Raw genomic sequence first — 57,671 nt, forward strand, 5'->3', positions numbered from 1 at the left:
CGAAACCTAATGTTCATGTAACACAGGGTTATTACATTATTCCAGCTGATTTTGTGCAAGTTTATAGCCAAGATCGCGCTCCAGTCCTAACTTACAAGGATGGTGTAGTAGCACAGAACGACACGGTGGGAACTTTTGAAACAACGATTTTAGTTACTTTCAACGACGGAACATCGAAGGAAATCACGGTTAGCTATACAGTGGACGCAGATCCGAGCGTAACACCTACGCCTGATCCAGACCCTGTAAAACCTGATCCTGAAAAACCCGTAACACCTACTCCTGATCCAGAAAAGCCGGTTACGCCAGATCCTGATCCAGTGGAACCTGTGAAACCTGATCCGGAGAAACCTGTAACTCCTGAAAAACCAGAAAAACCTGATCCAGAGAAACCTGTGGATCCTGAAAAACCGGTAACTCCTGATCCTGAAAAACCTGTAGATCCTGAGAAACCAGTGAAACCAGAAACGACTGAATTTGCGACAGCGAAAAACAATGTTACATTGGAACTCAATGATGCGACGGCTACTCCAAGTACTTTTGTAACGAAAGATGCTGCTAACGTGACACTTTCATTCAAAACACAACCAGTAACTAACAAACTTGGCGCACAATCAGTACAAATTCTGGCAACAAACGGTTCAGATTCAAAAACAATCACGGTCAACTACACAGTGGTAGACACAACGAAACCTGCTATCAGTCAAGATGGCGATGTTTTCTACGTGTGGCCTGGTGAAGAATGGACTGCCGAAGAATTAGTAAACGCAACGGATAACTCTGGTTATGTGAAAGTTTACTTCCAAAACGGCGCAACACATTTAGACACGTCAAACGTCGGCGCAGCGAGCACAGTTATTGTAGCTGAGGACGCTAGCGGTAACATTTCTACACTTAACTTCCAATATCAAGTTATCTCTGTGATGGGCATTATGCTTTATTCTGCGCCATCTGTTAACTTCGATATGAGTACAGACACAGACATTTACGGTGGTACTGAACCGGATACAACGCTTTTCGTTATTACAGAGGAAACCGAAGAAGTTCTTGCTGAAACACGCGTGGACTATTCTGGTAGCTACCATGCCGTTCTTGATCGCGCACTAAAACCAGGGGAAACAGCTTACCTGATTGCTGTTGATGATAACGGTGGTGTCAGTGACGTAACGCATTACACTTACGGCACGAAACAAGTTCAAGAAGTGAAATCAGAATCAATCTCTAAAGCTCCAGCAAACACAGAAACAGAGCAAACACAACAACAAGCGCAAGCAGCTGGAAATGAAATTGTACCTGCAAGAGTAGAAGAATTACCAAAAACAGGAGATTCAAGCACAAACGGATTTGTTGTCTTCGGTCTATTACTTTCTGCAACAGCCCTATTTTATATGAGAAAACGTTCATAAGAATATGAAAAGACGCAAAATCAGATTTTGCGTCTTTTTTTTGCGTTCATTTAAAGCTAATCAACTTCGGCAACCACTGCTCCCCCACTCCAACTGCATGTGTCTTGCTCCCATCCTGATTGAAAAACAGCAATAAATCCTCATTCCCAAGCTCCACAATAAGCTTTGACTTCTTCTTTTTCCGCATCAAAATCAGCGTCATCGTCTCTTCTTCCACCCAGTGAAACACCAATTCGTCCGTCAAAAAAATATACATCTCCAATCCTGAATTCTTATAGATTTCCATCAGATGCAACATTTTAGGATAATTGGAAGGCACATTTTTCACGAGTATGTATTTCTTTTTCAACAACATCTCCTCACACGCAAGCTCGGGAAACTCCATCTCAAAATCAGCAAGTTTCCAAATCTTCGTCGTGAACAGAATTGACAAATTGGTATCATGGAAATCCTGGCGTTGCAGTTTCTTCAAAATCTGTGGCTCAGATGAGGCTACATGAAATTTGATTTCGTCGACTCTAAATGGAAAATAATTTACTAATGTATCCACTGACCAACCTCCCAAAAGATATAATTATAACTTAAAAACAGCTTGATTTAAGCGCTTACGAACGAAAACGCTACATTCACGACTGAAATGGGCGTTCTAGGTATATGTCCATTATAATACAGTGGGGAACAATAAAAAAATATTTTAAAAGGGAGCGAGACATTTTTATGGGAACATTTCTGTTTTTGATCGGATTTTTAGGTTTTTTCTATGCAATTGTTATGTTGATTTTGAGTATCTTTATCCGCGGGAAAAAAATATTTAGACCGAAATTTAATTTGATTATTTTGGGTGGTGCTATAGTTTTAGCCATAATCGGTGGTAATTTAATGCCCACAACACAAACAGCGACTGAGCCTAAGCCCGAAGTAAAAAGCAAAGAAGTTCAAAATGATAAAGAGGCTAAAAAGCAAAAAGCTACGGAACAAGCATTGAAACAGAAGCAAGCTGAGCTAAAAAAAGAACAGGATAAACTAGCGCTAGCAAAGGTCGAACAGCAGAAAAAGGAACAAGAACAAATCGCAAAAGATAAAGTGATAGCTGACCAAAAAGCCAAAGATCTAAAAATTCAGCAAGAGCGACAAGCCAAATTAGCCGCGGAACAGAAAGCTGCTCAAGCCGCTGAGAAGGAGAAAGAAGCGGAAGAAGCACAGAAAGCAAAAGAAAAAGAGGAACAGCAACAACAGGCATTAAAAGAACAGCAAGAGCGAGAGAAACAGGAAGCACAAGCGAAACAAGCATCTCCTCCTGCAAGTCATGACAGCGGTGGTGGGACTCAGTACGTCGATGCCAATGGTCAAGGAACAATTAAAGGTAGCGTCAATGGCATTTACCACGTACCTGGTGGGACCTACTATAATCGTACCAAAAATGTCGTTGCTTGGTTCAAAACAACGGCAGAAGCTGAGGCTGCTGGATATCGCGCCTCCGAACGCTAGGAAGTATATAATAAACTGTATGAATAATGAAACCTATGTTCATTGTTTATGCAGTTTTTTCCTATTATACAGCAAATATCGCCAAACCAGTTATTTCGGTCTGACGAAGAATTTGCTTAGCTAGTTGATAATTTTTAGCCGTTTGCGATCTAGCTGTTTATTATTCGCGTTATACGCAATTAGCTCTACTTTATCGGTTAGCTTGAAATTCGTTTTTGCCCCTACATAATACACGAAAATGCCTTTTTCAAATTTACCACCCCAGTTTTTTGGAACGCCATTGACGATGAGTCGGGCCTTCACAACAGTTCCAGTGTACCGGCCTGTCATATAGATGCTCTTATTTCGGTACGTATTCGGTGTGATGCTGCCCTTCAAGGTGTTTAATATGGCTGGATATTTGCCTGGGAAATGGTTACCGACTAGTGCTAATTGTTTGATTCGCGGTATTGTCGGCAACTGCTCCCGCATGAGAAGGGCGTTTTTCGAGATGGTGCTGCCTTTGCGTGGTATAATATTATTGCCGGTGATCGACACGGAATCGACTGCTGTTTGGCCTAATAAGCTGAATATTTTTTGGTAATTAGCAAGTCCGTTTAGCGTAATTTGGTTGTTTTGGATGGCTAATTTCGCTACTTTTCCGATTGGGATGACGTCGTAATTGGCGGGTGCGGTGTCGGTGTCAATCCAATTATTGGAGAGATTCAGCTGGCTAACTACGTAATCGCGATTGTTCCTCCATGCAATGACTGCTGGACGGATTTTTGTTTTTTCATTTTTAATATGGTTCAGGGTCACATCGACACGAGCTGTATTGCCGTTAATCGCGATGAATTTATTCAAAACATTGTATACGCGATTGTTGGTGATCTTGAAATAGCCGCCATCGAGGACAATGCCTTCGTCTGGTGAACTCGTTTTCTGACCTTTATTGAAGTCATTGTTGTAAATATTCGCGGTCGGTATTTTCAGTAAATAGATACTATTATCGACAACATTATTAAATGCATTATTATGAATATTCAACCTACTAATTCTATCACCTTGAATGACGATTGCTTGATTCACTCGTGTAAATTCATTGCCGGAAATCTCATATTGATTCCCCTTGTTGCCTTGAATCGTGACGGAGCGGTTCAGATCGTTCGTGTTTCTCCCATATTGGTAACCATTGTCGAAAAAACGGTTATTTTTTATCGTAATATTTTGGGAATCTGTGAAGGAAATCGAGCTATCGGTTTTGTAATAGCCGTATTGTTTGGAGTATCCTGTGAACGCGCTGTTTTCGATTGTAATGGCGTTATTTTGTTCGAAATGGATAGCGCCGCGGCCGATTAGTGCCAAATTGAAGGTGACGTTTTTCACGGATTTGTTGTTAATTCCTGCTTGGTATGACAGAAGATATGGTGTTTTCGTGTTGCCATATCCTTTGAAGTTGGCTTTGATATAAGATCCACCTGGCGCGCCTTGGATGCTGCTTTTGACGTTGGTTATCGGAGCATTCACGACGTACGTCACATCCTTCTTATCTTTCAAAACGAGCGTTCCACTCCCGGCCTTCTCGAGTAATGGCTTTAGGTCTACCTCGCTCGCTGCTTGTGCGTGGATTGTATTCATGTGAAGGTACATACATATTAGGCTTGCCGCTACAATTAGACTAGCTACAATTGATTTTTTCATTCTAATTTCCCCTTAGATTCCAAACAGTATAGTTCCGATTGATATACTATTCCTGTAGCTAACTGTTATTTACCCTGCGTAATCTGAGGCAAAACATAGGCTTATTTCAAATTAGTTATGATTTATCCACAAAAAAACTTCCCCTAGAGTAGCTCGTTCGCTACTCTAGGGGAAGTTTAGTTAGATCCTGCTTGTTACATCTAACATTTTCGGGATTTCTGTGAACTTTTGTTCACATCCTTTGTTATTCGTGTGTCCATTCGTTAGAAAGTATCATTAGGAACTTTAAGATCATCAACCTTGTAATCTTTTTTCGTTCCCTTTGGAATAAATATAGTATACTCCTTTTTATGATTTTCATTTTTTAGAGCAACATACTACTAGACATAACATATGTTCCAAAAAGTTTATTCAGGGTATATATTCTATAAAGATGGCTTATACATACTTGTGATTTGATAAAATACTACCGAAATGTGAATTTTTTGTGAAGAATGAAAAGTTAAGAGATTTGAATAAACTGTACCAGTAGTGCTATTCATTCTTCCTTCCTATACTCCTATTAGCATTACTTATCATACACACGTATTATATTCTATCGCCCAAAAAGGAGTGGTTTCAATGTATGACAAGGAAACATTAGAATCTTACGCATCATTTTCGAATATTATGAAAATTTTAAAGAAGGATTCACAGTTCAATCAGTTTTGTAGGCAACGTCGGGTATCCCCAGGGACAACTGAAACTCTTGATAATACTCGAAAAACGTGTCTATTAATAGAAAGTGGTTACGTGAAGTCCAGTTTTTCAGGTGATGATGATACTTTTAGGGTTTTCTATATTGCTACGCCTGGTGATTTTTTAACATTACCTATCGTAACGGAGTATATTCCGCGATCTACTGACCTGTTAGCTATAAGTGACGGGGTTTGGTGGGAAATCGATTTTGGCTATTTGCGAAAAATGCTGGCGTTAGAGGATCCTAGAAACTATGTTATGTTGCAACACGCAGTGAAAATACGCTATAAAATGTATGTTCTAGCCACTGTACGCAGCCGTATTATTACTGCCGAACAACGCGTTTACTTTTCTTTAATGCGCTTATCTACTATTGGAATGCATGTCCAAAATAATAAAGTAGAGTTGCCACCATTCGTTAATTATGTCACTATCGCCCAGTTATCCGATGCCTCTAAGAGCTACGTCACGATCGTGCTAAAGAAATTGCGTGATGAAGGAATCCTCACTTCCACAAAAAAACCGTGGGTGATTGAAGACCTTGATGCTATCAAAAAATTAGCTGATTTCCCTGATATGCCATTGTTTTAAAGTGGTTTAGAATGGACAAAAAATAGTAGGTGAAACCATTTGCTGGTTTTGCCTACTATTTTTGTATTGCTTCTATATTATATTATTTTCTTCTGCGCAAGAACATCGCGCCGAGTGCTGCTAGTAGACCTCCGAATAGAACAGTTGATGTCGTGTTGCTATCCCCTGTTTTTGGTAAGGTTTTCGTTGGTGCAGATGGGCCAACTTTTATTGGAACAATCGGACTTACTACTGGTGCTGGCTTCACGCTTGGTGTCGTTGTTTTTGTTGGTGTAACTGGCTTCGCAGGGGCTACTGGCGGCGTAATCGGATCTACCGGCAGGATTGGTTGCGCGCCAACGATGACTGTAATCGTGAACTGTGTTTCGTTGCCATCGCTATCAATCACACTGTACGTCACATGATAAATGCCTGCTTGATTCGGATTCACATCGTTACTGATGACTTGGATGCTACTCGTGATATCGCCATCTTCCAAATCTTCTGCGGTAACACCAACTAGCGGATCAAACTTCTGGCCGAACGCAAGCGTGATATCCTTCGCATGGATGACAGGCTTTTCGTTCGTCAAAACAGTAATCGTATACGTCTGCTCCGTTGTATTACCATCCGAATCCGTGATGCTGTACGTGACATGATAAACGCCCGCAACATCTGGATTGACATCGTTTTGAGTAATTTGGATGCCCGCTGTGATATCGCCATCTTCTGTGTCACTCGCTGTAATACCTGCCATCGGATCAAAAGCACGCCCAGCTTTAAAACTGCTATCTTGTCCTGTGATAATTGGATTATCATTGCTCAGAACCGTGATAGTACTTGTTTTCTCAGCCGAATTACCGTCCGAATCTAGGACGCTATACGTGATATGATACTCTCCTGGCACATCGATATTGACGTCATTTGCGATAATTTTAACAGAATCGCTTAAATCGCCATCTTCCAAATCACTTGCGGAAACACCGAGCCTTGGATCAAATGCAAGATGCGCTTTTACCGTACGATCCGTTACCGTGATGATTGGCTTTTCATTCGTCAACACGGTGATAGTAACCGTTTTTGTTGTCGTATTTTTATCCGAATCGGTCACGCTATATGTGATGTGGTACGTCCCTGCAACCGCCGGATTCACATCATTCGCTGTAATTTTGATAGCGCTTGTCACATCGCCGTCTTCTAAATCACTCGCGGACACAATCGACATCGGATCGAAGGCAAACCCTGCTTTAAATGTCTGGTCGGAAACGTGAATTTCAGGCTTATCGTTCGTGCGTACATAAATGTGGCGTGTGGCTTTTGTGGTGTTACCATCCGAATCCGTCACCGCGTACACCACTTCATACAGACCTTCCGTTTTCATGTTGACATTGTTTGATACAATTTCGATTTTCCCTGTTATATCGCCATCTTCTAGGTCGCTTGCCGTGATACCTTCCAAAGAATCAAATGTATCGCCAACTTTTAAATAGACATCCTTTGTGGTAATAATAGGCGCATCATTGGTCAAAATAGTAACTTTGATCGTCTTCGTTGTTGTGTTATTGTCGGAATCGGTCACGCTGTAGGTCACGTGATAAACTCCTGCTTTTTCTGTGTTGACATCGTTACTCGTGACCGTAATTTTGCTTGTGACATCGCCATCTTCCGTATCGTTTGCTGTGACAGCTTTTTTGACATCATATGTTGTGTGGATTCGTTGAACAATGTCTGATGCTACGATTACCGGGGCATCATTGCTCGTTACTGTGACTGTGATCGTTTTCGTTGTTGTATTGTTATCGGAATCCGTCACGCTGTAGGTCACGTGGTATGTTCCTACTTTGGATGTGTCTACATCATTTGCTGTCACTTTGATGCCGCTCGTGATGTTACCGTCTTCCACATCGCTCGCCGTCACACCTGTCAACGGATTAAAAGTAGCTCCTTTTTTCAACGTTTTATCTGTTGCTGTAATTACTGGTGCGTCATTGCTTGTTACTGTCACGGTGATTGTTTTCGTGGTTGTATTATTATCGGAATCCGTTACACTATAGGTCACATGGTACGTTCCTACTTTTGATGTGTCTACATCATTTGCTGTCACTTGGACACTGCTCGTCACATTACCATCTTCTGCATCGCTTGCCGTCACGCCTGACATCGGATCAAATGTGCCGCCTTTTTTCACAGATATATCCGTAGCTGTAATCGCCGGGGCATCATTACTTGTTATCGTCACTGTAATCGTTTTTGTCGTTGTATTACCGTTAGAATCTGTCACGCTATACGTCACATGGTAGGTGCCGACTTTCGATGTATCGACATCGTTCGCCGTCACGCTTACCTTACTTGTTACATTACCATCTTCCGTATCGCTAGCAGTTACACCCGATAGTGCGTCAAATGCATCGCCCTTTTTCAGAGTTTTGTCAGTGGCAGTTATGATTGGCGCATCATTTGTTACTTCTAAATCCGTACCTAATGAGCTACTAGTGTACACTTTATCAGAAAAGCCTAAGTCTTCGTAGAGAACCTTCGTCTTTATTTCAGCCGCCGTCGTTTTAGCCAAGCCTTGGATACCGATACTAACAACTGGTGCAGTGCCTACGCTAAGTTTATCGAGGTTAACTTGCAACATATGAGATGCAGCATTATAAGTCACATTGCTTGTTGCAACGCCATCTACTAAAACAGAATCTGGCACGTAGCCTAATGATTCTGGTAACGGAATCTCTAATTGAATCTTCCCAGCATCCATACCACCCGCGTTATTTAGTGTGACATTATAACGAGTCGTATCTCCCTGCTTGATTTTTGTTTGTTCTAACGTATCGCTAACGGTTAGGACAGAGGGTGTCGAAAAAACGATATTGTCTAGATAGTTACCACGCGTTGCATCCCCATCAGACGTTGAAATTGCTTCAAATTGGAAACGTGTTGTTGTTTGTCCCTCAGGAATGGTATAGGTTCCTTGATATTCTTTCCAAGCTTTATTATCTGTTGACATGGTTGTAATCAGCTCTAACGCTTGACCAGGCGCGCCAAATTTAACATCTGCTGTATCTACACCGCCCCTACCTCTATGTGAAACTTTCCACCGAATTGTTTTTCCAGGAGTCGTTGCTACATCTTGATACAAGGCAGATACCTGATCCGCATTTAACTCTGCATATTGATCGCCATCCGCTGCTACTAATCCATTATAAAGTCGTTGGATTTCGATCAAATTACTCGTGCTAGTCGTCTGCCAACCAGGCACCAAGGAAGCGTCTAACTGGTCACTCTCTTTTGCAATAACTGGATCTTCAAAGCTCCCATTTATCAATTGTATGGTTTCATTATCCTCCGAGGTCTGTTTTAGAATACCTTCTGCTTTTGTCGAATAGCTCTGCGGACTTTCCGTGGCCATTACATATGTCTGCATCGGCATGCTGACTGTCATTACCAGTGCCGCCGTTGCCATGCTTATTTTCTTGATTGTCATTTTTTTATTCCTCCAATTTAATTTCTGTATGATTACTCCTAAAAACGTCCCTATTATTAATTCTCCTCGCCTATCACATCCTCTAGATCAGACACGTCCACAGCTGTCAATTGTACGACCTTTTCCGCAACTATGATAATCTTAGCAATATTACTAGAATAAAAAAATACAGCATTTCCTGTTAAGAGAGTCATATTTGTGAACTTTCCGCCATATCTCTACCACGCAAAAAAAAACAGGCTCAACCACAATCGTGATCTCACCTGCTATTTCTATAATTTAGTTAACTTTCCAAAACTCGCTGTTGCCCACTGTAAACGCTAAAACCGTCTCCACGAATAAAACCAACTGCTGTAATATTGAGCTCCCGCGCCATTTCTATCGCGAGTTCTGTCGGTGCCGAGCGCGATAAAATAATACCACAACCGATTTTCGCGGTTTTCACTAAAATTTCCGAAGATATCCGACCGCTGAAAATGATCGCCTTGTCTGTCATCGGGATTTCCGATTTCAAGCAATGTCCGTAGATTTTGTCCAGCGCGTTGTGCCGCCCAATATCCATCCGCACGCAAATCACCTCATCACGACTACAAAGCGCGGCGTTGTGCACACCACCAGTTTTGCGAAACGTATCCGAATCCGCCTCAAAACGCGACATCAAATCGAAAATTTCCGCTGGGCGGAGCACCAAATCCGTCTCATTCCGCGTCTCGACAAGCGATGCATCCGACTGGAAATAGAAATTCTCTCGCGATTTCCCGCAACAAGACGTGATGTAGCGCTTCGCACGATATTTCGCATTAAATTTATTCACAAAGTTCGCGCTGACCTTCGCGTGCCCAGTCGCCTCAACGATTTCCACACGATCAATATCCGCAACCCCTCGCACAATCCCCTCCGAAGTCAGGAAGCCAATCACCAAATCCTCCGCATATTCCGGCGTACAAACAATCGTCACCAGCTCCTCCTCATTCACATAAATCGTCAACGGATACTCAACAGCCACCGTCGCCACATCATCAAACATATGCCCCTCTTTAAAACGCCGAATCCCAAGCCCCGCAGTCGTCTCCATCATCGTCCCCACCTAACGAAAACCCCAGATGCGCGTTTATGAGCAACATCTGGAGTCTAATTTTTACTTCAATTCTTGACCTACGCCTTTCAAAAACGCTAGTCCATAGCGCAACGCCCGGTTCACATCAGGATCCTTCATCGCTCGTGCCAGTCCAAAAAGTCCCAGCGTCGTGTCCTCTTTCAAGCTCTCATTCGCCTTCGCCTGCGCGTTCGCAAGTCCCGCCAACATTTTCTCCGTCTGCTCCGGCTTCGTCTCCGTCAATAATTTACTCGTCATCATCAAATTATTAATCGCATTCGTCGCTGGTTCTTTCCGAGCCTCATTCAAAAATGTCGTCGCGATATCCTCTTTCGCCTTCAAAGCACTGTTCAACATATCCAGCGCCCCAGAATCATGCAACGCCTTCACTAGCTCCAAAACTTCCATGAAAGCCGCGTCATCCGTCGCAATCTGGTCCTTAATCGCCGTCATTTTATCCTGTTTTATCTGATCATCCGTTTTTTCCACACGGCGAATTTTAGAAATCGGTTCTGCCATCAAGATTCACTCCCTTTTTTACATCCACAGTTGCCACCACACGCACAATTATGTTTCGAAATCGGCTGGTAGTCCGCACGCGCCCACTTGCGTTCAATCTCCACACCATTTTGCGGGAATCTCGCCGCATTTCGTGGATTATGTTTCGGCAGCGGATTCTCACCACATTTTTGCAATACTTCCAAGTTTACCTTCGTTTGTTTGTAGGCCGGCGTCTTCGTCCGCACATCGCCCGCGCTCGACGTCAATAAGTTGACCGCCGTTTCGTGGCTGACCGAGTGCATTGGCAAGTAAACCTCATTCGCGCGAACCCGATCCGTCACGACCGCATGCACCTTAATGTGACCGTACGGCGACGTCAAACGCACCAGCGAACCGTCTTCGATACCACGTTTTTGCGCCAATTCCTTCGATACCTCTACAAAAACTTCTGGTAATTTGTAATCCAAGCCTTTCGTTTTATGCGTCATATTCCCTTCATGGAACTGCTCCAACAAACGGCCATTGTTCAGCGTTAGATCGAACTCTTTCGGGAATTCAATCGGCGCAATGTACGGCAAGACAGAGAATTTCGCTTTGCCATCTGGGAAGTTGAAACGTTCTTCATAAAGTAACGGCATATCAACACCGTCCGCCGAAACTGGCCAAACGAGGCTATCAAAACCTTGCATCCGGTCATAACTCACACCCGCAAAGAATGGCGCCAGACTCGCAACCTCATCCATAATCTCACTCGGATGCGTAAAGTTCCAGTTACCACCACACGCGTTCGCCACTTCTTGAATGATCCACCAATCCGGTTTCGAATCACCAAGCGGCTCCAATACTTCATATAGACGCTGCACACGACGCTCCGTATTCGTAAACGTGCCATCTTTTTCAAGCGAAGGCGATGCCGGTAAAACAACATCAGCAAATTGCGCCGTCTTCGATAAAAAGACATCCTGAACCACGAAGAAATCAAGTTTTGCGAGCGTATCTTGGACATGGTTCGTATTCGAATCCACCCAAGCCATCTCTTCCCCAATCAAGTACATCGCTTTAAGCGTCCCAGCCTCGATTGCATCTAACATTTCATTATTTTTAAGTCCCGGTACATCTGAAATTTCCACGCCATAAGCTTCCGAGAAACGCGCGCGAACTTCTGGATTCAGCAGCGACTGCACGCCCGGCAATACGTTTGGCAAGGATCCCATATCACAAGCCCCTTGCACGTTATTGTGCCCACGAAGCGGGTACGCGCCCGCGCCATGACGACCAAAGTTCCCCGTCACAAGCAGCAAGTTCGAAATCGCCGCCGACGTATGCGAGCCCGCGATGTTTTGCGTCACACCCATACCCCAACAAATCGCCGTGCCATCAGCCTCGTGCACCATTTGTGCCACATTTTTAAGCGTCTCAATCGAAAGCCCCGTCTCTTTTTCCGCATATTCAAGCGTAAACGGCTCGAGGAACGTCATGTAATCAGCCACATTCGAAATCCGCGCTTCCATAAACGGCGCATCATGCCAGCCCATATCAATCATATACTTCGCAACCGCCGTCAACCACACGAAATCCGTGCCCTGTTTCGGACGAATAAACAAGTCCGCGCGCTCCGCCATCTCATGTTTCCGAAGATCCGAAACCATCAATTTCTGGCCGTTCAATTTCTGCGCACGCTTCATACGACTAGCAAGAACCGGATGTCCATCCGCCGGCGAACAACCGACCAAAATCACAAGTCCAGCCGTCTCAATATCCTCCGCCGTTCCCGAATCAGCCCCAATTCCGACCGTATTCGTCAAACCATCCGACGCCGGCGCTTGGCAATAACGCGAACAATTATCCACATTATTCGTCTCAAACACCTGACGCGACAATTTCTGCATCAAATAATTCTCCTCATTCGTCGTTTTAGAAGAAGAAATAAAGCCAAGCGAATCATTTCCGAATTCATCACGCAAACTACCCAAACGCTCCGCAATCAAAGCAATCGCTTCTTCCCACGTAGCCTCCACAAACTCATCACCCTGGCGAATCAGCGGCGACGTCAAACGTTGGTCACTGTTCACAAAGTCCCAACCAAATTTACCCTTCACACACGTCGCAAATTTGTTTACAGGACCTTCACCAGTCGGCTCCACTTTCAAGATTTGGCGACCTTTCGTCCAAACCTCAAACGTACACCCAACCCCACAGAACGTACACACCGTTTTCGTTTTCTTCGTCCGCGTATCCCGCATCGATTTTTCCATTTCCGACAACGCGAAAACCGTTTGGTACGGCGGCTCCACTTTTTTAACCATATCGATCATTGGCTCCAGAACTTCCTCGCCAATTCCCGTCATAAACCCAGCTTGGCCGAGCATCGATTTCTCCATCAACGCGTTACAAGGACAAACCGTCGCACAAAGCCCACACGACACGCACGACGACATATTCGCCGGACGATCATCATCCCAAATAACCCGAGGCTGCGGCCGATCCCAGTCAATCGAAAGCGTCTCATTCACCTGCACACTCTGACACGCCTCCACACAGCGCCCACAAAGAATACACTGATCCGGATCATAACGATAGAACGGATGCGAAAAGTCATTGATATAACCCTTCTCACGGAATGGCCGTTCCTGCGTATCCACCTCAAGCAGTTCCGCCGTATTATGTACCCGACAGTTCCCATTATTATTATCACAAACCGTACAATACAACATATGATTCTCCAAAATCCGGTCCATCGCCTCAAGCTGCGCCTCTTTCGCCTTTTCCGAATCCAACTTAATCTCCATTGCATCCTTGAAATCCGTACTACAAGCCCGCATCAACTCGCCGTCAACCTCACACATACACGTATCACACGACTGAATCGCGCCCATTTGCTTGCTATAACAAATATGCGGATGATGCACACCCTCGTCATTCAAATAATCTAAAATCCGCGTTCCTTCCTCCACATCATGCGCCTTGCCGTTAATCTTCACCGTGACTTTTACCTTCGCATCCATCCAAAAATCCCTCCTTGAAAACTAAGAACTCGTGCCAATTAGTTAGAAACACTTGACCTACCTCACAAACAAGCCGAAAAATACCAAAACCCTCATCTTCAGGTAAGACATACACCTCGCTTTCCACAAATCGAGCGAAAGCGTTTGTATTCCGCAAGTTTGGCGGAAGCCGGAAGCGGAGTGTACATTTGGTACATGAGAACCGGAAGTCCGCCAAACTTGCGGAATGCGAGCGCTTGCCGCCGATTTATCCCGGCTAGGATCCCATTCCCTAGGAAGCGTTTCCATTCACTGCTTATTATATCAGTTATTGTGAAAATAGGGTAGTATAAAGTTAACTGATAATCGTTCTCAATCATGTACTGGCGCCTGTTTAGAGTCCTCGTATAGATTGTGAAACCCGTACTAAATAAGACTTAATTAGCATAACATAAATCCATCCAAATTTTGCATCTACTTTCGCCGTAAAGTAAACGCCCTGAACACATTCCCCATATCAAATAGTGCTACTAATCTTCGCAACTTTTTGAAGAAATTTATTTATTTTGCCTTCATTAGAACCTTTTACATAAGATAACGACGTATGTTTGTAAGTAGAAACACCACACATTTTCAGAATCTGCTTACTTAGAATTCGGCCATAATCCTTTTGAATAAAATTAGCATAAACCGCCGGCGTATCGTGCGTATTAATAATCCAAGCCTGCTTCCCTTTCAGCAGCCCAATCGGCCGAATCCCCTTATATTTATAAGCAAAATCCTTCGCGAAAACCTTATCAATAAACCCCTTTAAAATCGCCGGCGTACTGCTCCACCAAATCGGGTAAATAAAAATCAAAAAATCCGCCCAAAGAACATGATCTCTGTATTCCTTCGTACCGGCATCTTTATGTAAATCTCGACGCTTATTCATACTGTCAAAACGTAAAACGGGATCAAACTCCTCTTTATAAAGATCAATTTCTTTGACGATATTTTGCTTACCTAGCTCTTTTTCCACCGTCTTCTTGATAGCGTAATTTAAGCCTTCATGATTTGGATATGTATAAATTATTAGCACATTCATCATTGATCGCTCTCCTTATTTGTGAGTTAAGACACACTCTTTATACATGCTACTCTACTCCATAAAACAGCCCGATGCAACACAAGTATCAAAAAGGGGGTTGACTTCCAATAACGATGCATGTTAGTATTTATTCACGGATTACAAACGTAGTCCAAAGAGAGGAGGAATAAAATGGGGCATTTACCTAAAATATCAGAAGCTGAATTAGAAGTCATCCAAGTTATTTGGAACGAATCTCCACTGACAGCCGGTGAAATAATTCAAGCCCTGGAAAAAGAACACGATTGGAGTCCCAAAACAATACGAACGCTACTCAACCGACTAGTCCAAAAAGAAGCTATTTCCTCCCACCAAGAAAAAGGAAAACTGCACACGTACACCGCATTAGTATCTCGAGAAGATTACATGCAAAGCGAAACAAAATCCTTGTTAAACCGCTTTTACGGCGCAGCTTTCAAACCACTACTCGTGAATTTTATAAAAGAGGAAAAACTATCATCCGAGGACATCGACGAACTCAAACAACTCCTAGATGATAAAGCTGAATCCAATCCCAGAAAGGATAGATAGTTATGTTCCATATGCTATGGCATACGTACCTTCCCTCTATTTTTAACTGGGTCATCGAAACGTCTATTTTGGCAAGCGTGTTGGTCATATTCATTATGTGCATCCGCTTCGTCTTAAGAAATTGGCTAACACCGCAATGGAAATACGCATTATGGCTCATTCTTGTGATCAGACTCGTACTACCTTGGTTCCCAGAAAGCTCCTTTAGCATCTATTCCCTGCTACACATCACCCCAGTAGCAGAGCCAGTTGTCAGCCAAGAAAGTACAACGATAGCAACAGAAACCATCAAGGAAATACCAGTAATAGCCAAGGAAGTACCTGCTGAGATTGACATGCACACTATCTTTCTATTGATTTGGATACTAGGAATCCTGATTGCCGGAATTTTCATAATAATGACAAACAAACGTTTATATACCTATATAAGCAAGCAACCACTAATAACTGAAAAAAGAGTTTTGGACATTTATCAGCAATGTAAGCAAAATATGTCCATCGAAAAAGATATCCCGTTACACTATTCCGGAAAAATTTCAGCTCCAACCCTATTCGGAATGAGCAAACCTAGGATTTTACTTGATGAAAAACACGTAAATCATCTAAAAGACGAGCAACTAAAATACATTTTTTATCACGAATTATCCCATTATAAACGAAAAGACATCGGCATGAATTTACTGATGAATTGCCTGCTCATTGTCCACTGGTTCAATCCTATTCTTTGGTACGCCTGTCGTGCCATGCGTGAAGATCAAGAAATAGCCTGCGATAATCTGGCTCTGACTTTTATCAATCCCGCAGAAAGAATCGCCTACGGACACACCATTATTACATTAGTCGAGCAATATTCTACGTATTATCAGCCATCCACACTGGCACATTTCAGTAAAAACAAAATAAGATTAAAGAGGAGAATCATTATGATCAAAAAATTCAATAAAAAATCACAACTATTAACCGCAGTAGGTTTCATCGCAATTTTAGGAGTATCCGCGTTCTCTCTAGTAGACGTAAAAGCAGAGACAACCGAGTCACAAAAACAAGAAATGGCGGCTAAAATGAAACAAGAAGATGCCGTAAAACAAGAAGCCGCGGAGAAAGTGGCAAGCGGAGAGTATGACGAAAAAATGGCTGCTGATTACAAATTAAAAATGGCTGGAGAAAAGGCAACTGAGAACGCAACAGATGCAGAGATTGACCAAAAAATCGCTGCTGCTATGGCTGAAAAGAAAAGACAAATGGCTGAGGAAAAAGCCGCTGAATCAGATATTGACAAAAAAATGGCTGCCGCTACTGAAGAAAAGAAAAGACAGATGGCCAAAGAAAATGTAGCGAATAAGGCAACTGGTGAAGAATACAACGAAAAAGCGGCTGCTGATTACAAATTAAAAATGGCCCAAGAAAACGCAAAATAAGGCTTGAATAACTAAAAACAGACGATGCTCCCCATCTAATGTTCACCCCAAAATCTAGACTAATAATCTGATTTCGGGGTGTTTTATTGTCATTTTTCCGACCACCGCAAAGCATCCTGATTCATCCGTATAATCTCCTCATGCTCGCCAACCTTCGTGATAAAAAGCAATGACTGAATCCGTTCTGCCGTTGAAAAAAGATGATTATCCTGGTACTCCGACTCAATCGTATTACTATACCGAATCCCATCCAAACGCTCTATTTTATACGACATCTGATCCGTAACGATAAGCCCCTTCCCATCATAATTCGCTTTAATCCCATTATCCTCCCCATTCAATAACGCCGATTTTTGCAGTTTCGTATCGTACAAGTAAAGCCCGTTATCCTTGGAATAAGCCACCAAATTATCACCGACTGGCTTCAAATCACTATAATCCACGCCTAAATCATATATTTCGTAATTCCCAGACCTCAGATCATAACTCTTCAAATGCCCGCTTCCTCGCCGAATATCCTGATACCACATTTTATGCTCGGAGAAAGCCAGAACCGTCCCTTCCGCTCCAAGCTCATCAAGCTGCTCCTCCTCAACCGTTTTCAAATCATACGACATAACCAATCCCGTCTTCCCGCTAGACTCCAACCAATAACCCCGGTGACCTATCACATGAAAATCGAAAAATGAATGCGCATCACTACTGTTCCATTTCTTCAAAATTTTCTCCTGCTTTATGTCATAGATAACCGTCCGCGTCGCACCATCTGCGTCCGCCTCCACCCAACCAAGATAATCCTCGTTCCCAAAAGTTGAATCAATCCCGTCCATACCAAACTTCATCTTCTTAGACTCTGGCACTACCTCCATTTTCCCAGTCTGCTTATCAATCGCATAAACCGCCTTCGCGATTCTGTATGTATCCGTATCGCCTTCCGTGTCAATCAAAGTATAAATCTTGTCAGGCGTATCCACCATCGAATAAAACGACATCCCATCCTCACCAATATACTGCGTCCTATCGTTCTCCTTCACCACACGCATATCCTTACTATTTATTTTATCTATCGCAAATCCCACTCCCACAGTCAACAAAACCACCATCAAAGCCACGACTATCTTCCTATTCTTCATCATTACCCTCCTTATCGTTTACTCCGAACTCCCCATATAACCAACCAAGTAAGCGCTGCAATCAACGGCCCTACAAAAATAACCACAACCCAAGCCACATCCAACCACATCACCGGCATCGCGCATCCATCCGTCCCACAAGCCGTCCGCTCCAATCCAAAACGCTGAATAGAATCCACATAACCAACAAGCCGAATCCCAAAAAACAATCCCCAAAGCCCAAAAATCCCAACCGCCAAAAACGCGATTTTCACATATTTCCCTTTCATCAAATCCACCTCATTCCCTCACAACTTTAAAAATATACTTCCCATCAATTTGCGCAGGATATGTCTCCTTAACCGCCGTATTTTCCGACAAATATATTTTCAGCTTATCGCCCTTTTTAACATCATCCGCCTCGATTTCCTTCCCATCCACATCAAAAATACCACTGCTCTTATGTAACACAAACTTCCCATTACCTAGCCCAGAATCAGCGCCAGTTATCAACTTCAAATGCTCCACATAAAGCGACGAATCACCATCCTCATACGCCTCTCCATCGTACAGATTAAAATCAGCCTCCGTCTTCTCAGGCGAATACTTCACATCCGGCTCATCACTCGTTGACGAATACGGCACAAACAACACATCACCATCCTTCACAAAAAAAAGATACTCATACACAACATCCGCCGAATCACCACGCACCTTAAAACGCTTCACATAATCCCCACTTTTCATCCAATCCCACACCAATTTTTCATCATAAATAGCCTTACTCGGCACACCTTGCTCACTAACAAACGCATCGATTTCCCGCTCCGCCCAAGCCCTCGTATAATAATGCTTCCCCACCAAAAAGCCAACGACAATCACCACGAGCCCAAGCAACATCCAACTATACCTATTCCTCATCTCATATCCCCCTCACACTTCACGAATTTTCCAAAACCTACCCTAAAAGTATCACAAATCCCGCCCCCAAACAATGACAATCCGCACATCTTTAGGAAATATTTAATCCCCCCTCCAATCCTTAACAAAACTTAAACAACCAACAACACGCAAATAAAAATTTCCCGCTCCCATCCAATCCCCGAGCCCTTCCCACGCCCCTCCTCCCCCAACAATTATCTTGCCCCAACGCAACATTTTTAGGGAAACCCCCTTGACACAAAAAAACATCGATGCTACCCTGGAAGAGTCAAGAACAATAATTAAATGTATCAGCCTGCCCATCAGTCCCTTCCACCGCCAAGCCAAGTCCGTGTCTCCAAACTTCAGCGTGCCCACAAATGCTTAGTTGCTAGGCAAAAGTGAGTACCGAAGCGGAGCGTACGACTGTACGAGAGCATCGGAACGGAACTTTTAACGACGCAAATGAGCGTTTGTGGGCACGCTGACCTGTACGGTGAGGCTCCTATGTGAAAATACGCCACTGCCCAAAAATGTCCAAAGACGCCAATGGGTTGAACAGGGATTGTCGGATTAAGGCTTTCCATAACGTGGCTAAGAAACTTGTTTTCTTTACGTTGCATAGTGCCAAAACTTTAGCGAGGGGAATCTTGTGTTTTTTTGAGGCGCATATAAATTCTGAATCTCTGCCAAAGTCACTAGACAGGTAGGGATTTTTTGTGCGTAAACAAGCATGAAATGAAAATTCTGCTATTATGCTTATTATTGTCAAATTATATAGAACGGAGGTGGAGTAGCATGCCACAATTTCTCGAGGACGACCCTGCCGAACCTGAATCATCGAACTTAATACCAGACTGGAATGGCTTTTACTCCACCAGAAAACTAAAAAAGCCGTGACAGTTTAAAAACTGAATCGGAGGATAATACAATGAAAAAAGCACTAAACAAGTTACGCAATGAACAAGAGGTAAACCGGACACTACTCCAAGATTCCACAGCAAATAAAGAAGCAGCGATTACGAAATACAAAACAACGACCCAAGGCCTAAACGAAGTAGAAGTAACGAGACGGCGCACTAAATTTGGAAAAAACATCACCGCCGAACAGAAGCCAACACCTTGGTACCTCAATCTAGCCAAGGCTTTTCACAACCCATTTATTTATATTCTTGCCTTCCTGATGATTATTTCTTACGTGACAGCCGACATCGAGGCGACCATCATTATGGCTCTGATGATCCTATTTAGCGTCATTCTGAGCTTCACCCAATCGATGCGCGCCCAAAAAGCCAGTCTCTCTTTGAAAAATATGATTGAAAATACGACCGCGATTATTCGTGATGGCATGCAACGAGAAATTCCGATTGTTGATGTCGTTCCAGGCGATATTGTTTTCCTCTCAACTGGCGACATTATCCCAGCAGACGCGCGAATCATCGAAGCCAAAGACCTATTTATCAACCAATCACCACTCACCGGCGAATCGATTCCCGTTGAAAAATTCGTCGAAGCCACCGAAAAAAGCCTCAGTATTTTTGAACGAGATAATTTGGCATTCATGGGAACGGACGTGATTAGCGGCCAAGGAAAAGCGCTGATTCTAAAGACCGGCGACAACACCATTTTCGGCTCCCTGTCTCAAGAAGCTCTTGCCAAACGTGACGAAACCAGTTTTGATAAAGGCGTCAAATCGATTTCCAAATTGCTGATGTACCTCATGCTTGTCATGGTTCCAATCGTCTTTTTGATCAATGGCATCATGAAAGGTAACTGGACCGAGGCGCTTCTGTTCGCAGTCGCTGTAGCCGTGGGACTTACGCCCGAAATGCTGCCGATGATCGTCAACACCAATCTCGCAAAAGGCGCCGTTCGCATGGCCAAAAAGAAGGTCATCATCAAAGAGCTCAGCGCGATTCAAAACCTTGGCGCGATGGACGTTCTTTGCACCGACAAAACCGGCACGCTGACCAAAGATAAAGTCGAGCTCATCGAACACATTGATACGACTGGCGAAACGTCCGATAAAGTTCTAGCGCTCGCCTTCCAAAATAGCCACTTCCAAACCGGCTGGAAAAATATCATGGACCACGCGATCATTTCACACATGGAGAAAATCGGCGACAGCAAGCGTTTCACGACACCAGAAAAAGTCGATGAAATCCCGTTTGACTTTGCGCGCCGCCGTCTCAGCGTTATTTTACGCAAAAAGGACAGCCTGCAAATGATTACGAAAGGCGCGATTACCGAAATGTTCGACGTCTGCTCGCAGCTTGAAGAAAATGGTGCGATCATCGAGCTGACAGACCCAATCAAAAAGCGCCTCCACACGCAATGTGAGAAGATGAATCGTAACGGTATGCGCGTTATCGCCATCGCGACAAAAACGAAGACGGAAAAAGAATCTTTCTCCGTTATCGATGAGCAAAATATGACACTGATCGGCTTCCTCGGGTTCCTTGATCCCGCCAAGCCATCCGCGAAACCAGCGATCGCATCCCTGCATGACCACGGCGTTACCGTCAAAGTTCTCACAGGCGACAACGAAATCGTCGCGCAAACCATTTGCAACCAAGTCGGCATTCCATCTGAGAAATTCCTACTCGGCTCCGATATCGATTTCCTGTATGACGATGAACTCACCGAAGCAACGAGGACGCACCACATTTTTGCCAAGCTCACGCCAACTCAGAAATCCCGCATCATTCATCTGATTCGAAAAGACGGGCACACTGTTGGTTTTATGGGCGATGGAATCAATGATGCCCCAGCCCTGCGCAAAGCAGACGTCGGGATTTCCGTTGATACTGCCGCCGATATAACCAAAGACGCAAGCTCAGTTATTCTACTCGAAAAGAGTTTAACCATCCTAAACGACGCCGTAACGGAAGGTCGAAACGTCTTCGGAAACATTTTAAAATACATGAAAATGACCGCCAGCTCCAATTTTGGAAACGTGTTTAGCGTTCTTGTCGCCAGCGCCTTCCTGCCATTTTTACCGATGCTTTCGATTCACCTACTTTTGCAAAATCTCATGTACGATGTCTCGCAAATGACGCTCCCATGGGACAAAATGGACGAATCTTTCTTGAAAAAACCGCGTAAATGGGATCGTAAAAACATGTTGCGCTTCATTCTTCTGATTGGCCCGGTCAGCTCGATTTTTGATATTCTCACGTTCGCCATCATGTGGTTCGTCTTTAGCGCGAATACCATCGCCGAGCAAGCGCTGTTCCAAAGTGGCTGGTTCGTGGTCGGCCTGCTCACACAAACGCTCGTCGTACACATGATTCGTACCGAGAAAATTCCATTCATTCAAAGTCGTGCAGCCGCACCAGTGATGATTTCCACCCTAATCGTGATGGGTATCGGCATTATCATTCCATTCACGTCACTTGGTCACGGCATCGGACTCGTCAGCCTACCGCTTAGCTACTTCCCGTGGCTCATCGCGATTCTTGCCGGCTACATGATAACCGTCCAAATCGCCAAAAATCTCTACATCAAGAAATTCCACGATTGGATTTAAGTCGATGTTTACCAAGCAGAATCGCATCATACTTCTCGCTTACATCGCCACAGGAATTTGGAGTTGCCTCATGGTTTACAGCGCCAGTTACGCGGCCGCGGGCAACCGTTATGCCGTTTCCAGCCAACATTTCGCGATTCGCCAAGCCATTTTTTACGCGATTGGCCTCGTCTGCCTATTCTTCTTTGCCAAACTAAAAACCGTACCATTCTGTTCTAAAAAAACGATGAAATTAGCAGGCGGCATCGCTGTCCTCCTGCTAATTCTCGTCCTACTTACCGGCACAGCGACCAACAACGCCCAGCGCTGGATTCAACTTGGCGGTGCCACGCTTCAACCGACCGAACTCGTCAAAATCCTGCTCATCATCGCGACCGGAAACTTCATCGTGCATTACTTCAAAAACATGGCGCAATCCAATCGCGTCACCTACTTACTCATCAGTTTCATCCTATTTTGCGCAGGCCTTATCATTTTGCAACCAGACCTTGGCACCAGCTTCATCGTCCTATCTATTTTCGCCGCCCAACTACTCACATCCGGGCTGTCCGCGCGCAGACTCAGCCAAATCGCTATCACCGGCATCCTGTTCGCCGCCCTCAGTCTAGGCATCCTGTACCTACTTCATCCCAATTTTTTCAGTCAAGCTCGGCTCGGTCGTTTCGCGTTCCTTGATCCGTTCAGCAAAGCCAATCTCGACGCTTCCTATCAACTCAGAAACGGCTACTACGCGATTGCAGACGGCGGCATATTTGGCAAAGGATTCGGCCAAAGCGTCCAAAAACTCGGTTTCCTGCCCGAATCCCATACCGATTTTATCAGCGCGGTCATCTCAGAAGAACTCGGCATCATCGGCATTCTCGTGACCCTAACTCTCATCCTGTTTTTCATCTGGAAAGCCTTTCACATCGCGCTCCGCAGCCATTCCGCATTTGACACGTCGATTTGTATCGGTTTTGCGACCTGGATCGCCGTCCAAGCCATCCTCAACCTCGGTGGCGTCAGCGGTATGATCCCACTCACCGGCGTCCCGTTGCCATTTATCAGCTTCGGCGGCACCTCCATTATCACCCTATCGTGCGGCGTCGGATTTCTGATCAGCGCCGAACGCCAAATAACCCTCACAGAAAGAAGGAATATCCATGCAAACCAACAATAGACTCCGCGAAAGCCTAGTCGTCCTCATCTGCCTACTATCCATGATCGGCTGCCTCGCAATCTTCATGGCCCAACAAACCAACCAATACGACACCAACTTCTTTCGCATGCAAATCATCTTCATCATCGTTGGATTCACCGCCGTATTCCTCCTATCAAAACTCGACATGACCTTCGTCCGCGCCAAAATTCTCTGGGTATACTTCGCGATGCTTATCCTGCTTGCCGGTATCCTCATCCCAAACCCACTCGTATCCGAAATTAACGGCGCCACACGTTGGTATCAGCTGGCCGGCTTCTCCTTACAACCGTCTGAAATCGCCAAATCCATGTTCATCATCGTCATCGCCCATTTTGCGGCAAAATACGAGCGCATCATCTGGAAGCAGCTACTCATCACGTGGTCACTCGCCGGCGTTGTACTCCTTTTAATCATGAAACAACCCGATCTCGGCACCACCATCGTCTATTTCGTCAGCGCCTTCACAATCAGCATCCTAGCCCTGAAATCCACCAAACTCATCATTACCATCCTAACATCACTCGTTGTCGCAGTAAGCGGTGGCCTCTATCTCGTCGTCTATCACGTCAATCTACTCGAAAAAATCGGCTTCAAAAGCTACCAATTCCGGCGCGTCCACACGTGGCTCGACCCAGCAAGCGATCCCAATTCCTTCTATCAAGTCGACCGCTCCCTCAAAGCAATCGGCTCCGGAACGATGTCTGGCAGCAATTCACCGTACGTCTACATCCCAGAAAGCCACACCGACATGATTTTCAGCACCATCGGCAACCAATTCGGCTTCCTCGGCGCCAGTCTGCTACTCATCCTGTTCATGCTCTTCATCCACCAACTCATCATCGCCGCCCTGCATATGAAAAACAGTTTTTCCACATACGTTATCGCTGGTTTCGCCATGATGTTCGCCTTCAATATTTTCGAGAATATCGCGATGACGATTGGCCTCATGCCACTGACCGGGATTCCGCTTCCGTTTATTAGTTATGGCGGTAGTTCGACGCTTGGTAATATGATTGCGCTTGGCGTTATTCTTGCTGTTATCAAATGCGATGATACGAGTCTTAGCCGAACCTAATCCAAAAATCATGTGTCGTAAAATCCATAAAAAAATCGATAGAAATCACACAACATACATGCGATTTCTATCGATTTATCCACGTTATTACTTACCTCTTCTACCTCGTAAAATGACAACCATACTTGCAATTAACCCAAAACCAAATAATACATGTGATTCGTTACTATCTCCAGTTTTTGGTAATATGTTTTCTGAACTTCTCATAGCTGTTGGTTGTTTACTTTCTTTTATCGGTGCTTTTTCCCCCGAATTCCCTTTTACTTCAAGAACTGGTTTCAGCGGTTTATTTGGTTTATTCGGATTTACTTTGCCAGGTGGTGTTGTTCCTAAGCTTGTCGATGGGTATATTTCAAGTGTTTTTTCTTCACTGATAACAACATCGCGTCTAGAGGTTGCGCATCGGCGCCGTTGTTCTTGCCTTTGAGATGGATTTTGAGAATCGTGTCATCTGTTTTTTTAGCTTTATCAAGTTTAACTACATCTGTGACTTCAATCGCTACACCATCTACTTTTTTCGTCATGTTGGTTGACTCTTTTTTGGCGACGGTTTCGGATTTCGGTGTGTTATCTTTTGTATCGTCTGCGGTGTTCCCACATCCACCTAGTACTAAGGTTAGAGCTGCGAGACTGGCAAAAATAGTTGCTTTTTTCATTAGGATTGTAACCTCCATGTAAGTATCGTATTTAAAAGGGAAACTCTTAACTGACATAAGCCAGTTAAGAGTTCGAGAATGCGATTATTTAGCGACAACCGTTACTGTTGTACCTGTATCTCCTGGAATTTGTGCGCCAAGATCGACAGTGATTTTATCGCCGGCTTTCAATTTACGTGATACTCCTGTTTCGTCTTTAAAGAAACGGCTGTAAATTTTGAATCGACCGTTTGAACCGATACCACCTGCTGTTACTGCATCGATGTTTGCTTGTGGTGTTACCGTACGTTGTGCTACGCCGTTAATGGATAGACGTAATACTTGTGTTCCTGTTGGTACTAAACCAGTGATATAATCAGATTTAGCTTTTACTGTGTCGATAATTGGTTTAGCTGCTTGACTTACTGTTACACTAGTTGCTAAGTTCGCTGGTGTTTTGTTACCATAATCGACTGTTACGATGTCACCTTGTTTCAGACGTAGATTCGATACAGTACCGTCTGAAACGAAGCGGCTGTAGAATGAGAAGTTACCGTTAGCATCTGGTGCGACCAAACGTTGAGGTACTCCGTTGACGATTAAACGTACGGATACTGTGCCTGCTGGTGCTTTACCTGTAATTGCTTGTTGGAATGGTGCTACACTGTCTACCATTGGTGCTGTTGCTGGAATATAGTTTGCTACTTTTACAGTTGTAGATGGACCTGTTTTAGCAGAGTTCTTTTGTGCTACAGTGATGACTGTGTCTGCTTTTTGTACTGGAATCGTTACGGAATATTTACCGTCAGCGCCGATTGTAGCTGTATACGTTGCTGTTCCGATTTTGACAACTGCTGTTAATCCTGGTGTTCCTTTACCTGTAACGACTGTGTCTTTATTCGTTACGTTATTAACAGTTGGGGCAGTTAGGACTGCATTTTTAGCATCCAATTTAGCTTGTGCATTATCGATGTCTTTTTGTAAGTCTGCTTTTACTGCTGGGTCTGTTACTTTGTTTACTAAGGCTTGTGCCGCGTCAATTTTTGCTTGATCTGTTGTAGTTTTAATGTCTTGACTTGGATCATTGTTCATGAATAAACCATCTACTGATGTTTTTGCAGCTTCTTGTGCTGCTTTTTCTGCTGCTGCGGCTGTTGCGGCTTCTTCTTTTTTATCTAGTTGGTCTTGTGCCTTGTCGATGTCTTTTTGTAAATCTTCTTTAACCGCTGGATCTGTGATTTTATTTACTACCGCTTGGGCTGCGTCAATTTTTGCTTGATCTGTTGTATCTTTGATGTCTTTGCTTGGGTCATTATTTACAAACAATCCGTCTACAGCTTCTTTACCAGCGGCTGTTGCTGCATCAGATTCTTTTTTATCTAATTGAGCTTGAGCATTATCGATGTCTTTTTGTAAGTCTTCTTTCACTGTTGGATCTACTACTTTATTTACTTCTGCTTGTGCCGCATCAATTTTTGCTTGATCTGTTGTATCTTTGATTGGTTTAGTTGGATCATTGTCAACAAATAGGCCATCTACTGATACTGTTGCTGTTTCTCCTGTTTTGTCGATAACAGTTTTTTCAATTACATCTGTTCCACTCGTGATAGTAACTGTTTGCCCAGGAGTTGGTTTAGTAATATCAATGCTAAATTTACCAGTTGAATCCGTTGTACCGGAGTATTGTTTTGAGCCAATTGTTACTGTTACAGCTTGGTTTGGTAGGCCTATTCCTGTCACTTTTGTTGTGTCAGAAGTAATATCATCTACCATCAAACTCGTTTTTTGTGTCACTTGAACATTGCTGAATTTAGCGCCGTAAACTGAAATCAATGAAATATCGGTTGTTGTACTCGTAGCAACAAACTCAAGAGCAAAATTAGAGTTATTCTGATTCCATGGTGTACTTCCTTCAGACAACTTATTTTTATTAGAATCCATCACTGTTATTATGGCCGCCCCACCTGGAGTCCATGATAAATTATCCGGATTTTGGTACCAAGGTGTGTTTATACCAAGATTACTTTTCACAGTATATTTTTGACCTGGTATTGTTTTAATAGTTTGCTGTACACCTTGTGCCGATTGACTGTAGTTCCTTGGACCATAAAAAGATATACTTTTATTTCCATCTTCTGAAAAGGAAATATAGTTACTATGATCACCTATGATGGTTCCATTTTTTCTAAATGATTCTGAATACTGATATTCAAAAGTACTCGGCTTAATATCTTTCACACGCGTTTGATTATGATTTACTATTCCATCATACGTAGCTGTTACTGGTGTCCATCCAACATACCCTATACCATTCGCATTAGTTACAAAATCAGGATGTGCCAATAAATTAGTTGAGTTAGTTGAAGCTGTTTGTGTTTCTAATTGTCGTTCTGCCTTGTTTACTGTTACTTCTTCCGCATTTACAATCGTAGCGAGTGGTTGTGCTACTACTGAGAATGCGATTGTTGCTACTGCTGCTGTTTTCAAAGCCTTTTCATTAAATCGTTCTTGTTCCCTTTGTTAGTTGTTGAATGTGTCATTATATTTTTCAATCTCCTTCAAATTTGGTTTTTTTTGCTTTTCGTTCTGCTTTCTTACTACTTCTATCGATGTCGCTGCCTGTTCCCAAGCATCACCGCCCTTCCAGTTTTTCATTTATCTATCATACATGGGCTACCTCTTTCTTATTCAAAATGAATCGGTGCTCATCTATTTCAAAGATACCTTCCATTTCTAATTGCTTACAAAGACGTGAAATATGTTGACGGGAGGCTCCCATGTAATTCGCAATAATCTGTTTTGCGAAAATTTTCGGTAATTTTATTTGATTAAGACAGTCTTCTCCGTATAGTCCTCCTAAGTGAGTCAATATTCCAATCAATTGTTCTTTTGTATCAAGTGTTAGCAACGTATATTTTTCTAATAGTTCCATATTCATCATTTTCATATAGTGATAGAGATAGAATGCGCCTTCTTGAGAGTACACCAGTTTACTTATCACTTCTTCCTTTGAAAAACGCCAAGCTACTGTATTTGTTAAAGCGATCACACTAACAAATGATTCTTCGTTTCCCATTATATCGCTAATACCGACAATATCATGTTTACCAATAAAGCTCATCGTATGCCCTTGTCGCGACGATTCACAAATACCAGCTTGAATAAAATATATGGAATCTTGTACTTCATCTTCCGAACAAAGTATCTCTTTTTTATTAAAAAAAACTTTTTCTCTGTCGATCGGATAATAATTTTTGTCAGACAGCACTTTCAATAATTGTGTACTACTAAACGCTTGTTCAATAACACCTTTATCAAAGAGTTCCAAATAACTAATAAGCCTTCACTCCTCTCTTCACTGCCTTTCGCTATATTTATCTTATCATGTACTTTTTTACGTTGATGGAACTTATGAGACGGAAAATACATTTCTTTTCGTACATTTTGTGACGCGTATTTTTATTTTTCATGTCTAACTAATATGTTCTATTACGACTAGCTTGCCTCTTATTTGGGTAGTTATAATAGAGACGAAGCGCGTTGTGTATATTTCATTATTCCGTTTTTCTCTTGTTTTCTAGAATGTTTCTTTTCGATGAACCTAGTATATCTTGCTTTGTATTTTTCTGCTTTTTAAGTGTGATACTGATAAAATTCCACAAAAGTCCTACCATACCTAAATCAGTATGCAAAGCTCTTTTTTAAATTTCTAAATACGTAAAAAAACGAAAATAGGCTCTATAACGCCTTCTTTTTGAACTTTTTGTGAACAATATAAAAAGCATCAAATTTCGCTACACCACACCTTTTTTGGTACTGATAAGCTTTATTGATACTTTTAAAGGTATGATGTTAACTTAAAAAAGGGGATGATATATATGTATAAGAAAACCGAGTTAGAATCCTACGCTTCCTTTTCCAACATTCTAAAAATCCTGAAATCCGATAAAAATTTCAACCAATTTTGTACGCAGCATCGAGTCGCTAAGGGGACTAGCCTCACGATAGACGACAATAGAAAAATTTGCTATCTATTAGAAAGTGGATATTTGCAGCAGCGTTTTATTGGGGAAGATGGCGTGAGTAACTATTTCATCAATTTTCCTGGTGAGTTCGTAACCTTGCCTATTATAGAAGAACATATCCCTTACGAGACGAATTTTTCTTTTTTATCAGACGCTGTTTGGTGGGAAATTGATTTTGAGTATTTGCGAGGGGTATTACGAACAGAAGATCCAAAAAATTTCATCATACTTCAATTTGCAGTAGAATCACGCTACCGGCTTTATACTTTAGCGACCATGCGTAAAATGGATGCAGAAAAACGCGTCATTTTTACGTTACTCCGATTGGCTCGTTTCGGCATGCGGGTGAAGGAAGATCAAAGGGAACTGCCTTTATTCACAAGCTACGCGGTTATTGCTGATATGTCCGATACATCAAAAAGCTACACAACAGCAGTACTGGCCAAACTGCGTAAACAGGACATTCTCGTCTCTCAAAACGCGCCCTGGATTATCAAGAAAATGGGTGTGCTTCGAGATATTCTTGGTACGGATATTGAAGAGAAGCCACCTTTTTAAGCAAATAAAAGGTATGACCCATTAATGGTTAAGGACGTATCACTCATACAGCGCAGAGTTCACAATACAGTAGCAATTATCCCCAAACGACAATAAGAAAGTATAAGGCTATTTCTAGCGCGAACTGAATAGGAAATCCTAATGATAATACACGCTTGAAAGCTTTCTACAAAACGCAAAAAAAGAGCTTATCCATGATGCCAACTTTGGCAATCCTGAACAAGCTCTCTTAGAAATAGTGAACCACATCGATACCTACTACGACACAAATCGAATGTAGCCTTCTCTACCATTTCTCTCCGGCCGAATGTGAGAGGAAATTTGCTTAAGTTCTCTTACCTTTATGTCCGCTTTTTCTTGACAACTCCAAAACAAACTATGGCGTTCTAAGTATTTTTAGTCAAAATAAAATTCGCTTAGACCTCTGCGGTTAAATACGGAAATACATGATGTATGAATACTGCTTTAAAACAACTCGGAGAAGAAGCAGATTATCCGATTCCAAGAGAAGCGATACTAGAACCCGTGTAGTTGCTAGATCGTACTCTTTTTGGCATCAGGACTAAAAAAAGCCCCCAAAAGTTAAGCAAAATAGCTAACTTTTGGGGGCTTTATACATCATCAGATTTTGATACGTAAATTCTTACTTAGAGAACTTGGTCGTGAATCTTTTTGACAAGTATCCCTTTCTTACGCTTTACGCATTATTTTTTTCGACTTTTTCTTGCCTAAAGCTAGGAATCCTGCTGCCATAGCACTCAATAATACGCCAAACAGTGTTGCAGTTGTTGTTTCTGTATCTCCTGTTTTTGGTAGTTCATGTACGTCAGAAGTTGCTGGCGTGATTTTTACTGGTTTTTCAGTAGTTGGCTGTGCAGGGACACTTGGAGTTGCTGGTTTTGCTGGTATTTCAACGCTCGGTTTTGTAGGAGCACTTGGTGTTGCTGGTTTTGCTGGTGTTTCAACGTTCGGTTTTGTAGGGGCACTTGGTGTTGTTGGTTTTGCTGGTGTTTCAACGTTCGGTTTTGTAGGAGCACTTGGTGTTGTTGGGTTCTCTGGTGCTAATACCGGCGCTGCCAACACTTCAATTGTGCGTGTATATGTGGTTGTATTTCCATCACTATCGGTGACAGTATACACAATTTCATATGCGCCAGCTTTATTCATGTCTACATTGTTCTTGATGATTTGTACTAAACCTGTGATATCTCCATCTTCTGCATCTGTTGCTTGGATTGCTTCCATTGGATCAAAAGCTGCACCTTGTTGTACTTGCGTTTTGTCTTCACCTGTGATGACTGGCGCCTCTGTCACAATGACTGTACGTGTAAATGTCGCTTCATTTCCATCTGCATCGATGACTTTGTACGTTACTTTGTAGCTGCCTGGTTTGCTTGTGTCTACGTTGTTACTTTCTACGGTGATGTTTTTTGTTAGATCGCCATCTTCTTTATCTGTTGCTGCTATGCTGCTCATCACGTCAAATAGGCTGTTTGGATTTACTTTTGTTGTCGCTTCTCCTGTGATAACTGGTGCTTCTGTTACGATAATCGTACGTGTGAATGTCGCTTCATTTCCGTCTGAATCAATGACCTTGTAAGTCACTTCGTAGTTACCTGGTGTTTTTGTGTCTACGTTGTTGCTTTCTACTGTGATGTTTTTTGTGATGTCGCCATCTTCTTTATCTGTTGCTTTCATGCTGCTCATCGCGTCAAATAGGCTATTTGGATTCACTTTTGTTGTTGCTTCTCCTGCGATAACTGGTACTTCTGTTACGACGACTGTACGTGTGAAAGTTGCTTCATTTCCGTCAGAATCGATGACCTTGTAAGTCACTTCATAGTTGCCTGGTATTTTTGTGTCTACATTGTTGCTTTCTACTGTGATGTTTTTTGTTAGATCGCCATCTTCTTTATCTGTTGCTTCCATGCTGCTCATCACGTCAAATAGGCTGTTTGGATTTACTTTTGTTGTTGCTCCTCCTGTGATAACTGGTGCTTCTGTCACGATAACTGTACGTGTAAATGTCGTTTCATTTCCATCTGCATCGATGACTTTGTACGTTACTTTGTAGCTACCTGGTTTGCTTGTATCTACGTTGTTGCTTTCTACGGTGATGTTTTTTGTTAGATCGCCATCTTCTTTATCTGTTGCTTCCATGCTGCTCATCACGTCAAATAGGCTGTTTGGATTTACTTTTGTTGTCGCTTCTCCTGTGATGACTGGCGCTTCTGTCACGATAACTGTGCGTGTAAATGTCGTTTCGTTTCCGTCCGTCCGCATCCACAACTTTGTAAATCACTTTGTAGCTACCTGATTTGCTTGTATCTACGTTGTTACTTTCTACGGTGATGTTTTTTGTTAGATCGCCGTCTTCTTTGTCTGTTGCTTTCATGCTGCTCATCACGTCAAATAGGCTGTTTGGATTCACTTTTGTTGTTGCTTCTCCTGTGATAACTGGTACTTCTGTTACGATGACTGTACGTGTGAAAGTTGCTTCATTTCCGTCAGAATCGACGACCTTGTAAGTCACTTCGTAGTTGCCTGGTGTTTTTGTGTCTACATTGTTGCTTTCTACAGTGATGTTTTTTGTTAAATCGCCATCTTCTTTGTCTGTTGCTTTCATGCTGCTCATTGCGTCAAACAGGCTATTTGGATTTACTTTTGTCGTTGCCTCACCTGTAATAACTGGTGCTTCTGTTACGATCACTGTACGTGTGAATGTCGCTTCGTTTCCGTCTGAATCAATGACCTTGTAAGTCACTTTGTAGCTGCCTGATTTGCTTGTGTCTACGTTATTGCTTTCTACAGTGATGTTTTCTGTGATATCGCCGTCTTCTTTATCCGTTGCTTTCATGCTGCTCATCGCGTCAAACAGGCTGTTCGGATTCACTTTAGTCGTCGCTTCTCCTGTAATGACTGGCGCTTCTGTCACGATAACTGTACGCGTAAATGTCGCTTCGTTTCCGTCTGAATCAATGACCTTGTAAGTCACTTTGTAATTACCCGGTGTTTTTGTGTCTACATTATTGCTTTCTACAGTGATGTTTTTTGTGATGTCGCCATCTTCTTTATCTGTTGCTTTCATGCTGCTCATTGCGTCAAATGTACTATTTGGATTTACTTTTGTTGTCGCTTCTCCTGTGATGACTGGCGCTTCTGTTACGATAACTGTACGTGTAAATGTCGCTTCATTTCCGTCTGAATCAATGACCTTGTAAGTCACTTTGTAGCTACCTGATTTGCTTGTGTCTACGTTGTTGCTTTCTACAGTGATGTTTTCTGTGATGTCGCCATCTTCTTTATCCGTTGCTTTCATGCTGCTCATCGCGTCAAATAGGCTGTTTGGATTTACTTTTGTTGTCGCTTCACCTGTGATGACTGGTGGTTCTGTTATGATAACAGTTTGTGTGAAGGTAGCTGTATTGCCATCTGAATCTGTCACACTGTATAGAATTTTGTAAGTGCCTGGTGTATTAATATCCACGGTAGATGACACGACTTTAATCTCATCCGTAAGATCACCATCTTCTTTATCCGTCGCCGTTAATAGAGCTTTACCGTCTACTAATTGACCTGGATTACTAGTGATAGTTGCTTTTCCTGTGATAACTGGTGGCTCTGTTACAATGACCGTACGTGTGAATGTGCCCTTGTTGCCATCTGAATCTACTACAGAATAGGTGACGTGATATGTTCCTGGTACGCTTGTATCGACATCATTGCTCACTACTTTAATAGCACTTGTCAAATCACCATCTTCTGTATCGTTCGCCTTCATCGTACTTTTCGGATCGAAGGTAGCTCCTGGATTTACTTTTGTAGTCGCATCTCCTGTGATAATAGGTGCTTCCGTCACAATCACGGTACGCGTAAACGTCGCTTTGTTGCCATCGCTATCCGTCACACTATAAGTCACGTGGTAAGTCCCAACAGTACTTGTATCGACATCATTCGTTACAACTTGGATACTATCTGTCAAATCGCCATCTTCTTTATCCGTCGCTTCCATTGTACTTTTCGGATCAAAAGTCGCATCTGGATTCACTTTAGTTATCGCATCTCCTGTGATGACTGGCGCTTCTGTTACGATGACAGTACGCGTGAATGTTGCTTCGTTTCCATCTGAATCAATAACTTTGTACGTTACTTCATAGTTGCCTGGTGTTTTTGTATCGACGTTATTGCTTACCACAGTGATGTTTTCTGTGATGTCGCCGTCTTCTTCATCAGTTGCTTCCATGCTGCTCATCGCGTCAAACAGGCTGTTCGGATTCACTTTTGTCACGGCATCACCTGTAATCACTGGTGCCTCTGTTACGATAACTGTGCGTGTAAAAGTGCCTTCATTGTCATCTGAATCTTTCACAGAATAAGTGACATGATACGTTCCTGGTGTACTTGTATCGACATCGTTACTTACTACTTGAATTTCGCTCGTCAAGTTACCATCTTCATCATCCGTTGCAGACATCGTGGACATCGGATCAAAGGTACTATTTGGGTTTACTTTTGTCACGGTATCACCTGTGATTGTTGGAGCCTCGTTACTGCTTATGTCCGTATAAACAGTATTGGATTTAGTCGTATATGTTTTGTCTGTTAGCCCCGTATCTTGATGTGTCACAGTCGTTTGCGTCGGAATAGCGGTTCCTGAAGCGATCGCCTTAACATCGAAAGTAACCTTGCTAGTAGCACCATTTTGAATATTTCCAACCGGTACCGTTAACGTTTTTGTCGAAGCGTCATATGATGCTGTCACTGCCACACCATCCACCATGACAGTGTCCTCTTGATATTCCATTTCTTCTGGAATCTGTATCGTCATGTCCGTACTTTGAGAAGCCATTCCACCTGTATTTTCAATAACAAATTGTGGTTTATACGTTTTATTAGCTTGCATAACAGTTGGCATTCCGTTTTCCACAGCCAGTACGGATGGTGCTATCACTTTGATAGACGTATCTGTACTATCCGCCGTATAAACATCCTCATCAAAATTTTCATCGTTATAGGTCACTGATGTATCTGGTGTCGCTGCGGTTGCAATAGTCTTCCCTGTTAATGGAATCGCGATATCAGCTTCTGCATCTTTGTCTAACGTACCAACAGAAAAAGTCAATGTACGTGTCGCAGCATTGTATTGTTCATTCGATATCGTAGTGTTACTTGACGATAAACTACCTGCTGTATAGGTCAGTTCTTCCGGTATCTTGACAGTCACTGTATTGTTAGCAGCCGGCATACCACCTACATTGGCAACATGTACATTATAATCCACCGCTTGCGCTATTCTAGTAAAACTTTGGGAAAATTCCCCGCTGACCTCTAATTCTGATGGTACTGCAAATCGTACATTATCCAGAAAATTACCTTGAGCTTGATTACCACCAGCAGCACTTACCGAACGGAATTGAAAACGTGTAGTTGTTTGACCTGCTGGAATCGTATATGTTCCTGTGTATAGGCCCCACTCGAATCTATCGTCGACCATGTTCGCTTGTTGTACCAGCGTACCATTTGGTTTCCCAAACTCTACCAAGGCAGTATCCTTTCCTAGTCTTCCTTTATGATAGACCTGCCAACGCACCTTTGTTCCTGGCGTTGTTGGGATATCTTGATACAAAGCAGCCGGCTGTGTTCCATTTAATTCTGCCCATTGTTTTCCAAAAGGAGTTGTTACATTTGGCAAACCAGCATCCTCATTGAAACCATTTTTCAAAATATCAATAAGATGATCCGACGCAGTTGTATGCCATCCTGGTACTTCTGTTTCATTAAACGTCGTAAAATTATGAACGGCTGCTGGATTGACCAGTGGATTCTCAAAATCACCATTTATTAAAGCTGGAACCTCTGTTTTACTAGAGATTGTTGTTCCCACCAGTGTAGTAGATGTTGTTTCTTCCGCTTGGGCCAATACATTATACGGCACGTTAACTCCTGATATAATTGTCGACGCAATAATAGCACCTGTTACTATCTTAATCGTTGCTTTTTTCATTATAAAATGACTCCTCTACATTATATTTTATACCAATCAAAATGAACGCGTAACTATCTCTCTGCTCCCATAAATAAATTCACTGCACCTATTTAGGACTTATACAATGTTAAAATAATCGCCTATACTACGATTGGCGACAAGCAAGATGTATCTCTTGTTAGCACACTGCATCAGTTACCATCAATGTCGCAATGTTTAATCTCTCCACGGTTGAGTATATCAGAGAACGTAGAAGCATATCCGATACGAATGCAATTTTTACTCCTCTTTATTTGTACGTTCTGTTACAACTTACAAATAAACATTTTTTCGTTTGTTTATCGAGTAGCACGTCTTGCTGTTGAAACTAGTATACCACCATAGCCCCTCAGCCACTTTCCAGCCATAAAAATCGGTAGGTCAAATGTTATACTCACTTACCCCTGAAATTTATCTACACATACTCCCCTTAATCCAAATAAAAATGTATGTACCAAGTGTGGTATAATTTATTATATAATATGTGAACATTTCCTGTTTTGCATTATACGAATAAACGTGTCAATATCTGAACGTTTTTACCAAAATGGTACTATTTCGAAACTTTTTGTTCGCGAGAGATAGAGACTATAATAACGAAGGGAGGGGCCTATTATGTACAGACGAGAAGACTTTGAAACATTCAGCTCCATTCAAAACATTATTAAGCTCCTAAAAAAAGACAGTGCATTTAATGAGAACTGTTTTCAGGAGCGCCTTAAAAAGGGCAGTGTTGTCGAATTCGATACTTCCTTCAGGGGCGATATTTATATTATAGAATCCGGTTTTATCAAACTTAACATTGATCGAGATTACGTGAATGCTTTCCAATTCATTCTTAGCCGCAGTGACATCCCATTGCTAAGGACCTTCACCGAAGATAGTCCTCACCAATTTGTCTGCTCAGCGCTAACTAACGTGATTTGGTGGAAAATAGATTACGATTTCTACAAAAAAATTATGCTCATAGAAGATCCCAAGAATATGCTGCTTATTCATCAGCTAGAAAAAAAACAAAAAGAGCTAAACACCAACTACATAAAAGGTGTACTTAACTCGCGTAAACGTATTTTATTCACGATTTCTCAGCTAATGGAGTACGGCATCTATCCTAGTAATAACCGTCTTGAATTACCGAAATTTCTAACCTACTCCTTACTAGCAGAACTATCCAACACATCCAGAAGCTACGCAGCCGACATTCTCCAAGATCTACGAAAACGAGATATCTTCTATTTTCAAAATAAGCCTTGGGTCATCAACGACGTGAAGCAGTTCAAGGAGATTCTAATTGAAGAAGGCGTCCCACTAATTTAGAGTACACACAAAAAAGCTAGCAGGAAATTGATCTGCTAGCCTTTTTTGCCATATTATCCGTCTGCACTAAAAATCAGTCCAAAATCACCTTTTTATCCTCATCCGGAATTTTTTCAATACGACCTAAGAACACCGTAATCGATAAAATCCCAATCAGCATCACGACGCCCGCCACAACGAAAGCAATCGAAAAGCTTCCCGTCGCGCCGACGATAAACCCAGTCACAATCGGAGCTGCAATCGCCGTTAAATTCCCAATAAAGTTCATAAATCCGCCAACCGTCCCAACCGAACCATTCGGCGCCAAAATCGACGGCATCGACCAATTTATCGTAGATGCGATACAAATTCCCGACACCGCAATGCTAAAATATATAATCGCCGTCTGCGTATCCTTCGTCGTTGCAGCCCCAATCACCGCGAGCCCAAGCAACATCCCAATCGTCAGAAATAATTTCCGAACCTTCGACGGATCAAATCCCCGCTTAATTAGAAAATCAACGAGAAGTCCTCCAATCAGGATACTAGACAACGCACCGCAAGCCCATGGAATCGCCGTATATAATCCCGATTTCATAATATCCAAATGAAGCTCCCGCATCAAATAGTTCGGCAACCACGTCAAAAACAAGAAGAACGAATAATTATACGCCGCCGCCCCAATCGCCAATGCCCACAACTTCCGCTGCTTCATCAAGTACACCAAGCCACTTCCCTCACCCGGCGCGACCTGTCTTTGCACATCGCTCGACTGAATATAATCCAGCTCCTCCTTCGAAAGCCGCGGATGCTCCTCAGGGTCCCGATACAGCATCCAAAACCAAACACAGTACACAATACTAATCAGCGCCGTCACAAGAAAAGCCTCACGCCAGCCCCATTTTGCAATAATAAAAGCCACCATCGGCACACCAATCACATTCGATAGCTTCGAGGACATATCAAACATCGCCGTCGCAAACCCACGTTCCTTCAGCGGAAACCAGTATCCCGTCGCCTTCGAAGCCGCACTAAACGCCGGAGCCTCCGCCACACCAAGCGATAATCTCAAAATAAATAATGGCAATAACCCACTAATAAACGCCGTAAGTCCCGTCGCAAAAATCCAAACAATCGAACAAACCCGATTCAGCCACTTCACCCCAATTCGGTCCAGCACCACACCCATCGGAATCTGCATCAACGCATACGTCCAGGAAAAAGAAGATAATAAAATACCAAACATCGCCGGCGAAATGCTAAGTTCATCCATCAAAACTTGGCCTGCAACCGTCAAATTAATCCGATCAAAATAGTTCACCAAACACCCGAATCCAAGCAATAAGCCGATCCAATATCTAAATTTTTTCTTTGTTGTGATAACTTTCCCTAATTCTATCTGCTTCTCCATCCTTTTCCCTCCCAGTCTCACTAATGAAGTCAAACCTCTCGCGAAAAATTTCTCCCAAGAGGCACTTACCTATCCATTCAAACTTTTATGCAACAACGTCAACACTTGGCGCAACTCATCCACCGGAACCTGTCCAGGCGCTGAAACCTTTTTGGCCGCTCCAAACGTCAAAGCCGATCCAAAAATTTCTCCAGCCAAGCGCGAAATAACACCCGTTCCCGCCATCGACATCGTAATAATCGGACGATCCGCATACTTTTCACGCATCGTATTCGTCGCACTAAGCAACGTCAAGACATCCGCCGCCGATTGTGGCATCACCGCAATTTTAGGCAAATCCGCGCCTATTTCCTGCATCTTCACGAGCCGCGATACAATCTCATCCTCACTCGGCGTCTTATCGAAATCATGATTCGACATAATCACCTTCGCACCCGCCCCGTGCACAGCCGCCACAAGTTGCGCCACTTGCCGCTCACCCGTAAACAGCTCCACATCCACGATATCCGCCATGCCAGTCGCCGCAATTTCCCGATTCAGAGCCACATAACTCGCCACCGAAAAATCACGCTCACCGCCCTCTTTCGCACTCCGAAACGTGAAAATCAGCGGTATCTCCTTCAAAATCCCCCGAATCTCACGCAACATCTCCTTCACTTTCAACGTGTCCGCGACGTCCTCATAAAAATCCACACGCCATTCCACGACATCCAAGTCAACTTCCACCAACATCCGCGCTTCCTCCACTAATTGCGCCGCCGTCTCGCCGACCATAGGAACGCAAATACTAGGCGCACCCTCACCAATCACGACACCTCTCACTACAACAGTCCTCATATCCGCTTCCCCTTTCAAAAAAGTAACGCCTTTATATCCTCGACCGGCATTTCTTCCCCAGTCCAAATTTCAAAAGCCTTCGCACCCTGCCATAACATCATTCCGAGGCCATTCACCGTTGTACATCCAACCTCATCCGCCATCTCTAACAAGCGCGTTTTCGCAGGCACATACACGACATCCGACACAATCAAATCAGGACACAAATACGACACATCCGGCACAACACTCTGCCCCACAAGCGGCTTCATCCCAACCGAGGTAGCATTAACAAAAATAACACTCGTCCCAATCTCACTCCGTAGCGCCTCCAAATCCGCCAAATCAAAAAGTCTCACCTTACAATCCGTCTTCGCATTAATATCACGCACCATCTGCTCCCCACGCTCGTAAAACGCATCCCTCCGATTAAAAATCGAGATTTCCTTCACGCCATCAAGCGCCGCCTGAATACAAATCGCCGTTGCAGCACCACCAGCGCCCGCAATCGTCATTTTTTCCCCGATAATATCAATCTCAGCTTCCGCGAGTGCCCGCATATATCCCGTTCCATCCGTAATATGCCCCGTCAAAACGCCGTCATCATTCACAACCGTATTCACCGCGCCCGCAAGTTCCGCAGCAGGAGACAACTTATCCAAATGCCCCTTCACCAACACCTTATTTGGCATCGTCACATTGCATCCACGAATCCCCATTGCCCGAAACCCCTTCACAACATCTCCCAACTGCTCCGTCCCAACATCAAACGCCAAATACACATAATCCAATCCCAATTTTGCAAATGCCTCATTATGCATTTTCGGTGATAAACTGTGAGAAATCGGCGTACCCAATAACCCAATCAACTGCGTCTTCCCAGAAATCCGCTCCGTCATACTAAAAACACCCTTCCTCATTATGTATACTATTCCTTTGTCAGCAAAATCAGTAAATTCATCCGACTCCACAATCATACCAGAAACAGCCACCATTTTTCCAGTCACTTTATCTAGTTTTTCCTATTAAACACCAACAAGCGTCCCAACACCATACGTCACAAGCATCGTCAACATCCCAACAACCATGTTCCGCAGCACCGCATTCCGCTTCGGCGCCTCCCCTAAATAAGCACTAACATACCCCGTCAAAGCAAGCGCAATCAAAACCACCACAAACGTAAAACCAATCCGAATCCCCGGTGGCAACAGTAAAATCGTAAGTAGAGGCAGAATCGCACCCAAAGAAAAAGAGATCAAAGAAGACAACGCTGCCTGCCATGGATTCGCAAAATCGTTCAGTTGCAAGCCAAGTTCTGCCTCCGAATGCGCCGCTAGTGCATCTTTTTCCATCAGTTGCGTTGCTACCTGCTTCGCTAAATCCGCCGACAATCCCTTTTCTATATAAATATCCGCCAATTCTTCCAGCTCACCATCATAATCATTCGCCAACTCCAATTTTTCCTTATCAATAACCGCTTCTTCCGTGTCTTTCTGCGTACTAACCGAAACGTATTCCCCACCAGCCATCGACAAAGCTCCAGCTACAAGCCCTGCAACCCCAGCAATGAAAATCGTCCCCACATTCGTCGTCGCACCAGCCACACCAATAACAATACCAGCGACAGAAACAATCCCATCATTCGCTCCAAGCACACCCGCACGTAGAATATTTAGCTTCTGACTCATCGTCGAATTCTTCAAAAACGCATCACCTCATCCTATAAATCATTATATCGGACTAGAACCATTTAAACAAGAAAGCGTAGCAGCTAGGATCTGGACGCACAAAAAAGACTTACCAGATAACACCGATAAGTCTTTTTTGCATATGTAAAATCGTGAATAAGGGTCTCCCCTTGATTCACAACAAAAAAAAGCCTGCGCTTCTCTCCACGCTTTTTGCGAGAGAGAAGACACACAGAGCTAGACAAAGTCGGCGAACCGCTCTATCATAACACTCCACTTGCTTTAACACATGAATTATACTAATTCAATGATAACCATTGGTGCGCCATCACCGCGACGAGGACCTTTTTTCATGATACGAGTGTATCCGCCTTGACGTTCCGCGTAACGTGGAGCAACATCATCAAATAATTTTTGTAAAGCGTAAACTGGACGATTTTTTGTCACAGTGTTACCATCTTTATCTTTCACTTCTTTTTGTACCACGTTAACAACTTCGTGACGTACAAAAGCAGCTGCTTGACGACGAGAATGCAAGTCTCCTTTTTTACCAGAAGTGATCAATTTTTCAACGACAGAACGAATCTCTTTAGCTTTCGCTTCAGTTGTTTCGATACGTTCGAAAACGATTAAATCAGTCGCTAGATCACGTAGCAATGCTTTACGTTGCGATTTAGTACGACCTAATTTTCTGTAACCCATGGATTTCCCTCCTTCACAAAGTAAAAATTAATTTTCGTTTCGTAAACCTAAGCCAAGATCAGACAGTTTCACTTTAACTTCTTCTAAAGATTTACGACCCAAGTTACGAACTTTCATCATATCATCCTCAGATTTGTCAGCTAATTCCTGTACTGTATTGATTCCAGCGCGTTTCAAACAGTTGTAAGAACGAACAGATAAGTCCAATTCTTCAATTGTCATTTCAAGCACTTTCTCTTTATGGCTTTCTTCTTTTTCAATCATGATTTCCGCTTTTTGGGCTTCATCTGTTAAATCAACAAAAATATTCAAATGCTCTGTAAGAATTTTTGCTCCCAAGGAAACAGCTTCTTCAGGGCTAATACTTCCGTCCGTTAAAACGTCAAAAGTTAGCTTATCATAATTCGTGGATTGTCCAACACGCGTTGTTTCCACTTGATAGTTAACACGGATAACCGGGCTAAAAATCGAATCAACTGGCAACACACCGATTGGCATATTTTCACGTTTATTTTGATCCGCAGGCGTATAACCACGACCACGTGCCGCATTAAGGCGAACATGGAATTTCGCGTTATCACTAAGAGTACAAATGTGAAGATCTGGATTCAGAATCTCAACATCGCTATCATAGTTAATATCGCCAGCAGTCACTACCCCAGGACCTTGCATATCAATTTCCAAAGTCTTATCATCTTCGGCATACACTTTAAGTGCAAGTTTCTTGATATTCAAAATCATGCTTGTTACATCTTCTACTACACCTTCGATTACAGAAAACTCATGTAACGCTCCATCGATTTGGATAGATGTCACTGCAGCACCAGGAAGAGAAGATAACAGAATACGACGTAAGGAGTTACCCAAAGTTGTACCATATCCACGCTCTAGTGGCTCTACAACAAACTTTCCATACTTGGCATCATCGCTGATCTCAATCGTCTCGATTTTCGGTTTTTCAATTTCGATCATTCAAATTTACCCTCCTTCAAAACGTCTCTTTGGCTAAGATCCTTATGAAGAATCTCGTGACAATAGTTCAAAGTTGCGAACAAAATACGACTACTTAGACACGACGACGTTTTGGAGGACGACATCCGTTATGAGGAACTGGAGTCACATCTTTAATAGCAGTTACATCAAGACCTGCCGCTTGAAGAGCACGAATCGCTGCTTCACGTCCTGAACCTGGTCCTTTAACTGTTACTTCCAAAGTTTTCAAACCATGTTCTTGTGCAGCTTTTGCACACGTTTCAGCCGCTAATTGCGCCGCGAAAGGTGTTGATTTACGAGCGCCTTTAAAGCCTAAAGCTCCAGCACTTGACCATGCTACTGCATTACCGTGCATGTCAGTAATCGTTACAATTGTATTATTGAATGTAGAACGAATGTGTGCAATACCAGCTTCGATATTCTTTTTCACACGACGTTTACGAGTATTAGTTTTACGTACCATTCACAAACTACCTCCTTTACTTACTAATAATTATTTCTTCTTACCTGCGACCGTTTTTAATGGGCCTTTACGAGTACGTGCGTTATTCTTCGTGTTTTGTCCACGAACTGGTAGACCACGACGATGACGCATGCCACGATAAGAACCGATTTCGATCAAACGTTTGATATTCAAGTTCACTTCACGACGAAGATCACCCTCAACCTTAATTTTGTCAACTAGTTCACGGATTTTACCAAGTTCTTCTTCAGTCAAATCACGAGTACGAGTATTTTCAGAAACACCTGCTTCTTTTAATACATCTTTAGCCGTTTGGTTACCGATACCATAGATGTAAGTCAAAGATATTACGATACGCTTTTCGCGCGGAACATCAACACCTGCAATACGTGCCATTTATAAAAGCACCTCCTCTTATCCTTGTTTTTGTTTATGTTTCGGATTTTCACAAATTACCATTACTTTACCTTTTCTGCGAATAACTTTACATTTCTCACAGATTGGTTTTACTGATGGTCTTACTTTCATGTAGATATACCTCCTTGTTTACTAGAGAAAATGTCTCTATAAACCGATTGAAAAATAGCTGGCGAACCAGACCGGTATATAATTTCATTTCCGATAATTTCTTATTTAAAACGGTAAGTGATTCTGCCACGTGTCAAGTCATACGGGGAAAGTTCCACCGTTACTTTATCACCTGGTAAAATACGAATATAGTGCATACGGATTTTGCCAGAAACTGTAGCTAAAACAGTATGACCATTTTCTAGTACAACTTTGAACATCGCGTTAGGCAATGTGTCTTCCACTGTACCTTCCACTTCGATTACATCTTCTTTTGCCATAAGTTGCTACCTCCTTACTCTTTTTAACTGGACCATTTACAGGTCTGCCATTTCTTTTCGCGTAAAATTTTATTACATGAAAAAACGCTAGACATACCAAAATTGTTCCCCACGACAAGGAATTAATTTTATACATCTTCAGACAATCGGTAAAAGTACGGTCCCGCAAAAATGGAAGTACAAGTGCATCTGGCTCGAGTTCGAACGCCTTCATATCACTATTTCCAGTAGCATTCCTATTTATCCAGATGATCTTCAGACAATCTCTCGTTCATCATGTTTCGCATAGTTGTTACTCACTGCACTGCCAATTACCCATTATACTACAAAACAAAACATTTTGCACTACATAGGTACCGACTGTAAAATAAGCGATGATTTCTTAAAATGAAGCTAGAATCTTATCTACGTCTTCGAACACAACATCAATGTCTTGCTCTCCGTTAACCGCAAATAATGTTCCTTTTTCACCGTAAAAATCTAACAATGGTTGCGTTTGTTTGATATTAACATTTAAGCGATTTTCCACAGTTTCTGCTTTATCGTCTTCACGTTGGTAAAGAGTAGCACCATCGATGTCACAAATCCCCGCTTGTTTGGGAGGATTGAAAACTTCATGATACGTTTTACCACATGTTGGACAAATCCAGCGACCAGTCAGACGTTTCATCAGGCTGCTTTTATCAACTTGAATATTAACAACAGCATCAAGCTTTGTTCCAAGGTCCAAAAGAATACTTTCTAATTCCTCGGCTTGCTCAACAGTACGTGGAAACCCATCAAGCAAGAAACCATTCTTAGCATCATCTTCAGCTAAGCGCTCACGAACGATACCGTTTGTCACATCGTCAGGAACCAAATTGCCGCTATCCATAAAGGATTTAGCTTTCAGACCTAATTCTGTGCCATTTTTTATTGCTGCGCGGAACATATCCCCAGTTGAAATGTGAGGAATATTGTATTTCGCTACAATTTTTTCAGCTTGTGTACCCTTACCGGCACCGGGCAGTCCCATTAACACTAGTTTCAACTGTATCGCCCCTTTATTTAGTAGCACGTCGGGGCATGAGGTTTAACACTCCTGCCGACCCACGTGTTTATTTGATAAATCCTCGGTAATTTCGTTTCACAAGTTGTCCTTCTAGTTGTTTTGTTGTATCAAGGGCTACCCCGATAACGATCAGCAAGCTCGTACCACCAATGGCGATAGATTGCGGAAGATCGAATACAGCTGCACCAATTGTAGGCATGATTGCTACTACAGAAAGGAAGAGTGCACCAACAAAAGTTAGACGATAAAGCACACTAGTAAGATACTCTTGTGTTTCACGGCCAGGACGTTTACTTGGAATATATCCACCTTGTTTCTTCAAGTTATCTGCTACTTTCTCAGGATTCACTTGAATGAACGCATAGAAGTAAGTAAATGCGATGATCAAGGCAACATACAGACACATACCAATCGGTTGCGTATAGTCAAAAATTTGTTTTAAGACTTTTACAACTTGACTGGTTGAGTCAACGAAGGCAAAGCTCAAAATAGTTTGTGGTGTAATGATAAAGGCACTTGCAAAGATTACCGGTATAACCCCAGCAGAGTTAAGTTTAAGTGGTAAATGCGTTGCTTGCGCTCCACCAGTTTTTGCACCAGCGACACGTTTTGAGTATTGAATTGGAATCTTACGCAATGCTTGTTGGAAGTAAATAACGAGCACAATGATCGCTAAAACTGCCACGGCGATTGCAACAAGAATCATAACATGCATGAACAGCTGATCACCAGCATCTTCAATTTGCGAAGCATAGAGAGAACGCATGCCATCAGGAATACGAGCTACGATACCAGCAAAGATAATAATGGAAATACCATTACCAACGCCACTCACAGTAATTTGTTCACCTAACCACATCAGGAACATTGTACCAGTTGTAAGAACAACCGCAATTGCTAAGTATTGAGGGATAGAAGGATCAATAATAAAGCCAGAACCCGCCAATCTATTGAAACCAAAAGCCATACCGAATGCTTCGACAAGCCCTAGTCCAATAGTTAAATACCGCGTCAATTGGTTGGATTTCTTACGTCCCATCTCACCTTGTTTTGACCACTCAGTAAGTTTGGGTACAACATCCATTTGTAATAGTTGCACGATAATCGATGCGGTAATGTAAGGCATAACACCCATCGCGAAGATCGAGAAGTTCTTCAGCGCACCACCATTGAAAGTATTCAAGAATCCTAAAATTCCTGTTTCCATCGATTTTTGAATTGTAGCTGCGTCCACTCCCGGTACCGGAATAAATGTTCCGATACGGAAAATGATAAGCATAGCTAACGTAAACATGATTTTCTTACGAATGTCTGCAACTCTGAAAAAATTGATCAACGTCGAAAACATTAGATCACCTCAGTTTTTCCACCAGCAGCCTCGATAGCCTCTTTAGCAGCTGATGAGAATTTGTTAGCTTTCACTGTAAGTTTTTTCTCGATTGCGCCGTCAGACAAAATCTTAATTCCAGATTTTGCGTTACGGACGATACCTGTTTCAATTAATAATTCAGGTGTTACTTCTGTACCATCTTCAAAGCGATTTAAAACATCAATGTTCACAACAGCATACTCTTTGCGGTTGATGTTTGTAAAACCACGTTTTGGAATACGACGGAACAATGGTAATTGTCCACCTTCAAAGCCTAGGCGTACACCGCCACCTGAACGTGCTTTTTGACCTTTGTGTCCGCGTCCTGATGTTTTACCGTTACCAGAACTCATACCACGACCAACACGATTACGCTCTTTACGAGAACCTTCTGCAGGTTTAAGTTCGTGAAGTTTCATGTCAAGCACCTCCTCCTATTTACGATTTTATTCATTTAATATTTGTAGTAATAGCTTAAACTTCTTTAACGTCCACTAAATGACTAACTTTAGTGATCATCCCACGAATTGCAGGATTATCTTCTTTTACAACAACAGAATTAGTTTTTCCCAAGCCTAGAGCTTGAACTGTTTTGCGTTGTGGTTGAGGGCGTCCGATTAAGCTACGTTTTAGAGTAATTTCTAATTTCGCCATAACTTTATTCCCTCCTTATCCTAGTAATTCTTCAACTGTTTTGCCGCGTAATTTCGCAACATCTTCAGCTTTTTTAAGTTGTTTGATACCGTCAAAAGTAGCACGAACCATGTTGATTGGTGTGTTAGATCCTAGTGATTTACTAGACACATCAGCAACACCAGCTAACTCAAGGACAGCACGAACTGGACCACCAGCAGTTACACCAGAACCGGCGCTTGCAGGTTTTAGGAGAATTTCTCCACCACCAAAATGACCGATTGCTGTGTGTGGGATTGTAGTGTCAACAGTTGGTACGAAGATCATATTCTTCTTAGCATCGTCAATTGCTTTACGGATAGCATCTGGAACTTCTTGTGCTTTACCAGTACCGAATCCAACATGACCGTTCTTATCTCCAACGACTACGAGCGCTGAAAAACGGAAACGACGACCACCCTTAACTACTTTCGCAACACGGTTGATAGTAACTACGCGTTCTTCTAATTCTAATTTGTTTCCATCGATTTGTTGAGGCATGTAAGTTGTCCCTCCTTCTTTTTAAAATTCCAATCCATTTTCACGAGCAGATTCAGCTAGAGCTTTTACACGACCATGATATAAATAACCACCGCGGTCAAATACAACAGCTTTAACGCCTTTTTCTGTAGCGCGTTTTGCAACGATTTCGCCTACTTTTGTAGCAGCGTCAACTTTTGACTCAGCTTTAGGGAAATCTTTATCTACGTTAGATGCGCTAGCGATTGTTACACCGTTAACATCATCGATAAGTTGAGCATAAATGTTCTTGTTTGAACGGAATACGTTCAAGCGTGGACGAGCTGCTGTTCCAGAAATCTTAGAACGAACACGACCATGTCTTTTTTTACGCACTTTATTTTTGTCGATTTTGGTAATCACACGACTCACCTCTTCTCTTAGCTTTATGCGGCATTATTTACCGGTTTTACCTTCTTTACGACGTACAAATTCGCCTTCGTAACGGATACCTTTACCTTTGTAAGGCTCTGGTGGACGTACGGAACGGATATTTGCAGCCAATTCGCCAACGTGTTCTTTGTTAATACCGCGAACGATAACTTTCGTATTCGCTGGTACTTCAACTTCAACACCTGGACGTGCTTCGAATTCTACTGGATGTGAGTAACCTACGTTTAAAACAAGAGTAGTACCTTGTTTCGCTGCACGGTAACCGACACCAATAAGCTCAAGAGTTTTTTCGTAGCCTTCAGATACACCGACAACCATGTTATTTAGAATAGCACGTGTCGTACCATGAAGGGCACGGTGTGTTTTATTGTCAGAAGGACGAGCTACATTGATCTCGTTGCCTTCGATATTGATTGTAATATCAGGGTTAAAAGTCTTAACTAGCTCGCCTTTAGGACCCTTAACAGTTGCTGTTGAACCATCTAATGTTACTGTAACACCAGCTGGGATAACAATTGTTTTTTTACCTATACGGGACATTTATTGCACCTCCTTGTGATTTTCTTGTCTTACCAAACGTATGCTAGAACTTCTCCGCCCACTTGTTTCGCGCGAGCTTCTTTGTCAGTTAACAAACCTTGAGAAGTAGATACAATTGCAATACCTAAACCGTTAAGTACTTTTGGTACCTCATCAGCTTTAGCGTAAACACGAAGACCTGGCTTACTGATACGCTTAAGTCCAGTAATTACACGCTCGTTAGCTGCACCATATTTAAGGAAAACACGGATTGTACCTTGTTTGTCGTCTTGAATATACTCAACATCACGTACGAAGCCTTCTCTTTTAAGGATTTCAGCGACTTCTTTTTTAATTTTTGAAGCAGGAACTTCTAATTTATCGTGACGTACCATATTGGCGTTACGAATACGAGTTAGAAAATCTGCGATAGGATCTGTCATCACCATGAAAAATTTACCTCCTTCCCATTATTGGGTTTTTACCAGCTTGCTTTTCTGACGCCGGGAATTTGTCCTTTATAGGCAAGTTCACGGAAGCAGATACGGCATAGTCTAAATTTGCGAATAACGGAATGTGGACGACCACAACGTTCACAACGAGTGTAAGCTTGAACAGGATGTTTCGGTGTGCGTTTTTGCTTCGCGATCATTGATTTTTTAGCCACGTTTGCGCCTCCCTACTTATTTATTGATTACTATTTGGATTACTTTTGAAACGGCATTCCAACATGTGTCAGTAATTCTTTTGATTCTTCGTCAGATTTAGCAGTAGTAACGATTACTACGTCCATTCCGCGAACTTTACTTACTTTATCGTAATCAATTTCAGGGAAAATTAATTGCTCTCTAACACCTAGCGTGTAGTTACCGCGACCGTCGAAGGCTTTTTTAGAAACCCCACGGAAGTCACGAACACGTGGTAAGGAAACAGTAATTAATTTGTCTAAGAAATCATACATGCGGTCTCCACGTAGCGTTACTTTCGCACCGATTGGCATTCCTTCACGAAGACGGAAACCAGCGATTGAATTTTTCGCTTTTGTGATTACAGGTTTTTGACCAGTGATTAGAGCTAACTCTTCCACTGCACTATCCAAAACTTTCGCATTTGCTGTTGCATCACCAACACCAGTGTTGATTACGATTTTGTCGATTTTTGGTACCTCCATTACGGAGTCATAATTGAATTTGCTCATTAAAGCAGGAACAATTTCCTTAAGATATCTATCTTTAAGGCGATTCATGTAATATTCCCTCCTTCCTCAAATACTTTTATTTAGTTGCGTCTTTTATAACTTCACCGGATTTTTTAGCTACGCGTACTTTTTTACCATCCTTGATTTCACGGTTCACACGAGTTGGTTCACCAGTCTTCGGATCGATAAGCATTACGTTAGATACGTGAATCGGTGCTTCAACATTTAAAATTCCACCTTGCGGGTTAACGTTTGATGGTTTTGTATGTTTTTTAACCATGTTAAGTCCTTCAACGATCACGCGATCTTTTTTAGGGAACGCAGCGATAATTTTGCCGGATTTACCTTTATCTTTACCAGTAATAACTTGAACTTTATCACCTTTTTTGACATGCATTGGGTCTAGCACCTCCTTGAGATTGAAACTACATATTTTAAAGAACTTCTGGAGCTAAAGAAACGATCTTCATAAAGTTGCTATCACGAAGTTCGCGAGCAACAGGTCCAAAAATACGTGTTCCACGAGGACTTTTATCATCACGGATTATAACACATGCATTTTCATCAAATTTGATGTAAGAACCATCTTGACGACGTGCTCCACTCTTAGTACGAACGATTACCGCTCTAACTACTTCACCTTTTTTGACAACGCCACCTGGTGTTGCTTGTTTAACAGTACACACGATTACGTCACCAATGTTCGCAGTTTTGCGTCCTGATCCGCCTAGTACTTTAATTGTTAATACTTCACGAGCACCAGAGTTATCAGCGACTTTCAAACGACTTTCTTGTTGAATCATTAGGATACCCTCCTTCCAGACATACAATCAGGAAATTTATTTTTCCTAGTAAAACTATTATTACGAATCACGATTTAAACTAATACAGCTTTCTCAACAACATCTAGTAAGCGGAAACGTTTAGTCGCCGACAATGGACGAGTTTCAGCAATGCGTACTAGATCGCCTGTTTTAGCTACATTATTTTCATCATGCGCTTTGAATTTTTTAGAATACTTCACTCGCTTGCCATAAAGCGTGTGTTTCTTATACGTTTCAACAACGACAGTGATTGTTTTATCCATTTTGTCGGATACAACACGTCCTGTATATACTTTACGTTGGTTACGTTCAGACATGTATTAAAACCTCCTCCTGAATTAATTTTAGGCAAGTTCTCTTTCACGAACGATTGTTTTCATACGAGCAATCGCTTTGCGTACTTCACGGATGCGTGCAGTGTTTTCCAATTGGCCAGTAGCTAATTGAAAGCGCAGATTGAAGAGCTCTTCTTTTAGAGATTTCTCTTTATCTTGAATTTCAGTAGTTGACAATTCACGGATATCAGTTGCTTTCATTTGCTTCACCACCAATTTCTTCGCGTTTCACGATTTTTGTTTTAACAGGTAGTTTATGTGCTGCAAGACGTAATGCTTCGCGCGCTACTTCTTCAGGTACACCTGCGATTTCGAACATGATTTTGCCACGTTTAACTGGGCTTACCCAACCTTCCGGAGCACCTTTACCTTTACCCATCCGAACGCCGATTGGCTTAGATGTGTAAGATTTATGAGGGAAAATTTTAATCCAAACTTTACCGCCACGTTTCATGTAACGAGTCATTGCAATACGGGCAGCTTCGATTTGACGGTTAGTGATCCATGAAGCATCAACTGCTTGAAGACCAAACTCACCAAATGCTACTTCTGTTCCGCCTTTTGCGCGTCCACGCATGTTACCACGGAACTCACGACGGTATTTAACACGTTTTGGAACTAACATTATTATTTTCCTCCTTCCACATTTGTTTTCTTCGTAGGAAGGACTTCACCACGGTAGATCCAGACTTTAACGCCTAGTTTACCATAAGTTGTGTCAGCTTCTTCCCATGCGTAGTCGATATCGGCACGCAATGTATGAAGAGGAACTGTTCCTTCACTGTAATGTTCCGCACGAGCGATATCCGCTCCACCTAGACGGCCGGAAACTTGAGTTTTAATACCACGAGCACCCGCACGCATAGTACGTTGGATTGCTTGTTTTTGTGCACGACGGAACGATACACGGCTTTCTAATTGACGAGCGATACCTTCAGCAACTAATTTAGCATCAAGATCAGCTCTTTTGATTTCTACGATATTGATATGAACTCGTTTACCTGTAAGTTCATTTAGGTTTTTACGTAACGATTCAACCTCAGATCCACCTTTACCGATAACCATTCCTGGTTTAGCAGTGTGGATTGTGATGTTTACACGGCTTGCAGCGCGTTCGATTTCGATACGAGATACAGAAGCATCTGATAAGTTTTTCGCGATATAATCACGGATACGTATATCTTCATGTAAGAAGTTCGCGTATTCTTTACCAGCATACCATTTTGAATCCCAATCACGAATGATACCGACACGCATACCAATTGGATGTATTTTTTGGCCCACGAATTATCCCTCCTCGACTTCAGATACCACGACTGTGATGTGGCTTGTACGTTTATTTATTGCGCTTGCGCGTCCCATTGCACGTGGACGGAAACGTTTCAATGTTGGGCCTTCGTCAACGAATGCCTCAGAAATTACTAAGTTATTTACATCTAAATCATAATTGTGCTCAGCGTTTGCGATTGCTGATTTTAAAACTTTTTCGATAACCGGAGAAGCGGCTTTCGGCGTAAGTTTTAGAATAGCGATTGCTTCGCCGACTTGCTTACCACGTACTAGATCGATTACGAGTCTAACTTTACGAGGAGCAATACGAACAGTTTTTGCAACGGCTTTTGCAGTTGTCATCAGGATATCCTCCTCTCAATTAACGTCTTGTTTTTTTATCGTCGCCCGCGTGACCACGGTACGTACGAGTTGGTGCGAATTCACCTAATTTATGTCCAACCATATCTTCTTGGATATAGACTGGAACGTGTTTGCGACCATCATATACAGCAATCGTTTGTCCAACGAATACTGGGAAAATTGTTGAGCGACGAGACCAAGTTTTAATAACTTGTTTCTTTTCGCTTGCATCAGCTGCCTCAACTTTTTTCATCAAATGATCATCTACAAAAGGTCCTTTTTTCAAGCTACGACCCATGTCGGAACCTCCCTTCGCATAGTCAGGAATCGGAAAGCTTGAGCTTGCCCGTTCCTGCTACCTATAAATTCGTTTAAATGACAAATCCAATTATTTTTTCTTACGACGACGTACGATAAATTTATCGGAGTTATTGTTTTTCTTACGAGTTTTATAACCAAGTGTTGGTTTACCCCAAGGAGACATTGGTGATTTACGTCCGATTGGTGCTTTACCTTCACCACCACCATGTGGGTGATCGTTCGGGTTCATTACAGATCCACGAACTGTTGGGCGTTTACCCATCCAACGTGAACGACCTGCTTTACCAATGTTGATAAGTTCGTGTTGTTCGTTACCAACTTGGCCGATAGTAGCACGACAAGTAGAAAGAATCATACGAACCTCACCAGAGTTAAGACGGATTAATACGTATTTGCCTTCTTTACCAAGCACTTGAGCACTTGTTCCAGCTGAACGTACTAATTGTCCACCTTTACCAGGTTTCATTTCGATATTGTGGATAACAGTACCCACTGGAATATCTTTAAGTTCTAGCGCGTTACCAACTTTGATATCCGCCTCTGAACCTGAATAAATTGTTTGGCCTACTTCTAAGCCTTTCGCTGCGATGATGTAGCGTTTTTCTCCATCAACGTAGTGAATTAATGCGATGTTAGCAGAACGGTTAGGATCGTATTCGATCGTAGCAACGCGTCCTGGAATACCATCTTTATTACGTTTAAAATCGATCACGCGGTATTGACGTTTATGTCCTCCACCGTGATGACGAACAGTTAACTTACCTTGGTTATTACGACCAGCCTTCTTTTTCAGAGGACGTAGTAAAGCTTTTTCTGGAGTACTTGTAGTAATCTCAGCAAAATCTGAACTCGTCATGTGACGACGGCCGTTTGTGGTAGGTTTATACTTTTTAATCGCCATTGTATTCCCTCCTCTATTAGTTCAATTCATAGAAGTATTAAACTTCGAAAAATTGGATTTCTTTGCTATCGCCAGTAAGTGTCACGATAGCTTTACGACGCTTGTTTGTATAGCCAGCGTAACGGCCCATGCGTTTCATTTTACCTTTGTAGTTCATTACGTTTACTTTCGCAACTTTCACTTCGAAAATTTCTTCGATAGCTTTTTTTACGTGCGTTTTAGTAGCGCGTGTATCAACTTCAAATGTATATTTCTTGTCGTCTAAAACACTTGTTGATTGCTCAGTGATAATTGGGCGCTTAATGATGTCGCGTGCATCCATTATGCAAGCACCTCCTCTACTTGTTCAAGAGCTGCTTTCGTGATAATTAACTTATCATGTTTAGCAACATCTAGTACTGAGATACTTTGAGCTGGAATAACTTTAATGCCTTGTAAGTTACGTGCAGATAGTTCTACATTTTCACTTTCATCGGCTACTACTACCAATGCTTTTGTATCTACAGAGATATTTTTAAGGAAAGCTGTGAATTCTTTAGTCTTAGGAGCAGAGAAAGTTAAACCTTCTAGTACTACTAGGCTCTCTTCTTTTACTTTAGAAGAAAGGATCGATTTGATCGCTAAACGACGAACTTTCTTAGGTAATTTGTAAGCATAGCTACGTGGTGTTGGGCCGAATACGACTCCACCTCCACGCCATTGTGGGGAACGAATCGAACCTTGACGGGCACGACCAGTACCTTTTTGACGCCATGGTTTACGTCCACCGCCGCGTACTTCTGAGCGGCCTTTTACTTTATGAGTTCCTTGACGTAAGGAAGCTCTTTGACTCAAAATTACATCAACAACCACTTTTTCATTTGGTTCAATACCGAAAATAGTATCGTTAAGTGTAATTTCGCCAGCTTTTGTTCCATCTTGTTTCAATAAAGCTACGTTGGGCATTTTGTTAGTCCTCCTTTCCAATTAAATTATCTTGCTTTGTTAGCTGTTTTGATTTGGATAAGTGCTTTTTTAGCTCCTGGAACATTTCCTTTTACTAAAAGAACATTTTTCTCAACATCAACTTTGACGATTTCTAGGTTTTGGATAGTGATTTGATCTCCACCCATACGACCTGGAAGTAATTTATTTTTGAATACACGGTTAGGTGCTACGGGACCCATTGAACCTGGGCGACGATGGTAACGAGAACCGTGGGACATTGGTCCACGAGATTGGCCATGGCGTTTAATTACACCTTGGAACCCTTTACCTTTCGATACGCCTGTCGCGTCAACGATGTCACCTTCTGCGAATACGTCTACTTTAATTTCTGCACCAATCTCATACTCGTCTAAGTTTACATCGCGTAATTCGCGAATGAAGCGCTTAGGAGTAGTATTGGCTTTTTCTACATGACCTTTTTCGGGTTTGTTTGACAATTTTTCGCGTTTATCCTCGAAACCGATTTGAATTGCTTCATATCCGTCCGTATCAACTGTTTTCTTTTGAAGTACTACGTTAGCACCTGCTTCGATAACTGTTACTGGAATAAGTTCGCCGTTTTCAGTGAAAACTTGTGTCATCCCTACTTTTCTACCTAAGATTCCTTTGGTCATGAGTCACACCTCCTGTTATTTTGGATTTTTATTATAGTTTGATTTCGATGTCCACACCGCTTGGTAAGTCTAAACGCATAAGGCTATCAACAGTTTGTGGTGTTGGATTAACGATATCGATTAAACGTTTGTGTGTACGCATTTCGAATTGCTCACGTGAATCTTTGTATTTATGAACCGCACGCAAGATTGTGTAGATTGACTTCTCTGTTGGAAGTGGAATCGGACCAGATACAGAAGCACCTGAACGTTTCGCAGTTTCTACAATTTTCTCAGCCGATTGATCCAAGATACGGTGATCATACGCTTTTAAACGAATACGAATTTTTTGTTTTGCCATTATTTTCCCTCCTTCTCGCCTACTTTTAAAATAGACATTCTCCGTGAAAATCTCCTGGACACTCGCCATGGCAAAGCGGCCGGGTGTGTCAGCAACCTCTCACTTCATCACATCTACAGCCCCAACTAGTGGGGGTGTTGCACGAAATAGACAGAGCAATGCCTGTTCATTTGCACTTTATCTATTATACACGTCCGCCCTAGTAATTTCAACGATTTTGCGAAAAAACTTTTTTATTGCTGATTTTATGATTTTTAGACACGCAATAGATCCTCAAAAAAAGCGAATTAAGATAAAAAATTACGCTTTACGCAAATTGAGCGAAAGCGTTTGTAGTCAGGGAGTTTGGCGGAAGCTGGAGAGCTGCGTGTACAACTGTACATGAGAACCGGAAGCCCGCCAAATTCCCTGAATGCGAGCGCTTGCCGCCAATTGATTAGGATTATTATGAAATTCTTAATGTCACGAGAGCCGTGGTAAGTGCAACCAATACGAAAGCTGCTACTAAATCGCACCAATGCCAATGTAGGATTCGGAACCTTGTTCTTTTTTTATCGCCTTGGTATCCTCTTGCTTCCATCGCGTCGGCTAGGTCCTCTGCTCGGTTGAAGGAGCTGACGAATAGCGGGATAAATATCGGCACGACGACTTTCATTTGTTCGAATAGGTTTCCTTCGCCAAAATCGACGCCTCTTGCTCGCTGGGCTTTCATGATTTTATCGGTTTCTTCCATTAAGGTTGGAATGAAGCGCAACGCAACGGAAATCATCAAGGCAATATCTTGAACTGGCATTTTGAAAATTTTAAAGGGCCGTAGTATGTAAGCGATAGCGTCTGTCAGGTCCATAGGCGTCGTTGTCAGCGTGATTACCGTCGAGATGAAGATTATCAGCACGAACCGAACGAACACGAACATGCCGTTAATGATGCCGAATGAGGAGATGGCGAATGGTCCCCAGCTAAAATAGATGGTTCCGCCGCTCGTGAATAGGGCCTGTAGCAGCACCGTAAAGAGGATTAGCCAGATGAGTGGTTTTACTCCTTTAATGAAAAAACGATACGATATCCCCGTCATGAAAATGACTGCAAACGAGAAGAGCGTTAGTAAGGCGTATGTTTGCCAGTTGTTTGCGAGGAACAGAATACCGATGAAGTAAAATCCAGCAATTAGTTTTGTTCTTGCGTCTAAACGATGAATAAGGGATTCCCCAGGCATAAAGCGCCCAAATATTAATTTATCTAGCATCAGAAATCCCCTCTTTTCTCATTATATATACTTAAAGATTAAACTTGCGGCGAGACAAACGACAATCGCGCTGTTCATGACAACGAAATTTTTGATGGAGATTACGAATGTTTTCGCTTTGACTTGCTCGGCGTTGAATTTCTGTAAATTTTTAAATACTGGGATGATCGCGATGAGCGTTACGAGCATGATTGGGCTAAGGAATCCGATGATGACGGAAACAATGATAGCCGCAAAAGATGCGTAGTAGAGCGCGTTGAAGAGGATTACCGCGTATTTTTTGCTGATGTAATATGGCAAGGTGTAGCGGTGGTTTCGGATATCTTCCTCTAAGTCGCAAATGTTATTGGCAAGCATGATGTTCGCAATCATGAAAATGCATGGCAAGGATACGACGGCAATCCGGATAACTTCTATTAGATTCACTTTCACAGTAACCCATTCGCCC

General features: G+C 42.5%; 61 protein-coding genes and 1 riboswitch (2 of these 62 running past the window's edge). Of the genes, 10 read left to right on the forward strand and 51 right to left on the reverse strand.

From position 1 onward, the window contains the following. Positions 1 to 1,406 carry the 3' portion of an LPXTG cell wall anchor domain-containing protein gene (locus tag HPK16_RS16985; RefSeq protein WP_181676435.1) on the forward strand. The gene continues 142 nt to the left of window position 1, outside the view, so the window shows 1,406 of its 1,548 coding nt (coding positions 143-1,548); its start codon lies off the left edge, out of view; its stop codon occupies positions 1,404 to 1,406. Positions 1,407 to 1,452: 46 nt separating this feature from the next. Here HPK16_RS16985 and HPK16_RS07820 read toward each other — a convergent pair whose 3' ends face one another. Continuing rightward, the gene (locus HPK16_RS07820) at positions 1,453 to 1,956 is read right to left on the reverse strand and encodes a hypothetical protein (RefSeq protein ID WP_181676436.1); all 504 of its coding nucleotides are present in this window, start codon (positions 1,954 to 1,956) and stop codon (positions 1,453 to 1,455) included. 167 nt (positions 1,957 to 2,123) lie between these two features. On the opposite strand from HPK16_RS07820, the gene HPK16_RS07825 reads away from it, so the two are divergent. After that, entirely contained in the window at positions 2,124 to 2,894 is a 771-nt protein-coding gene (locus HPK16_RS07825) for a sunset domain-containing protein (protein WP_181676437.1), read from the forward strand. A 120-nt stretch (positions 2,895 to 3,014) separates the two neighbouring features. Here HPK16_RS07825 and HPK16_RS07830 read toward each other — a convergent pair whose 3' ends face one another. Beyond that, positions 3,015 to 4,574 (reverse strand): right-handed parallel beta-helix repeat-containing protein, encoded by a 1,560-nt coding sequence (locus tag HPK16_RS07830; protein WP_181676438.1) that lies wholly within the window; start codon positions 4,572 to 4,574, stop codon positions 3,015 to 3,017. 621 nt (positions 4,575 to 5,195) lie between these two features. On the opposite strand from HPK16_RS07830, the gene HPK16_RS07835 reads away from it, so the two are divergent. Beyond that, positions 5,196 to 5,903, forward strand: a complete 708-nt coding sequence (locus HPK16_RS07835) for a Crp/Fnr family transcriptional regulator (protein ID WP_181676439.1) — start codon at positions 5,196 to 5,198, stop codon at positions 5,901 to 5,903. Between the two features lie 82 nt (positions 5,904 to 5,985). On the opposite strand, the gene HPK16_RS07840 is transcribed toward HPK16_RS07835, so the two are convergent. The 5 genes from HPK16_RS07840 to HPK16_RS07860 all read right to left on the reverse strand — a co-directional run bounded on the left by HPK16_RS07840 (position 5,986) and on the right by HPK16_RS07860 (position 15,037). Further along, positions 5,986 to 9,366, reverse strand: a complete 3,381-nt coding sequence (locus HPK16_RS07840; protein ID WP_181676440.1) for an LPXTG cell wall anchor domain-containing protein — start codon at positions 9,364 to 9,366, stop codon at positions 5,986 to 5,988. A 283-nt stretch (positions 9,367 to 9,649) separates the two neighbouring features. Beyond that, the gene (gene fdhD, locus HPK16_RS07845; RefSeq protein ID WP_246369334.1) at positions 9,650 to 10,441 is read right to left on the reverse strand and encodes a formate dehydrogenase accessory sulfurtransferase FdhD; all 792 of its coding nucleotides are present in this window, start codon (positions 10,439 to 10,441) and stop codon (positions 9,650 to 9,652) included. A 63-nt stretch (positions 10,442 to 10,504) separates the two neighbouring features. Next, on the reverse strand, positions 10,505 to 10,981 hold the full coding sequence (locus HPK16_RS07850; protein WP_181676442.1) for a helical membrane plugin domain-containing protein: 477 nt from the start codon (positions 10,979 to 10,981) through the stop codon (positions 10,505 to 10,507). Further along, positions 10,981 to 13,968, reverse strand: a complete 2,988-nt coding sequence (fdhF, locus tag HPK16_RS07855) for a formate dehydrogenase subunit alpha (protein WP_181676443.1) — start codon at positions 13,966 to 13,968, stop codon at positions 10,981 to 10,983. Before fdhF ends, HPK16_RS07850 begins: the two co-directional genes overlap by 1 nt. A 496-nt stretch (positions 13,969 to 14,464) precedes the next feature. After that, positions 14,465 to 15,037: an NAD(P)H-dependent oxidoreductase gene (locus HPK16_RS07860; protein ID WP_246369336.1), complete on the reverse strand. Its 573-nt coding sequence runs from the start codon at positions 15,035 to 15,037 to the stop codon at positions 14,465 to 14,467. Between the two features lie 171 nt (positions 15,038 to 15,208). On the opposite strand from HPK16_RS07860, the gene HPK16_RS07865 reads away from it, so the two are divergent. After that, positions 15,209 to 15,607, forward strand: a complete 399-nt coding sequence (locus HPK16_RS07865) for a BlaI/MecI/CopY family transcriptional regulator (protein WP_036060470.1) — start codon at positions 15,209 to 15,211, stop codon at positions 15,605 to 15,607. A 2-nt stretch (positions 15,608 to 15,609) separates the two neighbouring features. Continuing rightward, positions 15,610 to 17,025, forward strand: a complete 1,416-nt coding sequence (locus tag HPK16_RS07870; RefSeq protein ID WP_181676444.1) for a M56 family metallopeptidase — start codon at positions 15,610 to 15,612, stop codon at positions 17,023 to 17,025. Positions 17,026 to 17,114: 89 nt separating this feature from the next. On the opposite strand, the gene HPK16_RS07875 is transcribed toward HPK16_RS07870, so the two are convergent. From HPK16_RS07875 to HPK16_RS07885, 3 genes are read right to left on the reverse strand one after another with little or no spacing between them, the layout of a single operon-like run. Then, positions 17,115 to 18,158, reverse strand: a complete 1,044-nt coding sequence (locus HPK16_RS07875) for a hypothetical protein (protein ID WP_181676445.1) — start codon at positions 18,156 to 18,158, stop codon at positions 17,115 to 17,117. An 11-nt stretch (positions 18,159 to 18,169) separates the two neighbouring features. Beyond that, the gene (locus HPK16_RS07880; protein ID WP_181676446.1) at positions 18,170 to 18,427 is read right to left on the reverse strand and encodes a hypothetical protein; all 258 of its coding nucleotides are present in this window, start codon (positions 18,425 to 18,427) and stop codon (positions 18,170 to 18,172) included. Positions 18,428 to 18,437: 10 nt separating this feature from the next. Beyond that, a complete protein-coding gene (locus HPK16_RS07885) occupies positions 18,438 to 19,058 on the reverse strand; it encodes a hypothetical protein (RefSeq protein ID WP_181676447.1) in 621 nt (206 codons plus the stop codon). A gap of 481 nt (positions 19,059 to 19,539) precedes the next feature. Further along, a riboswitch (M-box (ykoK) riboswitch) is annotated at positions 19,540 to 19,710 on the forward strand. Positions 19,711 to 19,989: 279 nt separating this feature from the next. Here HPK16_RS07885 and mgtA point away from each other — a divergent pair. From mgtA to HPK16_RS07905, 3 genes are read left to right on the forward strand one after another with little or no spacing between them, the layout of a single operon-like run. Next, positions 19,990 to 22,587: a magnesium-translocating P-type ATPase gene (gene mgtA, locus HPK16_RS07895; RefSeq protein ID WP_181676448.1), complete on the forward strand. Its 2,598-nt coding sequence runs from the start codon at positions 19,990 to 19,992 to the stop codon at positions 22,585 to 22,587. Between the two features lie 4 nt (positions 22,588 to 22,591). Next, entirely contained in the window at positions 22,592 to 23,746 is a 1,155-nt protein-coding gene (locus HPK16_RS07900) for an FtsW/RodA/SpoVE family cell cycle protein (RefSeq protein ID WP_181676449.1), read from the forward strand. Then, positions 23,730 to 24,842 carry an FtsW/RodA/SpoVE family cell cycle protein gene (locus tag HPK16_RS07905; protein WP_181676450.1) on the forward strand — a complete coding sequence of 371 codons (1,113 nt, stop codon included), beginning with the start codon at positions 23,730 to 23,732 and terminating at the stop codon, positions 24,840 to 24,842. Before HPK16_RS07900 ends, HPK16_RS07905 begins: the two co-directional genes overlap by 17 nt. Before the next feature lie 329 nt (positions 24,843 to 25,171). On the opposite strand, the gene HPK16_RS07910 is transcribed toward HPK16_RS07905, so the two are convergent. The 4 genes from HPK16_RS07910 to HPK16_RS07920 form a co-directional block, all read right to left on the reverse strand. Further along, complete coding sequence (locus tag HPK16_RS07910; protein ID WP_181676451.1) at positions 25,172 to 25,498, reverse strand: hypothetical protein; 327 nt, start codon at positions 25,496 to 25,498, stop codon at positions 25,172 to 25,174. 84 nt (positions 25,499 to 25,582) lie between these two features. Beyond that, the gene (locus HPK16_RS07915) at positions 25,583 to 27,964 is read right to left on the reverse strand and encodes a toxin Cry1Ac domain D-VI-related protein (RefSeq protein ID WP_181676452.1); all 2,382 of its coding nucleotides are present in this window, start codon (positions 27,962 to 27,964) and stop codon (positions 25,583 to 25,585) included. A gap of 33 nt (positions 27,965 to 27,997) precedes the next feature. Then, entirely contained in the window at positions 27,998 to 28,132 is a 135-nt protein-coding gene (locus HPK16_RS16990; RefSeq protein ID WP_281368030.1) for a hypothetical protein, read from the reverse strand. A gap of 7 nt (positions 28,133 to 28,139) precedes the next feature. Continuing rightward, positions 28,140 to 28,805, reverse strand: a complete 666-nt coding sequence (locus HPK16_RS07920) for a Crp/Fnr family transcriptional regulator (RefSeq protein ID WP_181676453.1) — start codon at positions 28,803 to 28,805, stop codon at positions 28,140 to 28,142. Between the two features lie 550 nt (positions 28,806 to 29,355). Between HPK16_RS07920 and HPK16_RS07925 the strand changes: the two genes are divergently transcribed. Next, positions 29,356 to 30,060, forward strand: coding sequence for a Crp/Fnr family transcriptional regulator (locus HPK16_RS07925; RefSeq protein WP_181676454.1), 705 nt, complete (start codon positions 29,356 to 29,358; stop codon positions 30,058 to 30,060). Positions 30,061 to 30,750: 690 nt separating this feature from the next. On the opposite strand, the gene HPK16_RS07930 is transcribed toward HPK16_RS07925, so the two are convergent. Beyond that, positions 30,751 to 32,343 carry an immunoglobulin-like domain-containing protein gene (locus HPK16_RS07930; protein WP_246369346.1) on the reverse strand — a complete coding sequence of 531 codons (1,593 nt, stop codon included), beginning with the start codon at positions 32,341 to 32,343 and terminating at the stop codon, positions 30,751 to 30,753. After that, entirely contained in the window at positions 32,234 to 36,064 is a 3,831-nt protein-coding gene (locus tag HPK16_RS07935) for an immunoglobulin-like domain-containing protein (protein WP_181676456.1), read from the reverse strand. The genes HPK16_RS07930 and HPK16_RS07935 overlap by 110 nt, the downstream gene beginning before the upstream one ends. A 636-nt stretch (positions 36,065 to 36,700) precedes the next feature. Between HPK16_RS07935 and HPK16_RS07940 the strand changes: the two genes are divergently transcribed. Further along, positions 36,701 to 37,402: a cyclic nucleotide-binding domain-containing protein gene (locus HPK16_RS07940; RefSeq protein WP_181676457.1), complete on the forward strand. Its 702-nt coding sequence runs from the start codon at positions 36,701 to 36,703 to the stop codon at positions 37,400 to 37,402. A gap of 73 nt (positions 37,403 to 37,475) precedes the next feature. On the opposite strand, the gene HPK16_RS07945 is transcribed toward HPK16_RS07940, so the two are convergent. The 35 genes from HPK16_RS07945 to menA form a co-directional block, all read right to left on the reverse strand. Beyond that, positions 37,476 to 38,792 carry an MFS transporter gene (locus HPK16_RS07945; RefSeq protein ID WP_181676458.1) on the reverse strand — a complete coding sequence of 439 codons (1,317 nt, stop codon included), beginning with the start codon at positions 38,790 to 38,792 and terminating at the stop codon, positions 37,476 to 37,478. Positions 38,793 to 38,861: 69 nt separating this feature from the next. After that, positions 38,862 to 39,629 carry a type I 3-dehydroquinate dehydratase gene (gene aroD, locus HPK16_RS07950; protein WP_181676459.1) on the reverse strand — a complete coding sequence of 256 codons (768 nt, stop codon included), beginning with the start codon at positions 39,627 to 39,629 and terminating at the stop codon, positions 38,862 to 38,864. A gap of 14 nt (positions 39,630 to 39,643) precedes the next feature. Then, entirely contained in the window at positions 39,644 to 40,507 is an 864-nt protein-coding gene (locus HPK16_RS07955; protein WP_181676486.1) for a shikimate dehydrogenase, read from the reverse strand. A gap of 126 nt (positions 40,508 to 40,633) precedes the next feature. Next, positions 40,634 to 41,296: a VIT1/CCC1 transporter family protein gene (locus HPK16_RS07960; protein ID WP_181676460.1), complete on the reverse strand. Its 663-nt coding sequence runs from the start codon at positions 41,294 to 41,296 to the stop codon at positions 40,634 to 40,636. 294 nt (positions 41,297 to 41,590) lie between these two features. Beyond that, entirely contained in the window at positions 41,591 to 41,998 is a 408-nt protein-coding gene (gene rplQ, locus HPK16_RS07965) for a 50S ribosomal protein L17 (RefSeq protein WP_036060310.1), read from the reverse strand. Positions 41,999 to 42,025: 27 nt separating this feature from the next. After that, positions 42,026 to 42,970, reverse strand: coding sequence for a DNA-directed RNA polymerase subunit alpha (locus HPK16_RS07970; RefSeq protein ID WP_036071402.1), 945 nt, complete (start codon positions 42,968 to 42,970; stop codon positions 42,026 to 42,028). Positions 42,971 to 43,064: 94 nt separating this feature from the next. After that, positions 43,065 to 43,454, reverse strand: a complete 390-nt coding sequence (rpsK, locus tag HPK16_RS07975) for a 30S ribosomal protein S11 (protein WP_036060306.1) — start codon at positions 43,452 to 43,454, stop codon at positions 43,065 to 43,067. Positions 43,455 to 43,484: 30 nt separating this feature from the next. Further along, entirely contained in the window at positions 43,485 to 43,850 is a 366-nt protein-coding gene (rpsM, locus tag HPK16_RS07980; protein ID WP_036060303.1) for a 30S ribosomal protein S13, read from the reverse strand. Positions 43,851 to 43,868: 18 nt separating this feature from the next. After that, positions 43,869 to 43,982, reverse strand: a complete 114-nt coding sequence (rpmJ, locus tag HPK16_RS07985; RefSeq protein WP_003156543.1) for a 50S ribosomal protein L36 — start codon at positions 43,980 to 43,982, stop codon at positions 43,869 to 43,871. A gap of 101 nt (positions 43,983 to 44,083) precedes the next feature. After that, complete coding sequence (gene infA, locus HPK16_RS07990) at positions 44,084 to 44,302, reverse strand: translation initiation factor IF-1 (RefSeq protein WP_036060296.1); 219 nt, start codon at positions 44,300 to 44,302, stop codon at positions 44,084 to 44,086. Between the two features lie 382 nt (positions 44,303 to 44,684). Next, on the reverse strand, positions 44,685 to 45,332 hold the full coding sequence (locus HPK16_RS07995; RefSeq protein ID WP_181676461.1) for an adenylate kinase: 648 nt from the start codon (positions 45,330 to 45,332) through the stop codon (positions 44,685 to 44,687). A 67-nt stretch (positions 45,333 to 45,399) separates the two neighbouring features. After that, positions 45,400 to 46,701: a preprotein translocase subunit SecY gene (gene secY, locus HPK16_RS08000; protein WP_181676462.1), complete on the reverse strand. Its 1,302-nt coding sequence runs from the start codon at positions 46,699 to 46,701 to the stop codon at positions 45,400 to 45,402. Further along, positions 46,701 to 47,141 (reverse strand): 50S ribosomal protein L15, encoded by a 441-nt coding sequence (gene rplO / locus HPK16_RS08005; RefSeq protein ID WP_036060290.1) that lies wholly within the window; start codon positions 47,139 to 47,141, stop codon positions 46,701 to 46,703. The genes secY and rplO overlap by 1 nt, the downstream gene beginning before the upstream one ends. A 55-nt stretch (positions 47,142 to 47,196) precedes the next feature. After that, a complete protein-coding gene (gene rpmD, locus HPK16_RS08010; RefSeq protein WP_003720933.1) occupies positions 47,197 to 47,376 on the reverse strand; it encodes a 50S ribosomal protein L30 in 180 nt (59 codons plus the stop codon). 15 nt (positions 47,377 to 47,391) lie between these two features. Beyond that, on the reverse strand, positions 47,392 to 47,895 hold the full coding sequence (rpsE, locus tag HPK16_RS08015) for a 30S ribosomal protein S5 (protein WP_036060286.1): 504 nt from the start codon (positions 47,893 to 47,895) through the stop codon (positions 47,392 to 47,394). 21 nt (positions 47,896 to 47,916) lie between these two features. Beyond that, entirely contained in the window at positions 47,917 to 48,276 is a 360-nt protein-coding gene (gene rplR / locus HPK16_RS08020; RefSeq protein WP_036065516.1) for a 50S ribosomal protein L18, read from the reverse strand. Positions 48,277 to 48,309: 33 nt separating this feature from the next. Further along, entirely contained in the window at positions 48,310 to 48,846 is a 537-nt protein-coding gene (gene rplF / locus HPK16_RS08025) for a 50S ribosomal protein L6 (protein ID WP_181676463.1), read from the reverse strand. Positions 48,847 to 48,875: 29 nt separating this feature from the next. Further along, the gene (rpsH, locus tag HPK16_RS08030) at positions 48,876 to 49,274 is read right to left on the reverse strand and encodes a 30S ribosomal protein S8 (RefSeq protein ID WP_036065514.1); all 399 of its coding nucleotides are present in this window, start codon (positions 49,272 to 49,274) and stop codon (positions 48,876 to 48,878) included. Between the two features lie 32 nt (positions 49,275 to 49,306). Beyond that, positions 49,307 to 49,492: a type Z 30S ribosomal protein S14 gene (locus tag HPK16_RS08035; protein ID WP_077912491.1), complete on the reverse strand. Its 186-nt coding sequence runs from the start codon at positions 49,490 to 49,492 to the stop codon at positions 49,307 to 49,309. Positions 49,493 to 49,531: 39 nt separating this feature from the next. Beyond that, positions 49,532 to 50,071: a 50S ribosomal protein L5 gene (gene rplE / locus HPK16_RS08040; protein ID WP_036065509.1), complete on the reverse strand. Its 540-nt coding sequence runs from the start codon at positions 50,069 to 50,071 to the stop codon at positions 49,532 to 49,534. Between the two features lie 28 nt (positions 50,072 to 50,099). Beyond that, positions 50,100 to 50,420, reverse strand: coding sequence for a 50S ribosomal protein L24 (gene rplX, locus HPK16_RS08045; protein WP_036080307.1), 321 nt, complete (start codon positions 50,418 to 50,420; stop codon positions 50,100 to 50,102). Between the two features lie 37 nt (positions 50,421 to 50,457). Beyond that, positions 50,458 to 50,826, reverse strand: coding sequence for a 50S ribosomal protein L14 (gene rplN / locus HPK16_RS08050; protein ID WP_036071388.1), 369 nt, complete (start codon positions 50,824 to 50,826; stop codon positions 50,458 to 50,460). A 74-nt stretch (positions 50,827 to 50,900) separates the two neighbouring features. Then, positions 50,901 to 51,164 carry a 30S ribosomal protein S17 gene (rpsQ, locus tag HPK16_RS08055; RefSeq protein ID WP_036080303.1) on the reverse strand — a complete coding sequence of 88 codons (264 nt, stop codon included), beginning with the start codon at positions 51,162 to 51,164 and terminating at the stop codon, positions 50,901 to 50,903. A gap of 27 nt (positions 51,165 to 51,191) precedes the next feature. Continuing rightward, positions 51,192 to 51,383: a 50S ribosomal protein L29 gene (rpmC, locus tag HPK16_RS08060; protein ID WP_036060270.1), complete on the reverse strand. Its 192-nt coding sequence runs from the start codon at positions 51,381 to 51,383 to the stop codon at positions 51,192 to 51,194. Further along, the gene (rplP, locus tag HPK16_RS08065; RefSeq protein WP_036060267.1) at positions 51,370 to 51,807 is read right to left on the reverse strand and encodes a 50S ribosomal protein L16; all 438 of its coding nucleotides are present in this window, start codon (positions 51,805 to 51,807) and stop codon (positions 51,370 to 51,372) included. Before rplP ends, rpmC begins: the two co-directional genes overlap by 14 nt. Before the next feature lie 2 nt (positions 51,808 to 51,809). Then, entirely contained in the window at positions 51,810 to 52,466 is a 657-nt protein-coding gene (rpsC, locus tag HPK16_RS08070) for a 30S ribosomal protein S3 (RefSeq protein ID WP_036071385.1), read from the reverse strand. 3 nt (positions 52,467 to 52,469) lie between these two features. After that, entirely contained in the window at positions 52,470 to 52,814 is a 345-nt protein-coding gene (gene rplV, locus HPK16_RS08075) for a 50S ribosomal protein L22 (protein ID WP_181676464.1), read from the reverse strand. A 19-nt stretch (positions 52,815 to 52,833) separates the two neighbouring features. Then, a complete protein-coding gene (rpsS, locus tag HPK16_RS08080; RefSeq protein ID WP_036065502.1) occupies positions 52,834 to 53,112 on the reverse strand; it encodes a 30S ribosomal protein S19 in 279 nt (92 codons plus the stop codon). Positions 53,113 to 53,202: 90 nt separating this feature from the next. After that, complete coding sequence (rplB, locus tag HPK16_RS08085; RefSeq protein ID WP_036060259.1) at positions 53,203 to 54,036, reverse strand: 50S ribosomal protein L2; 834 nt, start codon at positions 54,034 to 54,036, stop codon at positions 53,203 to 53,205. A gap of 37 nt (positions 54,037 to 54,073) precedes the next feature. Then, on the reverse strand, positions 54,074 to 54,358 hold the full coding sequence (gene rplW, locus HPK16_RS08090) for a 50S ribosomal protein L23 (RefSeq protein WP_036094361.1): 285 nt from the start codon (positions 54,356 to 54,358) through the stop codon (positions 54,074 to 54,076). Continuing rightward, positions 54,358 to 54,981 carry a 50S ribosomal protein L4 gene (gene rplD / locus HPK16_RS08095; protein WP_036080294.1) on the reverse strand — a complete coding sequence of 208 codons (624 nt, stop codon included), beginning with the start codon at positions 54,979 to 54,981 and terminating at the stop codon, positions 54,358 to 54,360. The genes rplW and rplD overlap by 1 nt, the downstream gene beginning before the upstream one ends. 26 nt (positions 54,982 to 55,007) lie before the next feature. Continuing rightward, positions 55,008 to 55,637, reverse strand: a complete 630-nt coding sequence (gene rplC, locus HPK16_RS08100; protein WP_181676465.1) for a 50S ribosomal protein L3 — start codon at positions 55,635 to 55,637, stop codon at positions 55,008 to 55,010. Positions 55,638 to 55,668: 31 nt separating this feature from the next. Further along, positions 55,669 to 55,977, reverse strand: a complete 309-nt coding sequence (rpsJ, locus tag HPK16_RS08105) for a 30S ribosomal protein S10 (RefSeq protein WP_036065498.1) — start codon at positions 55,975 to 55,977, stop codon at positions 55,669 to 55,671. 445 nt (positions 55,978 to 56,422) lie between these two features. After that, a complete protein-coding gene (gene fmnA / locus HPK16_RS08110; protein ID WP_181676466.1) occupies positions 56,423 to 57,223 on the reverse strand; it encodes an FAD export ECF transporter transmembrane subunit FmnA in 801 nt (266 codons plus the stop codon). Between the two features lie 21 nt (positions 57,224 to 57,244). Then, on the reverse strand, positions 57,245 to 57,671 hold the end of the coding sequence (gene menA, locus HPK16_RS08115; RefSeq protein ID WP_181676467.1) for a 1,4-dihydroxy-2-naphthoate polyprenyltransferase. The gene runs 530 nt beyond the window's last position; 427 of the gene's 957 nt are visible here — the last part of the coding sequence; its start codon lies beyond the right edge, outside the window; it ends in the stop codon at positions 57,245 to 57,247.

This window comes from Paenilisteria rustica, from assembly GCF_013820765.1.
Taxonomy (GTDB): domain Bacteria; phylum Bacillota; class Bacilli; order Lactobacillales; family Listeriaceae; genus Listeria_A; species Listeria_A rustica.

Excerpts from the sequence above, each read along its gene's own strand:
- HPK16_RS07825 (WP_181676437.1), top strand. The coding sequence starts at position 2,124 with ATGGGAACATTTCTGTTTTTGATCGGATTTTTAGGTTTTTTCTATGCA.
- HPK16_RS07830 (WP_181676438.1), bottom strand. The coding sequence starts at position 4,574 with ATGAAAAAATCAATTGTAGCTAGTCTAATTGTAGCGGCAAGCCTAATA.
- HPK16_RS07835 (WP_181676439.1), top strand. The coding sequence starts at position 5,196 with ATGTATGACAAGGAAACATTAGAATCTTACGCATCATTTTCGAATATT.
- HPK16_RS07840 (WP_181676440.1), bottom strand. The coding sequence starts at position 9,366 with ATGACAATCAAGAAAATAAGCATGGCAACGGCGGCACTGGTAATGACA.
- fdhD (WP_246369334.1), bottom strand. The coding sequence starts at position 10,441 with ATGGAGACGACTGCGGGGCTTGGGATTCGGCGTTTTAAAGAGGGGCAT.
- HPK16_RS07850 (WP_181676442.1), bottom strand. The coding sequence starts at position 10,981 with ATGGCAGAACCGATTTCTAAAATTCGCCGTGTGGAAAAAACGGATGAT.
- fdhF (WP_181676443.1), bottom strand. The coding sequence starts at position 13,968 with ATGGATGCGAAGGTAAAAGTCACGGTGAAGATTAACGGCAAGGCGCAT.
- HPK16_RS07860 (WP_246369336.1), bottom strand. The coding sequence starts at position 15,037 with ATGATGAATGTGCTAATAATTTATACATATCCAAATCATGAAGGCTTA.
- HPK16_RS07865 (WP_036060470.1), top strand. The coding sequence starts at position 15,209 with ATGGGGCATTTACCTAAAATATCAGAAGCTGAATTAGAAGTCATCCAA.
- HPK16_RS07870 (WP_181676444.1), top strand. The coding sequence starts at position 15,610 with ATGTTCCATATGCTATGGCATACGTACCTTCCCTCTATTTTTAACTGG.
- HPK16_RS07875 (WP_181676445.1), bottom strand. The coding sequence starts at position 18,158 with ATGAAGAATAGGAAGATAGTCGTGGCTTTGATGGTGGTTTTGTTGACT.
- HPK16_RS07880 (WP_181676446.1), bottom strand. The coding sequence starts at position 18,427 with ATGAAAGGGAAATATGTGAAAATCGCGTTTTTGGCGGTTGGGATTTTT.
- HPK16_RS07885 (WP_181676447.1), bottom strand. The coding sequence starts at position 19,058 with ATGAGGAATAGGTATAGTTGGATGTTGCTTGGGCTCGTGGTGATTGTC.
- mgtA (WP_181676448.1), top strand. The coding sequence starts at position 19,990 with ATGAAAAAAGCACTAAACAAGTTACGCAATGAACAAGAGGTAAACCGG.
- HPK16_RS07900 (WP_181676449.1), top strand. The coding sequence starts at position 22,592 with ATGTTTACCAAGCAGAATCGCATCATACTTCTCGCTTACATCGCCACA.
- HPK16_RS07905 (WP_181676450.1), top strand. The coding sequence starts at position 23,730 with ATGCAAACCAACAATAGACTCCGCGAAAGCCTAGTCGTCCTCATCTGC.
- HPK16_RS07910 (WP_181676451.1), bottom strand. The coding sequence starts at position 25,498 with ATGAAAAAAGCAACTATTTTTGCCAGTCTCGCAGCTCTAACCTTAGTA.
- HPK16_RS16990 (WP_281368030.1), bottom strand. The coding sequence starts at position 28,132 with ATGAAAAACTGGAAGGGCGGTGATGCTTGGGAACAGGCAGCGACATCG.
- HPK16_RS07925 (WP_181676454.1), top strand. The coding sequence starts at position 29,356 with ATGTATAAGAAAACCGAGTTAGAATCCTACGCTTCCTTTTCCAACATT.
- HPK16_RS07930 (WP_246369346.1), bottom strand. The coding sequence starts at position 32,343 with ATGCGGACGGACGGAAACGAAACGACATTTACACGCACAGTTATCGTG.
- HPK16_RS07935 (WP_181676456.1), bottom strand. The coding sequence starts at position 36,064 with ATGAAAAAAGCAACGATTAAGATAGTAACAGGTGCTATTATTGCGTCG.
- HPK16_RS07940 (WP_181676457.1), top strand. The coding sequence starts at position 36,701 with ATGTACAGACGAGAAGACTTTGAAACATTCAGCTCCATTCAAAACATT.
- HPK16_RS07945 (WP_181676458.1), bottom strand. The coding sequence starts at position 38,792 with ATGGAGAAGCAGATAGAATTAGGGAAAGTTATCACAACAAAGAAAAAA.
- aroD (WP_181676459.1), bottom strand. The coding sequence starts at position 39,629 with ATGAGGACTGTTGTAGTGAGAGGTGTCGTGATTGGTGAGGGTGCGCCT.
- HPK16_RS07955 (WP_181676486.1), bottom strand. The coding sequence starts at position 40,507 with ATGACGGAGCGGATTTCTGGGAAGACGCAGTTGATTGGGTTATTGGGT.
- HPK16_RS07960 (WP_181676460.1), bottom strand. The coding sequence starts at position 41,296 with ATGAGTCAGAAGCTAAATATTCTACGTGCGGGTGTGCTTGGAGCGAAT.
- rplQ (WP_036060310.1), bottom strand. The coding sequence starts at position 41,998 with ATGGGTTACAGAAAATTAGGTCGTACTAAATCGCAACGTAAAGCATTG.
- HPK16_RS07970 (WP_036071402.1), bottom strand. The coding sequence starts at position 42,970 with ATGATCGAAATTGAAAAACCGAAAATCGAGACGATTGAGATCAGCGAT.
- rpsK (WP_036060306.1), bottom strand. The coding sequence starts at position 43,454 with ATGGTACGTAAAACTAATACTCGTAAACGTCGTGTGAAAAAGAATATC.
- rpsM (WP_036060303.1), bottom strand. The coding sequence starts at position 43,850 with ATGGCACGTATTGCAGGTGTTGATGTTCCGCGCGAAAAGCGTATCGTA.
- rpmJ (WP_003156543.1), bottom strand. The coding sequence starts at position 43,982 with ATGAAAGTAAGACCATCAGTAAAACCAATCTGTGAGAAATGTAAAGTT.
- infA (WP_036060296.1), bottom strand. The coding sequence starts at position 44,302 with ATGGCAAAAGAAGATGTAATCGAAGTGGAAGGTACAGTGGAAGACACA.
- secY (WP_181676462.1), bottom strand. The coding sequence starts at position 46,701 with ATGTTTTCGACGTTGATCAATTTTTTCAGAGTTGCAGACATTCGTAAG.
- rplO (WP_036060290.1), bottom strand. The coding sequence starts at position 47,141 with ATGAAACTTCACGAACTTAAACCTGCAGAAGGTTCTCGTAAAGAGCGT.
- rpmD (WP_003720933.1), bottom strand. The coding sequence starts at position 47,376 with ATGGCGAAATTAGAAATTACTCTAAAACGTAGCTTAATCGGACGCCCT.
- rpsE (WP_036060286.1), bottom strand. The coding sequence starts at position 47,895 with ATGCCTCAACAAATCGATGGAAACAAATTAGAATTAGAAGAACGCGTA.
- rplF (WP_181676463.1), bottom strand. The coding sequence starts at position 48,846 with ATGTCCCGTATAGGTAAAAAAACAATTGTTATCCCAGCTGGTGTTACA.
- rpsH (WP_036065514.1), bottom strand. The coding sequence starts at position 49,274 with ATGGTGATGACAGATCCTATCGCAGATTTTCTAACTCGTATTCGTAAC.
- rplE (WP_036065509.1), bottom strand. The coding sequence starts at position 50,071 with ATGAATCGCCTTAAAGATAGATATCTTAAGGAAATTGTTCCTGCTTTA.
- rplX (WP_036080307.1), bottom strand. The coding sequence starts at position 50,420 with ATGCATGTCAAAAAAGGTGATAAAGTTCAAGTTATTACTGGTAAAGAT.
- rplN (WP_036071388.1), bottom strand. The coding sequence starts at position 50,826 with ATGATTCAACAAGAAAGTCGTTTGAAAGTCGCTGATAACTCTGGTGCT.
- rpsQ (WP_036080303.1), bottom strand. The coding sequence starts at position 51,164 with ATGTCTGAACGTAACCAACGTAAAGTATATACAGGACGTGTTGTATCC.
- rpmC (WP_036060270.1), bottom strand. The coding sequence starts at position 51,383 with ATGAAAGCAACTGATATCCGTGAATTGTCAACTACTGAAATTCAAGAT.
- rplP (WP_036060267.1), bottom strand. The coding sequence starts at position 51,807 with ATGTTAGTTCCAAAACGTGTTAAATACCGTCGTGAGTTCCGTGGTAAC.
- rplV (WP_181676464.1), bottom strand. The coding sequence starts at position 52,814 with ATGACAACTGCAAAAGCCGTTGCAAAAACTGTTCGTATTGCTCCTCGT.
- rpsS (WP_036065502.1), bottom strand. The coding sequence starts at position 53,112 with ATGGGTCGTAGCTTGAAAAAAGGACCTTTTGTAGATGATCATTTGATG.
- rplB (WP_036060259.1), bottom strand. The coding sequence starts at position 54,036 with ATGGCGATTAAAAAGTATAAACCTACCACAAACGGCCGTCGTCACATG.
- rplW (WP_036094361.1), bottom strand. The coding sequence starts at position 54,358 with ATGGATGCACGCGACATCATTAAGCGCCCAATTATCACTGAGCAATCA.
- rplD (WP_036080294.1), bottom strand. The coding sequence starts at position 54,981 with ATGCCCAACGTAGCTTTATTGAAACAAGATGGAACAAAAGCTGGCGAA.
- rplC (WP_181676465.1), bottom strand. The coding sequence starts at position 55,637 with ATGACCAAAGGAATCTTAGGTAGAAAAGTAGGGATGACACAAGTTTTC.
- rpsJ (WP_036065498.1), bottom strand. The coding sequence starts at position 55,977 with ATGGCAAAACAAAAAATTCGTATTCGTTTAAAAGCGTATGATCACCGT.
- fmnA (WP_181676466.1), bottom strand. The coding sequence starts at position 57,223 with ATGCTAGATAAATTAATATTTGGGCGCTTTATGCCTGGGGAATCCCTT.